The organism is Caulobacter sp. FWC2 (genome assembly GCF_002742625.1).
Classification (GTDB): domain Bacteria; phylum Pseudomonadota; class Alphaproteobacteria; order Caulobacterales; family Caulobacteraceae; genus Caulobacter.
In genome coordinates, this window is the sequence record NZ_PEBF01000001.1 from 5,113,749 (window position 1) to 5,167,662 (window position 53,914).

Here is a 53,914-nt window from a genome sequence, read left to right on the forward strand (position 1 = left end):
GCATTGGATTCAAAGCAAAAGCCGACCAGGCGGACCTGATCGGCTTTTGTAAATACTTGAAATCATTAGACGAACGTCGTTCGTCCAGAAGTTGGACTAGGCCGCGGCCTTATCCAGCTTCTTCAGGCGCGCGGCCAGGCGCGACACCTTGCGCGAGCCCGTGTTGGGGTGAACCACGCCCTTCGAAACCGCGCGCATCAGCTCCGATTGAGCTTCCACGAAAGCGGCCTTGGCGACGGCCACATCGCCCTTTGCGATGGCGTCTTCGAACTTGCGCAGGAAGGTGCGCACGCGCGAGCGACGAGCGGTGTTGACTTCGGTGCGGCGAGCGATCTTGCGGATCGCTTTCTTGGCGCCGGGATTATTGGCCATTAGGTCGGACCTTCAAACGGACAGCCACGCGGGCGGCCGCGAAGCAGGGAAAATAGAGCGCGCGGATATACGGGAAGCGCTGGCCGGGGTCAACGGTCCACAGGCGGATTCCTGCGGGCGATCCCGACGCAATCGTTTCACAAGCGTGACAGCCGGAACTGGAACCCGGGTCCGGCGACGCTCATGCGGAAAAGGACAAGCGACGGATCACGCGCCCTTGAATGTCGGCTTTCGTTTTTCGACGAAGGCGGCCATGCCTTCTTTCTGATCTTCGAAGGCGAACAGCGAGTGAAACAGGCGCCGCTCCAGCGCCACGCCTGTTGTCAGGGTCGTCTCATAGGCGGCCTCGACCAGCTCCTTGTTCATGGCCACGGCGAGCGGCGATTGGGCGGCGATCTTGGCGGCGACCGCCAGGACCTCGTCGATGAGCGTGTCGGCTGGGAAGATCCGCGACACCAGGCCCGAGCGCTCGGCCTCTTCAGCGCCCATCATCCGGCCGGTCAGGATCATGTCCATGGCCTTGGACTTGCCGACGAAACGGGTCAGGCGCTGGGTGCCGCCGATGCCGGGCGCGACGCCCAGGGTGATCTCGGGCTGGCCGAACTTGGCGGTGTCGGCCGCCAGGATGAAGTCGCACATCATGGCCAGCTCGCAGCCACCGCCCAAGGCGTAGCCGGCGACGGCGGCGATGATCGGCTTGCGGCACTGCTCGACCGCGCGGGCCCCGGCGGTGAAGAAGTCGGCCTTGAACATCTGGGCGTAGGTCTTGTCCGACATCTCCTTGATGTCTGCGCCGGCGGCGAAGGCCTTGGCCGAGCCGGTCAGCACGATGCAGCCCACATTATCGTCGGCCTCGGCTACCGCCAGCGCCTGCGCCAGCTCGCCCAGCAGCTGGGTGTTGAGGGCGTTCAGAGCCTCGGGCCGGTTCAGCCGGATCAGGACGACGCCGGGCGCGCTGTCCGGGGTTTCGACGATCAGGGTCTGGTGCTCGGCCATCGCGGGTCTCCTGTTTGAACGCTGCAGTTATAGAGAGGAGGACGGCGTTGGGGAGCCCTTTAGGCGGCCGGCTCATGACTCTTGACCACCTCCTCCGATTTAGGCCAGACGTTGGCTCAATTTCGAGTGGCGTCGCAGCTTTGCATCTTTCCGCGCGCTTCTGGGCAAGGGGTTTCGGCATGGGCGTCTTCACCGGTACGTCGGGCAACGACACGATCGACGGCAGCCCCGTCAACGACACGCTGATCGGGCTCGAGGGCGATGACATCCTCCGGGGCGGCCAAGGCCACGATATCCTCGAGGGCGGTCCCGGCGATGATCTGCTGGATGGCGGAACGGGCTCCAACACCGCCGACTACACCCACGCTACAAGCGGGGTGACGGTTGACCTGACCCTCACCGGTCCACAATTCACGGGCGGTGCAGGGACCGACACCCTGAAGTCTATCGGAAGGCTGCTAGGCTCCGCCTTCGCCGATCGGCTGACCGGGGACAACCTCTCGAACCGCCTCGTCGGAAACGGAGGCGATGACGTCCTGCGCGGCGGCGGTGGCGACGACGCGCTCTACGGCGGCCTGGGCGACGACATCCTCGACGGCGGCGCCAATGGTCAGTGGGGCGACGAAGCCAGCTATGCCGATGCGACCAATGGCGTGACGGTCGATCTTTCGAAGTCCGGCCCCCAGGCGACCGGATGGGGAAACGACACCCTGATCGACATCGAAAGCGTTGACGGCTCAGCCTTCAACGACGTCCTCACCGGCAGCGTCGGCGCGGACACGTTGTACGGCAACAACGGCAACGACGTCCTGCGCGGCGGGGCCGGCGACGATGTCCTAGTGGGCGGCAATGGCGACGACATCGTCGATGGCGGCGATGGGTTCGACACGGTCAACTTCGGCCTCTTCAATTCCGGAGACTGGGCTTTCTCGGGCGCCACCGTGGACCTGTCCGTGGCCACCGCACAGGGCCCCGCCGGACAGCAGAAGACCTATACCAGCATCGAACGGGTAGTCGGTGGCGTCGGGGCCGACGTGCTCAAAGCGGGCGCGACCGGCGCTACGCTAGAAGGGTCTGACGGCGCGGACATCCTCTATGGCGGGGCCGGGGACGACATCCTCGACGGCGGCGACGGCGATGACACCTTCTATATTGGCGTCGGCGCCGACAAGGTGACCGGCGGCTTCGGGACCGACACGGTCCACTTCGTGGCGGGTGCAGCGGCCCTGAACCTGGACCTCAGCACCTTCAAGAACGGCCAATTCACCGCCGGCGGCCTTTCGATCAAAGAGGTCGAGGCGATCGGCTCGATCACCGGCAGCGCCCAGAACGACAAGATCACGGTCGGAAACGCCTATCTTGGCTCGGTCACGATCTCGGGTGGGGCCGGCGATGACGTGCTGGTCGGCGGTGGCGGCGGCGACATCATCAGCGGCGGGGCGGGCGACGACACCATTGACGGCGGCGCCGGCAAGGACACCGTCCGCTATGCCGGGACGATCCAGGACTATCGAGTGGTCACCAGCGGCGACGGATCGATTACCGTGACCGACCTGCGCGCGGGGTCTCCCGACGGCGTCGACCATCTGACCAGCATCGAGACCCTCGCCTTCGCGGCCACACCCTCAACCACGGAAGTCTCGGCGCGGGTGTCCAACATCCTGAGGCTGCCCGCAGGCGGCGCGGGCGAGACCTTGTCTCAGACCCTGTTCACCCAGTGGCAGGCCGGCCAACTGTCGGACGACCAGGTGACAAAGGCCATCGTCGATGCTGCCGACGCCACGACCTCGGTGGCCTCGATGAGCTACCAGTTCTTCACGGGCAAGGTTCCCAGCCAGATCGGCGTCGACTTTCTGATCGCGCCGACGGGACCGAACGCCACGAACCTCAACAGCGCTTACTACGCCAAGTTCGACGTCGTGAACCGCTACATCAACTTCGCGGTGAACCTGGGCAAGAACGGTGAGGGCGCCGACAATTTCCTCGGCGGATACCGGTACCTGTCGCTGTTCGACGCGACCAAGAAGGCCTATGCGGCGATCTTCGGCGGGACGCCCAGCGACACCAAGGTCCATAGCTTGATCGACACGCGCGTGGACTATCTCGCCTATTACGGCGGCGACGGGCCAGAGGGCATGGGGACCAAGGCGGCGATGGTAGGCTTTCTGCTGGCGGCGGCGGCTACCGAGAACCTGGGCGTGATGGCCCGCTCGAACGACGCCTGGCTGACCGACCTAGCCGACGGGTCCGCACCATACGCGGTCAACATCCTCGATCCGGCCGCCGGCTACTATAAGACCGAGTTCATCTTCGGCGGCGGCTAGCTCATACTTGGCAGACCGGACAGAAGAAGGTCGACCTCCCCGCCTGGACCTGGCGGGCGATGACGCCCTGGCAGCCCGGCGTCGGGCACGGCTCGCCCTCCCGGTCATAGACGCGGAAGCGGTGCTGGAAGTAGCCCAGCGCGCCGTCGGCGGCGGCGAAGTCCTTCAGGGTCGAGCCGCCGACCTCGACGGCCTCGGCCAGCACCTCCTTGATCGCCGTGGTCAGCGGGCCGAGCCGTTTCTTCGCGATCCCGCCCGACGGATTGAACGGCGAGATGCGCGACCGGTGCAGCGCCTCACAGACATAGATATTGCCCAGGCCCGCGACGGTGCGCTGATCCAGCAGCAGGGTCTTGGGTCCCTGCTTGCGGTTGGCGAAGACCTTTTCCAGCGTCTTGGCGTCAAAGCCTTCGCCCAGCGGCTCGGGTCCCATGGTCGCGAACCAGGGATGATGGCCGACGCGATCGGTGGGGATCAGGTCCATGAAACCGAACCGGCGCGGGTCGTAATAGGTGACCGTCGCGCCCTCTTCGGTCTCGAAGACGACGTGGGCGTGCTTGTCGTCCGGCGTGACCTCGCGGGCGAAGTCGCCGGGGCGCACGGTTCCTTCAGGCGCGGCGATCTCGAAGCGGCCGGTCATGCCTAGATGCATCACCAGGGTGTCGCCCCGGTCCAGCGGGGCCAGGATATATTTGGCGCGGCGATCAAGACGCAGGATCTTCGCGCCGGTCAGCCGCTGGACGAAGCCCTCCGGCAGCGGAAAGCGCAGGTCAGGCCGGTTGGCGCGAACACGGGACAGGCGCGCGCCGGACAGGACAGGCTCGAGACCACGTCGCACGGTCTCGACTTCGGGCAATTCGGGCAAGGATCATTCCTTAAGGCGATGACGCGGCGCGAGGCGCAAGCTAATAGCGGACGTTCATATAGTAAGAGCGCGGCCCAAGGACGTCATGAGCAACACCTCCGCCAGCTTCGGTTTCAAGGATGTCGACGCCTCGCTGAAGGCCGGGATGGTGCGCGGCGTGTTCGACCGCGTCGCCAAGAACTACGACATCATGAACGACCTGATGAGCGGCGGCGTGCACCGGCTCTGGAAGGACGCCGTGGCCGCGCGCCTCAACCCGCAGCCCGGCGAGGTCATCATCGACTGCGCCGGCGGCACCGGCGACATGGCCCGCCGCTTCGCCAAGATGGCCCGAAGCGCCCAGGAGCGGCGCGGCGGCCCCGACGCGACGATCAACATCGTCGACTACAATGCCGAGATGATCATGGCCGGCATCGAGCGCGGCGGCGAACCGGAGATCACCTGGACCGTCGGCGACGCCCAACGCCTGCCCCTGCCGGACAACTACGCCAACGCCTATGTGATCTCGTTCGGCATCCGCAACGTCACCGACATCGACGCGGCCTTGCGCGAGGCGCGCCGGGTGTTGAAGCCGGGCGGCCGCTTCCTGTGCCTGGAGTTCTCGCGGCCGGTGACCGAGGCGCTGGCCAAGGCGTATGACGCCTACAGCTTCAAGGTCATCCCGCAGGTCGGCGAGTGGGTCGCCAAGGATCGCGAGGCCTATCAGTACCTGGTCGAGAGCATCCGCCGCTTTCCCGATCAGCGGACCTTCGCCGGCATGATGGAAAACGCCGGCTTCAAGCGGGTAACCTTCACCAACTTCACCGGCGGCGTCGCGGCCCTGCACCAGGGTTGGGCGCTCTGATTTGCTGATGGCGTTTTTTTCTCCCGACTTCCCCGGCGAATGCCGGGGCCCAGATCATAGGGCTGAGCTGCGCCAGGTTTGGTCAGCGCTCAGGCTGTATCTGGATCCCGGCATTCGCCGGGAAGATCGGGGTGAAGGGAAGGGGCGCGCCAAGTGACAAACGTCTCCGCGCTCCTACGTCTGACCGGCGCGGGCTGGGCCCTGGTCCGGGCCGACGCCCTGATCCCGCGCGAGGTCGAGCCGCAATTGCCGCCGTCCGCCAAGCTGGCGGGCCGGCTGCTGCGCCTGTTCGCCGGCGGCGCGGCCAAGCGCGGCCGGCCAGGCGAGCGCTTGGCGCGGGTTCTGGAAAAGCAGGGTCCGGCGGCGATCAAGATGGGCCAGTTCCTGTCGACGCGGGCCGACATCTTCGGGACCGCCTTCGCCGAGGACCTCTCGCACCTGAAGGATCGCCTGGCGCCGTTCCCGCTGGAAACAGCCAAGGCCGAGATCGTCCGCAATCTCGGCAAGCCGCTGAGCGAGGTCTACCTTGAGATCGGTGAGCCGGTCGCCGCCGCCTCCCTGGCGCAGGCCCATCCGGCCACCCTGCTCGACGGCCGCAAGGTCGCGGTGAAGGTGCTGCGTCCCGGTGTCGAGCGCCAGGTCGCCCAGGACAGCGCCGTGCTGCGCCTGGCCGCGCGCCTGGCCGAGAAACTGGCTCCCGCCGCGCGCCGCCTGCGCCCGACCGAATTCGTCGAGGTGGTGATCCGGTCGCTGGACCTGGAGATGGACCTGCGCTTCGAGGCCGCCGGCTGCGCCGAGCTGGGCGAGGCCATGACGGTCGATCCCTATATGCGCGCGCCGCTGGTCTGCTGGGAAGGCGTCGGCAAGCGGGTCCTGACCCTGACCTGGGCCGAAGGAACGCCCCTGTCCGACGCCGCCGCGCTCGCGCTGCCGGGTCTGGACCGCAAGGCCCTAGCCGAGAACGTCACGCGCGGCTTTCTCGCCCAGGCCCTGGACCATGGCCTGTTCCACGCCGACCTGCACGAGGGCAACCTGTTCGTCGCCGCGCCGGCCGAGGTGGTCGCCGTCGACTACGGCATCGTCGGCCGCCTGGGTCCTGGCGAGCGGCGCTACCTGGCCGAAATCCTATACGGTTTCCTGAACCGCGACTATGCGCGGATCGCCAAGATCCATTTCGACGCCGGCTATGTCCCCGCCCATCAGGACATGGACGCCTTCGCCCAAGCCCTGCGCGCCGTCGGCGAGCCCGTTTTCGGACGCAACGCCCGCGAGGTCTCGATGGGGCGGCTGCTGGCGCAGCTGTTCGAAATCACCGCCCTGTTCGACATGGCCCTGCGGCCAGAGCTGGTGCTTCTGCAGAAGACCATGGTCACCGTCGAGGGCGTGGCCCGCCGCATCGACCCGACCCACGACCTGTGGGCCGCCGCCGACCCGGTGGTGCGCCGCTGGATCGGCCGCGAGCTCTCGCCCGCCGCCAAGGCCCGCGACTTCGCCGAGGAAGCCCTGCGCGCCATCCGCGCCCTGGCCCGCCTGGCCGAAGCCCCGCCGGCTGCGGTCCCGGCCAAGGTCGAGCGCGACCAGACCTGGCCCCTGCTATGGTTCCTGGTCGGCGCGGCGACGGCCGGCGCGGCGTTCGTGACGGGCCTGCTGCTGGCGCGGTAGGCCTACCCGTCCGCCTGGTCCCGGCGCTTGGCCGCCGAAGCCCGACGCGCCTCGCGGGTCTTCTGTTCATCCCAGTAGGCCGCGCCCTCGTCCGGCTTGAACATCGTGCGCGGCGCGCCTTCACGCGACACCACCGCGAAGACATTGCCCTTGGGATCGTAGATCAGCAGGTCGCCATTCGAGCGCTTCAGCGTTTCGGCCCCCTTGGGCGGGTCGCTGACGAAGGCGTGGACCTTGGCGACATAGTCGTCGGTCGACCTGGCGTCGAAGGTCTTGCCGTTGCTCTGGAACGAGCGCTCGGCGTTCTCCTCCGCCGTGCGGGTGCGATTGGCGGCCCAGTACGGCTTGCCGGCCACCAGCTTGACCGGCGCATCGCGCGGATCGGCGCTGCGCGCGCCCTCGCCTCTGCCGCCGTCCGCTGTCTCTGCCGGAGACCCCGCCTCGACGCTGGCGCGCTCGCCAGCCTTGGGCGCCTTGACTGCGGACGCCCCACTATCGCAGGCCGAGAGGCTCATCAGGCCGAGCGCGGCCACGACGCCCGCCGAGATATGTCGTACAACCTTCATGATCGTATTTTCCCCACAACTCTATCTATACGATTACTGAACGAAAGCGGAACGGGAGTCGAGTCCTTATCTTCGCCCTGCGATTGCCACTCGAATTGCCTCTGGCGCTTTGGGCCGAGGGTGGGCATGTGCAGCGGACGAGATTGACGTGGATGCGGAGCGCGACGTGAGCGGGAAGCGGGTTCTTCTGATCGTCGGCGGCGGGGTGGCGGCCTACAAGGCGCTGCTTCTGACCCGCCTGCTGCGCAAGGCCGGCATCGGCGTGCGACCGATCCTGACCAAGGCCGGCGCGGAGTTCGTCACGCCGCTGTCCCTGGCGGCGCTGGCCGAGGACAAGGTCTATCAAGAACTGTTCTCGCTGACCGACGAGCACGAGATGGGCCACATCGAGCTGTCGCGCTCGGCCGACCTGATCGTCGTGTCCCCCGCGACGGCCGACCTGATCGCCAAGGCCGCCCATGGCCTGGCCGGGGACCTGGCCTCCACCACCCTGCTGGCCACCGACAAGCCGGTCCTGATGGCGCCGGCCATGAATGTGCGGATGTGGCTGCACCCGGCCACCCAGCGCAACATCGCGACGCTGAAGGCCGACGGCGTCAGCTTCGTCGGGCCGGACGAGGGCGCCATGGCCTGCGGCGAGTTCGGACCGGGCCGCCTGGCCGAGCCGGAAGAGATCTTCGCGGCGATCATGGCGATGCTGGAAGGTTCGGCCGCCCGGCCTCTGGCGGGGAAACGCGCCCTGGTCACCGCAGGCCCGACCTTCGAGCCGATCGACCCCGTGCGCGGCATCACCAATCGCTCCAGCGGCAAGCAGGGCTTCGCGATCGCCGAGGCCCTGGCCAGGCTGGGCGCGGAGGTCACCCTGGTCGCCGGTCCGGTGGCGCAGCCGACGCCGGTCGGGGTCAAGCGGATCGACGTCGAGACCGCCCGCCAGATGCTGGCCGCCAGCCAGGCCGCCCTGCCCGCCGACGTCGGCGTGTTCGTGGCCGCCGTCGCCGACTGGCGCGTGGACGAAGCCTTCGGAACCAAGCTGAAGAAGGAAAAGGGCGGCCCGCCGGCCCTGACCTTCGTCGAGAACCCCGACATCCTGGCCACCCTCTCTGCGACCGGCCCGCAGCGGCCCAAGCTGGTCGTCGGCTTCGCGGCCGAAACCGACCATGTCGAGGCGCACGCCCGCGCCAAGCTGGCCCGCAAGGGCTGCGACTGGATCATCGCCAACGACGTGACCGAGCCGGGCGTGATGGGGGGCGGCGAGAACGCCGTGCTGCTGATCACCAAGGAAGGAACCGAGCGCTGGGACCGCGCGGCCAAGGACCAGGTGGCGGCCCAGATCGCCCTGCGAATCGCCCAGGCACTCGCCTGAGACTGGCCTGACGGGACACAAATCAGCTACAGGCGGGTCGACCTCTCCAGATCAGGAACCGCCCGCATGTCCGCCATCCCCGCCGGTCTCGCCATCCGCTTCAAGCGTTGGGAAGGCAATGCCGACCTGCCGGTTCCGGCCTACGCCACCGCGGGCGCGGCGGGCTTTGATCTCAGGGCTCACGTGCCGGAGGACGAGCCGATCGTGTTGAAGCCGGGTTCGCGCTGCATGGCCCCGACCGGGTTCTCGGTGGCGATTCCGGACGGTTATGAGATGCAGGTGCGCCCGCGCTCGGGCCTGGCCTTCAAGAACGGCGTCACGGTGGTCAACGCCCCGGGCACCGTCGACAGCGACTATCGCGGCCAGGTCTGCGTGCTGCTGATCAATCTGGGCGAAGAGGACTTCACCATCCGTCGCGGCGATCGCATCGCCCAGGGCGTGATCGCGGCGGCCCCGCAATGGTCGCTGGTCGAGGTCGACGACCTGGACGCCACGGATCGCGGCGCCGGTGGGTTCGGCTCGACAGGCGTCTAGTCGGGACGGTCGTTTAGCTAGGCCGCCGGGTGGATCGCCCGCAGGCCCAGCATCAGATAGCCGCCGAAGCCGGCCGCGAAGGCGGCCGCGGCCATCCAGAGCACCGGGCGGATCATGTCGAGCGGCGTCTGGCCGATCGGGGGATGGGACTTCATCTGAACCTCCTGCGACCTTCAGCGGGGCCGGCGGATACTGACGCCGGAGGAGATACGCGCTCCCGAGCCGTTGGTTGCGATTGGGGAGCGGCTTTTAGTCTGTCGCGATTCCGACACAAGGGAAATCGCGACGCGTCGTCGCATGGTCAAGCTGCCGTGTCCTGCCGGCAACTCATGCATTGGCGCGGTGACTGCCAGGAGTTCGAGGCAGTATCGGCGACGCGATCTGCGTCAAAACGCCGCGAACCGGGATTCTGCACCGCGTAAGCGGCGTGAGAAATCGATTTCTGGAAGCCAGAACTCAGCCAACATTGATATAAATCAAGACTCTTGAGATTTATTAACCCTGCCCCGGCATCTTGCCCTCGACTTCCGGTCTTAGGGCACTGCTTATGTCTAATCTCAAGGTTGCGCATAAACTGTTGATCGCGTTCGCGGCGCTCGTTGCGGGCGTTATTTTCGCGGGGGCGCTGGTCGCCGGAAGCCTGTCGTCGATCCAGAAGATCACGGCGCTCAACGAGCACAGCTACGCCTATATCGACGCGATCGCCGACACCACTGGAGCCCTGGTCGAAGAGCAGAACGCCGTGCGCGGCTACGTCGCCAGCCGGGACGCCTCGTTCCTGAAAAAGCGCGAGAAGTATCAGTCCGAGTACGCGGAGGCCTATAGGCGCATCGCGGCGGGCGTCGAGGATCCTGACGAGCAGGCTCGCGCGGACGCCTTGACCGCGGCCGTCGCCACCTTCGAACGCGAGATCAGCAGGCAGCTCACCGAAGCCGACGATCCGACGACCCTTGATCAGGCGCGCGCGACCATCGCCACCACCGGCCGCCTGAGTAATGTCCGCAAGGTGCTGGAGGCCATGGCGAAGGTCGAGCAGGACCAGCTGGCCCAGCGTCGCGCCGACCAGGTCAAGGCTTTCCGCGCCGGCCTGATCACCCTGGCCGCGGGCGGAACCCTGGCGGTCGGCGTCGCCGTGTTGATGGGCTGGCTGCTGTCGAACGCCATCGCCGCGCCGGTCACCGCCATGACCGCCACGATGCGTCGCCTGGCCGATGGCGACAACGCCGTCGAGGTGCCGGCCGTGGGTCGCAAGGACGAGATCGGCGGCATGGCCGCCGCGGTCCTGACCTTCAAGGAAGCCGCGCTGGAGAAGATCCGCCTGGAACGCGCCGCCTCGGACCAGCGCGCAGACGCCGAGCGCGCGCGCGAAGCTGGCGAGATCGAGCGCCAGGGCAACGCCCGCGAACAGGCCCAAGTAGTCGCCCGCGTCGGAAAGGGTCTGGAATCCCTGGCCGCCGGCGACCTGACCTTTCGCCTGAACGAGACCTTCCCGCCGGCCTATCGCAAGCTGCAGGCCGATTTCAACGCCGCCATGGACCAGTTGGCCGACACCATGAGCGTGATCAACGGCGCGGTCGGCGGCATCCAGGCCGGCTCGGGCGAGATCAGCCACGCCGCCGACGACCTGTCGCGTCGCACCGAGCAACAGGCCGCCAGCCTCGAAGAGACCGCCGCGGCGCTGGACGAGATCACCGCTACGGTCCGCCGCACCGCCGAAGGCGCCGGCAGCGCGCGCCGCACTGTCGACAGCGCCCGCAACGACGCCGAAAAGGGCGGCGACATCGTCGACCGCGCCGTGGCCGCCATGGGCCAGATCGAAAGCAGCTCGCGCGAAATCGGCGCCATCATCGGCGTGATCGACGAAATCGCCTTCCAGACCAATCTGCTGGCATTGAACGCCGGGGTCGAAGCCGCCCGGGCGGGCGAGACGGGACGAGGCTTCGCGGTGGTCGCCCAGGAAGTTCGGGCCCTGGCTCAGCGCTCGGCCGACGCGGCCAAGGAGATCAAGACCCTGATCAACGCCTCGGCCCAACAGGTCGATGAGGGCGTCGGCCTGGTCGGCGAAACCGGCGAAGCCCTGCGGCGGATCATCGCCGGGGTGCACGACATCAACCGCATCGTCGCCGAGATCGCCGCCTCGGCCACGGAGCAGGCGACCGGCCTGCATCAGGTCAATACCGCTGTGAACCAGATGGACCAGGCCACCCAGCAGAACGCGGCCATGGTCGAGCAGTCGACCGCCGCCAGCCACGCGCTGTCCAATGAGGCGCGCGAACTGGGCCGACTGGTGCAGCGCTTCCGCCTCGCCGAGACCGCGAACACCCGCCGCGCCGCCTAGGTCGCGGGAACCTTTCGCGGATTATTGATTTTTGGACGGGTGCGTCCATTTATCCCTTGAAGCGCGCGCCGGACCCCAGTATCCGGCGCTCGAACTCTTTCGATCGGAACAGGTCATGGCGTCGCCAGAGAAGCCCACGGGCAACAAGAAGCTGGTCCCGATGATCGCGGGCGGGGTCGCCCTGGCCGCCGTCGTCGTGGGCGGGACGTTCTGGTTCCTCGACAAGCAGCACTTCGAAAGCACGGACAACGCCTTCGTTCAGGCCGACACCGTGCAGGTCAGCCCGCAGGTTTCGGGCTATGTCGCCGAGGTTCTGGTGGCTGACAACCAGCGGGTCGAGGCCGGCCAGGTGCTGGCCAAGATCGACCCCTCGACCTTCCAGGCGCGCCTGGATCAGGCCATCGCCAACGCCAGCGCCGCCGACGCCGCCATCCGCGCCATCGACGACAAAAACAGCCTTGAACAGGCGATGATCGCCCAGAAGGCCGCCGGCGTGACCAGCGCCCAGGCGGACGCCGGCCGCGCCAAGGCCGATCTCGAGCGCTACGACGCCCTGGCCAAGCAAGGCTGGGTCTCGCAGCAGAAGGTCCAGACTGAACGCGCCGGCGCCACCCAGACCGCCGCTGGCGTCGCCAGCGCCCAGGCCGCCCTGGAAGCCGAGAAGCGCGCCGCCCAGTCGCTCGGCTCGGCCAAGGCCCAGACCATCGCCCAGGCCGCCGCCGCCCACGCCGCCGTGGAGCAGGCCAAGCTGGATCTGGAACGCACCGTGATCCGCGCGCCCGCCGGCGGCGTGGTCGGCGCCCGCTCGGTCCGCCCGGGCCAGCTGGTCCAGCCGGGGGTGGCGCTGATGTCGGTCGTCCCCCTGGGCCAGGCCTATATCGTCGCCAACTTCAAGGAAACCCAGGTCTCTCGCATCCGCGTCGGCCAGCCGGTCGAGATCAAGGCCGACGCCTTCGGCAAGCAGAAGATCGTCGGCAAGGTCGACAGCTTCGCCCCGGCCACGGGCCAGGAGTTCGCCCTGATCCCGGTCGAGAACGCCGTCGGTAATTTCACCAAGATCACCCAGCGCCTGCCGGTCAAGATCGTGGTCGACCGCAGCCAGCTCGGCGCGGCCCTGCGTCCGGGCCTTTCGGTCGAGATCAAGGTCGACGTCCGCGACCGGTCGGGTCCCTCGTTCGCCGAGGCCGACCAGGCCACGCCGCAGGTCGCCCGCCAGGGCGTGGACCGCTAGAGCGAAGGAGCGCGTCATGACCGACGCCGCCCTGCCCGCCGCCGCTCCCCAGACCCCGACAAAGCCCGAGGTCGACTGGACCAAGCTGTTCCTCGGCTTCGGCGCCATGGTCATCGGCCAGTTCATGGCCATCCTCGACATCCAGATCGTGGCGGCCTCGCTGCCCCAGATCCAGGCCGGCGTCGGGGCCAGCACCGACCAGATCAGCTGGATCCAGACGGCCTACCTGATCCCCGAGGTCGTGATGATCCCGCTGTCGGGATACCTGTCGCGCCTTTGGGGCACCCAGCGTCTCTATCTGATCTCGTGCACGGGCTTCATCGTCATGAGCGTGCTGACGGGCCTTAGTTCGTCGATCGACATGATGATCCTGACCCGCGCCCTGCAGGGCTTCATCGGCGGGGCGATGATCCCGACGGTGTTCGCCGTGGCCTTCACCGCCTTCCCGCCCGAGCGGCGCATCACCGCCAGCGTGATCATGGGCCTGATCGTCACCCTGGCCCCGACCGTCGGCCCCACCCTGGGCGGCCACCTGACCGAGGCGCTGTCCTGGCGGTGGCTGTTCTTCATCAACGTCCCCACCGGCCTGATCGTGCTGTTCGGCGTCTATCGCTGGGCCGACTTCGACAAGGGCGATCCCAGCCTGGCCAAGGGCTTCGACTGGTTCGGACTGATCGTCATGGCGATCTTCCTGATGAGCATGCAGTTCGTGCTGGAAGAGGGCGCCAAGGACGATTGGTTCGACGACAGCGGCATCCTGTGGCTGACCGTGGTGGCCGTCCTGGGCGGCGCGACCTTCATATGGCGACAGCTGACCTACAAGAACCCGATCGTCGAGTTGCGCGCCTTCGCCAATCGCAACTTCTCGGTCGGCGTGCTGATGACGGCCGTCTCGGGCGCCAGCCTGTTCGGCGGCACCTTCCTGCTGCCGCAGTTCCTGGGCCGGGTGCGCCACTATTCGGCGTCGGAGGTCGGCACCACGATGATCGTCTCAGGCCTGTCGATGTTCCTGACCGGGCCGATCGCCGGCCGGCTGGTGCGCAAGACCGACCCGCGCGTGCCGATGTTCATCGGCTTCATCCTGGCCGGATGGGGCATGTACATGGCCCATGGGGTGACCAAGGACTGGGGTTTCTGGGAGTTCGCCGGCGTCCAGGCTTGTCGCGGCGTCGGCGTCATGATCGCCATGATCGCCACCCAGCAGATCACGATGAGCACCCTGCCCCCGCACATGATCAAGAACGCCTCCGGCCTGGTGAACCTGTCGCGCAACACGGGCGGGGCCATCGGCCTGGCCCTGCTCGCCACCTCGATCTCCCAGCAGACGGCGCTCTATTACGACGACCTGACCTCGAAGGTGACCCAGGGCGGCGCGACGGCCGGCATGATGGCGGGCCTGATGGAGCGGATGCAGCAGCTGGGCGTCGCCGACCCCGGCGGCGCGGCCCGCAAGGCCATTGGCGGCATGATGCAGCAGCAGGCCACCGTGCTGGCCTTCGGCGACAGCTTCACCCTGTTGGCCATCGGCTGCTTCGTCGCCGCCGGCGTGTCGCTGCTGGCCGCCCCGGTCAAGAACGCCCCCCCGCCGCCTTCGGACGCTCACTGATGCCCAGAGTCTTCTAATGCCAAGGGTGCCCGGACAGATCGACGTCGCCAAGAGCGAAGCCATCCTGGACGCCGCCGTCGAGGTGATCGGCGAACGGGGCCTGGCCGCCCCGATGGCGGCGATCGCCCGCCGCGCCGGGGTCTCCAAGCAGACGGTCTATAATCACTACGGCTCCAAGGCCGAGCTGATGCGGGCCCTGATGAATCGCCGGGTCGAGGCCATTACCGCGCCCTTGCGCGACCCCGAAGCCGCCGGCAATCCGGCCCAGGCGCTGGAAGCCTACGCCCGCTCGGTGCTGGAGACCGTGGTCACCAACAAGAGCTATTCGATGCTACGGGTGATCATACTGGGCGTGGGGGAGATGCCCGACATCGCCCAGGAGGTGTTCGAGGCCGGTCCCTTGAGCGCCCGCCGACAGCTGGCGGCGTTCCTGAAGACCGAAACCGAGCTAGGCCGGATGAACGTCGAGGATTTCGACCAGGCGGCGGAATTCTTCTCCGGCATGGTCATGGGCCACAGCCAGCTGCGGTCCCTGCTGCGCCTGCCGTCCGACAAGACCCAGGAACAGTACGGCCGCCTCGCGAAGGAGGCGGCCGAGAGGTTCATGCGGGCTTACGCCCCTTAGAGCCTGAAAGGCTTACGCCTCTTCGGCGTCGGGCATGCCCATCATGTGGAAGCCGGCGTCGACGTGGACGACTTCGCCCGTGGTCGACTTGCCCAGGTCCGAGGCCAGCCACAGGGCGCAGCCGGCGACGCCTTCCATCGAGGTGTCTTCCTTCATGGCCGAGAACGCGCGGCCTTGGGCGATCATGCCGCGACCGCCCGAAATGCCGGCCAGGGCCAGGGTGCGCATGGCGCCGGCCGAGATGGCGTTGCAGCGGATGCCCTTGGGACCCAGGTCACGGGCGATATAGCGGGTCGAGGCTTCCAGAGCCGCCTTGGCCACGCCCATGGTGTTGTAGTTCGGGATGGTCCGCTCCGAGCCCAGATAGGTCATGGTGATCAGCGAACCGCCGTTCGGCATGATCTTCGAAGCGCGCTTGGCCACGTCGACGAAGCTGAAGGCCGAGATGTTCATGGCCAGCAGGAAGCCCTCGCGGGTCGTGTTGTCCACGAACGAGCCCTTCAGCTCGTTCTTGTTGGCGAAGGCCACCGAGTGGACGACGAAGTCGATCGTGCCGAACACTTCCTCGATCTTGGCGAAGGCGGCGTCCATCGAGGCGTCGTCGGTGACGTCGGCCGGGATCAGCGTCTTGACGCCGATGCTCTCGGCCAGCGGGCGCACGCGGCGCTCAAGCTCTTCGCCTTGATAGGTGAAGGCCATCTCGGCGCCTTGGGCGGCCAGCTGGCTGGCGATGCCCCAGGCGATCGAGTTGTGATTGGCCACACCCATGACGAGGCCCTTCTTGCCCCGCATCAGCTCGCCCTTCGGGAACGCGTAATCGTCGGCCATGTGTCGGGCCCCTTCTTAAAGTCGTTGTTCGCTGGTTAGCAGGGGCCGAGGCCGCGCGGAACCCTTCAGCGACCTTTCAGCGTCGGGCGAGGCCGGCATAGGCCGCCTCGAGCGACCGCGCGAAGGCGATGGGATCGAACAGATCCGAGCGCCTGACGGCCTCGACGACGCGGGTTTTCAGGCTGGCTTCGGAAGCCAGAACGACGGCCTTGGCGACGTAATCGGCTTCGGACCCGGCGATCAGTTCGGGCAGGCCCACGGCGGTGAGCAGGCTTGCGCCAACCCGGCTGGCGAAGCTCTTCCCAGGCAGGGTCAGGACGGGAACGCCCATGCGCAGGGCGTCACTGGCCGTGGTGTGGGCGCCGTAGGGCCAGGTGTCGAGAACCAGATCGGCCAGGGCGTGGCGCGCTAGATGCCGGTCGTGCGGGACAGGCTCGGCGAAAACCAGGCGCTCGGGCGCGATCCCGGCCGCGACGGCGTGGGCGCGCAGGTTGTCGGCCGCGCCCGGCGCGCCAGCATAGAGCCACAGTACGGCGGCGGGCGCGGCCTTGAGGACCGACATCCAGGCCGCGAACACCTCCGGCGTGATCTTGGCCGGGTTGTTGAAGCAGCAGAATACCGTCGCCCCCTCTGGCAAGCCGACTTCGGCGCGGCTGGGCGGCGGCGATACCGGTTTGAGGGTGTCGTTGGGCTGGTAGTGCGGCAAGCGCACCACCGCCTCCGACCAGTCGGACTCCGCGCCCAGCGGGAGGGTCACGGCGTCCGCGAGGACGACGTCGGCATGCTTGCCCAAGGTCCCCGGATAGCCCAGCCAGCTCACCTGAGCCGGCGCGGCGCGATGGGCCAGGATTCCCGGCCGACCGTCCTGGGTGTAACCCTTGAGGTCCACCGCGATATCAACGCCTTGTTCGCGACACTTCAGAGCGATCGCTGCGTCTGACAGATCCCGCGCCTCGATCCAGTGCTCGCAGGCCGCCTTTAGTCGCGCCTGCAGCGGGCCGCCAGTCTCGGGGCCATACGACACCGCGAAGATCTCGAAGCGAGAGCGGTCATGCGCTTCCAGCACCCCGGCCAGCAGCCGCGCCGTGGCGTGCTCGTGCAGGTCCGAGGAGAGATAGGCGACCCTGATCCGCTCGCCGGCCGGTCGCACCGGCCATACCGGCGGCGGAGCCGGCGGCGGGGCGGTCAGCTGCGCGCACCGGCGGTGCAGGACCGGGATGTCGAAGATCGCCAGGGCCGCGAACGGCGCGATGGCGGACCGGCCGAGCTTCAGGTCCGCCTTGACCAGCATGTCCAGCGCCGCGTCCTCGCGCCAGTCGCAGACCTGGCGGCGCGCCCATAGCAGATCGCCGGCGAGACGCGGATGCAGCGGGTCGATTTCCAGAACGACTTCCAGGTCTCGAGCCGCCTCGGCCGGGCGGTTCAGCAGAGATTTCAGCGCCGCGCGGTTGGCCAGGAAGCTCGGCTCTCGCGGCGCAGAGGCGACGGCGTGATCGAGCGCCAACAGCGCTTCGGTGAAGCCGCCCAGTCGCTGCAATGACACAGCCACGGCGTTGAAGACCGGGGGATTGTCGGGATCGGCCGCCAAGGCGACGCGCGCCGCCGTCACCGCCGCCTGGTCACGGCCCAGGGCCGTCAGGGCCAGGGCCCTCGCCGACAACAGGCCGGATCGCCCGCCATCCAGGGCCAGGCCGGCGTCGAGCGCGGTCAGGGCGGCCTCGGTCTGGTTAAGGCCTAGCCGCGAAACGCCCAGCAGATGCCATGCCTCGACGCTGGGCGAGTCCACGACCAATCGCTCGCACAGGGCGGCGGCTTCGGCCAGGCGGCCGGTCTTGTAGAGATCGAAGGCCTCGCGAGCCGACAACCGCGCCCTAGTCGGCGCGGCTGAAGATCAGCGTGCCGTTGGTGCCGCCGAAGCCGAAGCTGTTGGACATCACCGTTTCCATAGGCTTGTCGACCCGCTGGCGCAGGATCGGCAGGTCGGCGAACTCGGGGTCCAGCTCCTCGATATTGGCGCTCTCGGCGGCGAAGTCGTTGTTGAGCATCAGGATCGAGTAGATGGCCTCCTGCGCGCCGGCCGCGCCCAGGCTGTGGCCGGTCAGCGACTTGGTCGACGAGATCATCGGGGCCTTGTCGCCGAACACCTCGCGCACCGCGCCCATTTCCTTGCTGTCGCCGACCGGCGTCGAGGTGCCGTGCGGGTTCAGATAGTCGATGGCCCGGTCGCCGGCGTCCTTCATGGCGATGCGCATGCAGCGCGCCGCGCCCTCGCCCGACGGGGCGACCATGTCGTAGCCGTCGGAATTGGCCGCGTAGCCCACGAGTTCGCCGTAGATCTTGGCCCCGCGCGCCTTGGCGTGCTCGTACTCTTCCAGCACCACGATTCCGGCGCCGCCGGCGATCACGAAGCCGTCGCGAGCCTTGTCATAGGCGCGGCTGGCCACGGCCGGACGGTCGTTGAAGTTGCTGCTCATGGCACCCATCGCGTCGAACAGGTTCGACAGGGTCCAGTCCAGCTCCTCGCAGCCGCCGGCGAAGACGATGTCCTGCTTGCCCATCTGGATCTGCTCGGCGCCCGCGCCGATGCAGTGGGCGCTGGTCGCGCAGGCCGAGCTGATCGAATAGTTGATGCCGCGGATCTTGAACCAGGTCGACAGCACCGCCGACGGACCCGAGCTCATGGCCTTGGGCACAGCGAACGGGCCGATCCGCTTGGGACCCTTCTCCCGGGTCGTGGCGGCGGCTTCGACGATGACGCGGGTGGACGGACCACCGGAGCCGACGATCAAGCCGGTGCGCTCGTTGGAGATCTCGTTTTCCGACAGGCCAGAGTCGGCGATCGCCTGCTCCATGGCGATGTGGGCGTAGGCCGTGCCGGGCGCCAGGAAGCGCGCGGCGCGGCGGTCCACCAGCGACTCCCACTCGATGTGGGGAGCGGCGTGGACCTGGCAGCGGAAACCCAGTTCGGCGTATTCCGGCGCGGCGATCACGCCGGACTTGGCTTCACGAAGGGACGCCAACACCTCATTGGCGTTGTTGCCGATGGACGAGACGATCCCCAGTCCGGTGACGACGACGCGACGCATATCGTAAATCCTCTTCTCCCCCTCGAAATCCGTCAGGGGCCAGCTCTGTAGGGCCGGTCTCGTCTAACGGATCAGGACGCCATCTGTTCGGGTGTGAACAGTCCGACCTTCAAATCCTTGGTTTCGTAGATGGCCTTGCCGTCGGCTTCCAGGACGCCATCGGCGATTCCCATGACCAACTTACGCATGATCACCCGCTTCAAGTCGATCTTATAGACGACTTTCTTCACGTCCGGCGTCACCTGTCCGGTGAACTTCACCTCGCCGACGCCCAGGGCGCGGCCGCGGCCGGGACCACCCGACCAGCCCAGGAAGAAGCCGACCAGCTGCCACATGGCGTCCAGGCCCAGGCAGCCGGGCATGACGGGGTCGCCGATAAAGTGGCAGCCGAAGAACCAGAGGTCCGGATTGATGTCGAACTCGGCCTCGACATAGCCCTTGCCGTGCTTGCCGCCGTCGGATTCGATCCGGACGATGCGGTCGAACATCAGCATGGGCGGGGCCGGCAGCTGTGCGTTGCCGGGGCCAAACAGCTCGCCGCGGCCACAGGCCAGGAGTTCTTCGAAGGTGTAGGCGTTCTTCTGCATGGGCACGCCCCTAGCACGGCGGCGGGTCAGGTCTCAACGTTTCCCTGCCGGTCGACATCCCTCAAGCGCGGTCTGCGCCTAACCCTTGCGGCACTGCACGACCGGATCGGCGCCCCAGATGTCGCTTTCCTTGGCCCAGCCGGTCGAGCCGTCGGCGCGCAGCTTGCACCAGCCCTTCTCGCACTTGTCGAGTTGGGCGACCGATCGGCCCTTCAGATAGGCGCTGACCTTTGCCCCCGCCTTGGGAGCCCCGAGCAGGGGCAGGTTCGTCGGCAGCACCCGCATGGCCGAGCGGCGGCCGTCGGTCGTGCGCTTGTGCACCCAGGCCAAGCCGCCCTCGGGATCGCAGATCCGCCGCCATTCGCGCGTTTCGGCCACCACCTGCACCGGCAGGCCCTTGGCGTGGTAGATCCACAGCAGCCGATGCGCCTCGTCCGGACCGTTGCGCGCATTGACCTCGGCATATTTCAGCGAGACGTAGCGCGGAACCTCCAGCCCCGACGGGGTGATCTTCGGCCCTTCCGCCCGCGCTGGCCCCGCCAGCAGCGCCAAGGTGACCCCGATCAAGGCGAAACCCATTCGGGACGAACGATGTTCTGATTTCGACGGCATGTTGCTTGGCCCCCTCGGGCCCCTTTGCTACAGCTTTCAAACGCCCGTCAGAGAGAGCTTTTCAAACCGCCCATGGCCGCCCGCAAGCTCAAAGTCATCGTCACCCGCAAACTCCCTGATCCAGTGGAGACGCGGATGTGCGAATTGTTCGATACCGAACTGAACGTCTCCGACAAACCCTTGACGGCGGATGAACTCGTCGACGCCATGGGCCGCGCCGACGTGCTGGTGCCGACGATCACCGATCGTATCGACTCCCGCCTTCTGTCGCGATCCGGCGATCGGCTCAAGCTGATCGCCAATTTCGGGGCCGGTGTGGACAATATCGACGTCGCCACGGCCAATGCGCGCGGCATCATCGTCACCAATACGCCGGGGGTTCTCACCGAAGACACCGCCGACCTGACCATGACCCTGATCATGGCCGCCTCGCGCCGGATCGTCGAAGGGGCCGAAGTGGTCAAGTCCGGCGGCTTCCATGGCTGGTCGCCGACCTGGATGCTGGGCCGCCGCCTGTGGGGCAAGCGCCTGGGCATCATCGGCATGGGCCGCATCGGCCAGGCCGTCGCCCGCCGCGCCAAGGCCTTCGGCATGCAGGTGCACTATCACAACCGCAAGCCCGTCAGCCCGCGCATCGCCGAGGAGCTGGGCTGCACCTATTGGGAAAGCCTCGACCAGATGCTGGCCCGGATGGACTTCATCTCGGTCAACTGTCCGCACACCCCGGCCACCTACCACCTGCTGTCGGCCCGTCGGCTGAAGCTGCTGCGGCCGCACGCCATCGTGGTCAACACCGCGCGCGGCGAGGTGATCGACGAAGGGGCCCTGGCCAACATGCTGGCCAAGGGGGAGATCGCCGGCGCCGGCCTCGACGTCTATGAGCACGAGCCCGCGATCAATCCCAAGCTCCTGAAGCTGCCCAATGTCGTGCTGCTGCCCCACATGGGCTCGGCCACGGTCGAGGGCCGCATCGACATGGGCGAGAAGGTCATCGTCAACGTGAAGACCTTCATGGACGGCCACCGGCCGCCGGACCGCGTGATCCCGTCGATGCTGTAGAGACCTATCGGGTCGTCATGTTCGCGGACATCCGGCCGAAGACCTCGTGCAGGGCCGCCGCCATTTCACGGTCGACCTCGACCTGAGCCAAGGCGCGGCCCATGGCGTCAGTCCATTGACCGGCCGTCGCGGTGTCGATCGGCATAGCGCGGTGCATCGACATCATGCAGACGCCGGGATTGGCGGCGAACCAGTCGCGCGGGCCGCCCAGCCAGCCGGTCAGCCAGCCCTTCAGCGCGGCGCGCACCGTCGTCATGTCGCGCGCGTGCATCGCCCGAAGGCCGGCATAGGCGGGGTCGGTCTCGACGAAATCGTAGAAAGCCTCGACCAGGGCGTCCACGCGCGAAGCGCCGCCGATCTGGTCGAACGCGGTCTGCTGGTCGGTCATCGAACACTCCGGACTCAAAGCCAGCAGGATCGACCCGATCGGCCGACCGCGCCTTGATCCGGCTCAAGCCCTGGCGACTAGCCCCGCATGTCTCCCGTCTCGATGAACCGCTGGTGCCAGGCGAAGGCTTCCATCAGCAGAGTCGGGGACTGCTGGCCGTAGGAGTACCGACGCGCTCTTGCCAGGTAGTCCTTCAGCGCCGGGCGATAGTCCGGGTGCGAGCAGTTCTCGATGATCACCTCGGCCCGCTGGCGGGGCGACAGACCGCGCAGGTCGGCCAGGCCCTGTTCGGTGACCAGGATCTGGACGTCCTGGTTGATGTGGTCGACGTGCGGAGCCTTGGGCACGATGGTCGAGATCTTGCCGCCCTTGGCCGTCGACGGGGCCATGAAGATCGAGACATAGGCGTTGCGGGCGAAGTCGCCGCTGCCGCCGATGCCGTTCTGGATCCGCGAGCCCATCATGTGGGTCGAGTTCACGGCCCCGTGGATGTCGGCCTCGATCATGCCGTTCATGGCGATGCAGCCCAGGCGGCGGATCAGTTCGGGGTGGTTGCTGATCTCCTGCGGGCGCAGCACCAGACGATCGCGGAAACGAGCCATGTCGGCGTTGAGGGTCGCGGCCGCCTCGGGGCTCAGCGAAAACGCCGTGGCCGAGGCGGTCAGCAGCTTGCCGGATTCCATCAGCTCCAGCATTCCGTCCTGCAGTACCTCGGTAAAGGCGGTGAGGTTGTCGAACGGCCCGTCGACCAGGCCCGACATCACCGCGTTGGCGATGTTGCCCACGCCCGACTGCAGCGGCAGCAGACTGGCCGGCAGCCGCCCGCGCGCCACCTCATGGCGGAAGAATTCCAACAGGTGGCCGGCGATCGCCCGATGGTCTTCGCCCGGGGCGTCGAACGGCAGGTTGCGGTCGGGGGAGTCCGTCTCGACGATGGCGACGATCTTGTCCGGGTCGCAGCGGAAATAGGCCTCGCCGATGCGGTCGTGCGGCCGCACCAGCGGGATTGGCACGCGGTTCGGCGGCAGGGCCGTGCCGTAGTAGATGTCGTGCATCCCCTCCAGAGCCGGGTTCTGCCAGCGATTGACCTCCAGGATCACCTTGGAGGCGCGGTCGATCCAGGTCTTGTTGTTGCCCACCGACGAGGACGGGATCAGCGACCCGTCGGGCCGGATGCCGCTGACCTCGATGAGCGCCGTGTCCAGCGGCCCCAGGAACCCCTGCCACGCCATCGGCGCCACCTGGGACAGGTGCATGTCGAAATAGTCCATCTCGCCGCGATTGATCTTGTCGCGGGCGATGGGGTCGGAATTGTAGGGCAGCCGGAACTCGATGCCGTCCGCCTTGGCCAGGGCGCCGTCCAGTTCCGGCCCGGTCGAGGCGCCGGTCCAGACCCGCAGGCGGAAGGGGTTTCCGGCCGCGTGCTCGGCCTCGATGCGGCTGGCCAGGGCCATCGGCACGGCCTTGGGATAGCCCGAGCCCGTGAAGCCGCTCATGCCCACAGTCTCACCGGGCCCGATCAGGGCGGCGGCGGCCTGTGCCGGCATCACCATGGCCTTCAGGCTTTGCAGTCCGATCCGCGATGGGCTCATGTCGTGCCTCCGTCCAAGCTGACGAGGCTTAGCCTAGCAGGCGGAGCGAATTCTTGATCCAGATCAACCCGGATTGGATGGCTGTTTCACCGGATGGGCTTCCAGCCAGGCTTTCAGGTCGGCCGCCGAGCGATCCGGGATCTGCTCCATCGGCACGTGACCCACGCCCGGATAGAGGATCAGGGTCGCGCCCGGTATGGCCTTGTGGAACTTCTCGCCATCGGCGGCCGGGATGAGGCGGTCGTCCTGGCCGACCATCACCAGGGTGGGAACGTGGATCCGCGACAGGTCGGCGGCCGTCGCCAGCCGCCGCGCGCCGGTCTGCAAGCCCAGCAGGATGTCGCGATGCCCCGGGGCGCGGGCCAGATCGACATAGCGATCGACCAGGGCCGGCGTGACCAGCTTGGGATCAAGATAGGCGGCGCGCAGGCCCTGGGCGACCAGCGGGCGACTGTCGATGTCCTTGAGCAAGCGGCGGCCCAGCGGATTGCGCAGGATCGCGAAGATCGAGGCTCCGCCGGCCTTGGTCATCGGCCAGCCCGCCGCGTCGACGAGAACAAGGCGCTCGACCTTGTCCGGATGGTCCAGGGTGTAGGCCCAGGCCACGCCGCCGCCCATCGAATTGCCGCCCAGGGTGAAGCGCGCCAGGCCCAGCTTGCCGGTCACGCCGTCGACCACCGCGCCGAAACCGTCCCGACCCGCGGCATAGCCCGCAGGCGCCCGCGTCAGGCCGTGACCCGGCAGGTCGAGGACGACCACGCGATAGTTGCCCGACAGCGCCTTGGTCCAGGCGTCCCAGGCATGGGTCGAGGCCGAGAAGCCGTGAACCAGTACGATGGCCGGCGCCTCTCGCGGTCCGAGGTCGCGGTAGTGCGCCCGCACGCCGCCCGGCAGGTCCACATACTGGCTGTCGGCATAGCCATACCGCGCTTCCAGCGTGGCATAGGGTATGTCGGGCCGCTGGAGCAGGAACCAGCCCGCCGTGGCCAGGACGGCGATGAGGGCCAGGGCCACGCCAAGGCCGCGCAACAGCGTCTTCATCCCGCCTCTCCGCGATGTGAATCTCATACTAGGCTTTCAGAGAACGATGTTCTTCGTCAAGCGCCGCACGACGGACAATGGGGATCGGCCCCGATCCGCACCGTGCGGGTCTCGGCCGAAAGGGCGTCATAGATCAAGAGCTTGCCCGATAACGGTTCACCCGCGCCGACGATCAGCTTGATCGCCTCGAGCGCCATCATCGATCCGATCGCCCCCGCCAGCGCCCCGACCACGCCGACCAGCGAGCAGGTCTCGGCGTCTGGCGGGGTTTCCGGGACCAGGCAGCGATAGCAGGGCTGGCCTTGGAACACCCCGACCTGGCCGGTCCAGCGGCCCAGAGCGCCGCTGACCAAGGGCTTGCCTTGGGCCAGGGAGGCGTCGCTGACGGCGAAGCGGGTGGCGAAGTCGTCGGTGCCGTCCAGGACGAGGTCATACCGCCTGACGATGTTGCCGGCGTTGGCGGCGTCCAGCCATACCGGGTGGGTTTCGACCGTGGTGTGGGGGTTCAGGGCGGCCAGATGCTCGACCGCCGCCTCGACCTTCGGCCGGCCGACATCGGCGGTGGCGTAGAGCACCTGGCGCTGCAGGTTCGACAGAGAGACGGCGTCCGGGTCGACCAGGCCGATGGTCCCGACCCCGGCGGCGGCCAGATACAGCGCGGCCGGCGCGCCCAGCCCCCCGGCCCCGACCATCAGCACGCGGGCGCTTTTCAGCTTCTGCTGGCCCGGACCGCCCACTTCGCGAAGCACCAGATGGCGAGCGTAGCGCTCGACCTCGTTTGCTGAAAAACTCACAGCGCTTGACCCTCCGGCCCGGCCTCGCCACATGCGAAGCCATGCAAAGCAGCAATTCCTTCCCCGACTGGCACGGCACGACCATTCTGGCGGTGCGCAAGAACGGACAGACCGTGATCGCCGGCGACGGACAGGTCTCCATGGGGCCAACCGTCGTTAAGGGCAACGCCCGTAAGGTCCGACGCCTGGCCGGGGGCAAGGTGGTGGCCGGCTTCGCCGGGGCCACGGCCGACGCCTTCACCCTCATCGAGCGCCTCGAGGCCAAGCTGGAGCAGTACCCGGACCAGCTGGCCAGGGCCTGCGTCGACCTGGCCAAGGACTGGCGGACCGACCGTTATCTGCGGAAGCTCGAAGCCATGCTGCTGGTCGCCGACAAGACCGCCATCTACACCGTCACGGGCGTCGGCGACGTGCTGGAGCCGGGCGAGAGCGCCGACGGCAACGCCGTGGCGGCGATCGGCTCGGGCGGAAATTATGCCTTGGCGGCGGGTAAGGCACTCCTCGACCAGGACCTCTCGGCCGAAGAGATCGCCCGCAAGGCGATGGCCATCGCCGCCGAGATTTGCGTCTACACCAACGGCAATCTGACGGTGGAAAGCCTGTAATGACCGAGTTTTCCCCCCGCGAGATCGTTTCCGAACTGGACCGCTACATCGTCGGCCACGCCGAGGCCAAGAAGGCCGTCGCCGTGGCGCTGCGCAACCGCTGGCGCCGCCGTCGCGTGCCGGCCGACCTGCGCGACGAGGTGACGCCCAAGAACATCCTGCTGATCGGCCCAACCGGCGTGGGCAAGACCGAGATCGCCCGTCGCCTGGCCAAGCTGGCCCAGGCGCCGTTCCTCAAGGTCGAGGCCACCAAGTTCACCGAGGTCGGCTATGTCGGCCGCGACGTCGACCAGATCGTCCGCGATCTCGTCGAAAGCGCGCTCGCCATGGTCCGCGACAAGCGCCGCGCCGCTGTGAAGGCGAAGGCCGAAGCCGCCGCCGAGGAGCGCATCCTCGACGCCCTGACCGGCCCTGGCTCGACCGCCGCCCGCGACAGTTTCCGCAAGAAACTGCGCGCCGGTGAGCTGGACGATAAGGATATCGAGCTGCAGCTGGCCGACACCGGCGGCGGCGGCAGTTTCGAGATCCCCGGCCAGCCCGGCGCCCAGGTGCTGAACCTGTCGGAAATGATGAAGTCGTTCGGCGGTGGTCGCACCAAGACCCACAAGACCACCGTCTCGGCCGCCTGGACCCCGCTGATCGCCGAGGAGAGCGACAAGCTGCTCGACCAGGAAGCCCTCACCCAGGAGGCCCTCGAGCTGACCGAGAACCACGGCATCGTCTTCCTGGACGAGATCGACAAGGTCGCCAGCAGTTCGCAGCGCTCGGGCGCCGACGTTTCCCGCGAGGGCGTGCAGCGGGACTTGCTGCCGCTGATCGAGGGCACCACGGTCTCGACCAAGTACGGGCCGGTGAAGACCGACCACATCCTGTTCATCGCCTCGGGCGCCTTCCACGTGGCCAAGCCGTCGGACCTGCTGCCCGAACTGCAAGGCCGCCTGCCGATCCGCGTCGAGCTGAAAGGCCTGTCACGCGACGACATGCGCCGCATCCTGACCGAGCCGGAAGCCAACCTGATCCGCCAGCACCAGGCCCTGATGCTGACCGAAGGCGTGACCCTGACCTTCACCGACGAAGCCATCGACGCCCTGGCCGACGCGGCCGTGGCGGTGAACAACTCGGTGGAGAACATCGGCGCCCGCCGGCTGCAGACGATCCTGGAGAAGGTGGTCGAGGAGATCAGCTTCTCGGCGGCCGATCGTAGCGGCGAGACCGTTGCGATCGACGCGGCCTATGTGCAGGAGCGGATCGGGGCTTTGGCGGCCAATGCCGACCTCAGCCGGTTTATCCTTTAGGGCGACCGAAAACCCCGCCCTTCGACAAGCTCAGGGTGAGGTTTTCTACTGATCGGCGGCAAGAGTAGTCCTCACCCTGAGCCTGTCGAAGGGCGAGGACGGACCCTGGGTTTCATGAGGCGACCGCGACCGCCTCCATCCCCAGGATCGCCGCCTTGCGCGCCAGGCCCCAATGGTAGCCGGTCAGCTTGCCGCTCTTGCCGATCGCCCGGTGACAGGGGATCAGCAGCGAGATCGGGTTGGCCCCGATGGCGCCGCCCGTGGCCTGGAACGCCTTGGGCTTGCCGGCCCAGCAGGCGACCTGGCCGTAGGTGGCGGTCTCGCCGGCCGGGATCCGCAGTAGGGCCTTCCAGACCTGCACATGATAGGGCGAGCCGATCAGCACGACCGGCAACGGCCCTTCCCCGCCTGTGAAGGCGTGGATCGCCGTGGCCTGAGCGGCCTCATCGTCCTGTCGCCAGTCGGCGGCCGGGAAGCGGCGGTGCATGTCGGCGAAGGTCGCTTCGTCGTCGCCGTCCGAAAAGGCCAGGCCCGCCAGGCCGCGTTCGGCCATCACGAACAGGCCCTTGCCGAACGGCGTCGGGGCCCACCCCCAGCGCAGCAGCATCCCCGCCCCGCGCCGGCGCACCTCGCCGGGGGTCGCGGCCTCCTGGGCGATGAACAGGTCGTGCAGGCGCGAGGGCCCCGACAGCCCGGCGTCGAAGGCCGCGTCCAGCACCGTGCCGCCGGCTTCCAGCGAGCGGCGGGCCTCGGCGTGGGCGATGGCCGAGACGAAGCTCTTGGGGCTGACCCCGGCCCAGCGGGTGAAGATGCGTTGAAAGTGGAACGGCGACAGGCCTACGGCCTGGGCGGCCTCGTCCAGCGAGGGATGATCCGACCACCGCTCGGCCAGCCAGTCGAGCGCCTTGGCCATGCGGTGGTAGTCGACCGAGCGCTCAGCCAGGCGAGCCAACTCCTGGCTGGCCATCTCCGGGATTGCGGTCGGAAAAGGGGATGCGTCGTAGGCCATGCTCATAGGCTATGGCGCGCGCAGAACAGTGTCCGCCCGGTTCTTGCTGTCGGTGTCCAGGCGGTCACGACCAGCGCTCGTTGCGGGCAGCGCGGACGGCGTCCTGAAGAGCATTGGCGAAGTCCATGCGCTCGACCGGCGCCAGGGCTCGGCCGATCGTCAGGCGCCGACGGTAGATCATCAGGCGAACCCGCGCCTCATGCTCGCCCGGCTGCTCGACACCGACCCGGGTGAAAGCCGTGGGCGAGGTCCAGATCTGACGGCTGCCCTTCTCATCCTCTCGGCTGACCGTGATCGCCTCGGCTGTGACGTGCACGCGCTCGGCCCGACGCGCGGCGCGGGCGCTGGCCCTCAGGCCCAGCCAGACGCCCAGCACATCCAGGCCCAGGAATGGCAGCACCACCGGCGCGCGCAGCACGAGCAGGAACAGGGCGATGAGCAGGTTGAAGGCGATGACCACGCCCAGCACGATCTTCATGCCCCGATCGCTCAGCGACCGGTTCGGCGTGATCAGGGTGTCCATGTAGATCGGCGCGGCCATGGGTCGGAAATCTAGTCGCGCTGCCGATGCTTGGCGAGACGTTCGTACCACGGCATGGTCCCCGCCATGGCCAAGCCCTCGCTGACGAAGAAGAAGAAACCCGCCCAAAAGCGCATCAGCCCCGCCGAGCGCGAACGGGTCGAGGTGCTGTTCGCGCGGTTCGAAAGCCTGGAGCTGCATCCCAAGACCGAGCTCAACTACGCCAACCCCTATGAGTTGGTGACCGCCGTGGCCCTGTCGGCCCAGGCCACAGACGTCCAGGTCAACAAGGCCACCGGCCCGCTGTTCCAGGTCGCCGACAGCGCGCAGAAAATGCTGGAGCTCGGCGAAGAAGGGCTGATCAGGTACATCGCCTCGATCGGCCTGTTCCGCACCAAGGCCAAGAACGTCATCGCCGCCGCCCATATCCTGATGGACAAGCACGGCGGTCAGGTCCCGCTGAACCGTGAGGATCTGGAAGCCCTGCCCGGCGTGGGCCGCAAGACCGCCAGCGTGGTGCTGAACGAGCTGGACATCGAGCCCGCCATCGCCGTGGACACCCACGTCTTCCGCGTCGCCCACCGCCTGAAGCTGTCAGCCGGCAAAACCCCCGACGCGGTCGAGCAGGACCTGATGCGGATCGTGCCGGTTCCGTATCAGACCCGGGCGCACCACTGGCTGATCCTGCACGGCCGCTATGTCTGCGTGGCGCGCAAGCCCAAGTGCGAGATCTGCAGGATCAGCGACCTGTGCCCTTCGCGAGAGCTGTTTCTGGGGGCTTAGCCGATCGCCTTGATCACCGCCTGGGCGAAGGCCTCGCCCTGGTCATGCGCGTGTTCCAGGAAGAGATCCGGCTCGATCGCCTCCAGCTCCATCAGCTGCGGCGTGTGCTCCAGACCCCGGATCAGGTCGACACGGGCATAGGTCAGGGGCGCGCCGGCCGCTTCCAGCACCATCTCGGCCGCGCGCAGGGCCTCGGGCTCGGGCGCGATCTCGGTCGCCCTGCCGCCGAACTGCGGCTGGACGCGGAAGTCGCCCTCCACGGCCACCTTGGCCACCGCGTGGCTGAAATGGCCGTCGAAATAGAACAGCGACAGTTCGCCCTCCTCGCCCACCGCCGGCAGGAACGGCTGGATCAGGGCCGGACCCGTAGGGCCGCCTTCGAGCGAGCCGTGGCGCTTGACCCGGATGGTCTCGTGCGAGCCGGCCGAGATCTGCGGCTTGACCACCACCTCGTCGACCCCGAACGCGTCGAAGGCGGCCTGGACGTGCTCCAGCGTCAGGGCGTCGTGCGCGTGGGTCGGGACGACCGGCGCGCCCTTCCCGGCCAGCTCCACCAGATAGGTCTTGGTCGAGTTCCAGCGCAGCACCGCAGGCGAATTGACCATGCGGAGACCGGCCGCCTCGAAAGCGTCCAGCTGGGCGAACCAGTCGGCCTGGCGAGCGTGGTAGCCCCAAGCCAGGGAGGGCATGACCAGACGCGCCTGGTCCTGGTCCACCCGGTCCGTCCACGGCTGGGCGGCGATGGTCAGGCCGTGGCGGCGCAGCGGTCCGGCCAGGCGCTCCAGCAGCGGCGCCCAGCTGTCGCCATAGCGGTGCTCGTCGCGGGCGGGGACCAGGATCAGGATGTCGGCCATCGGCATACTCGCGTTCAACGAAGCCTCGCAGCTAAGATGTCGCGACCGGTCGGGCAAGCCTTGCGTTGCCTTGAGCTCCCACTTCCTTTAATCGCCAAGTGTTTCGGGCTTGCCCGCCCTGTTCTTTCAAAGGTTTGTTCCGCTCCATGACCGCGCTCTACGACGTCGCCGGCATCGGCAACGCCATCGTCGACGTCATCGCCCAGTGCGACGACGCCTTCCTCGCCAAGGAAGGCCTGACCAAGGGCTCGATGGCCCTGATTGACCCGGCGCGGGCCGCGAGCCTGTACGACGCCATGGCCTCGGGCATCGAAGCCTCGGGCGGCAGCGTCGCCAACACCATGGCCGGCATCGCCAGCTTCGGCGGCAAGGCCGCCTATATCGGCAAGGTCGCCGACGACCAGCTGGGCCGCGTCTTCCGCCACGACATGAACGCCATCGGCTGCGTGTTCACCACGCCCGCCCTGGCCGAGGGCCCGGCCACCGCCCAGAGCCTGATCAACGTCACCGCCGACGCCCAGCGCACCATGTCGACCTATCTCGGCGCGTGCGTCGAGCTGTCCAGCGCCGATGTCGATCCCGAGATCATCGAAGCCGCCCAGGTCTCGTATCTGGAAGGCTATCTGTTCGACCCGCCGGAAGCCCGCCGCGCCTTCGCCAAGGCCGCCGCCCTCGCCCACGGCGCCGGCCGCAAGATCGCGATCACCCTGTCAGACAGCTTCGTGGTCGAACGCCACCGCGCCGGTCTGCTGGGCTTCATCCAGACCCAGTGCGACATCGTTTTCGCCAACGCCGCCGAGGTCTGCGCCCTGTTCGAAACCGACGACTTCGACGCCGCGACCAAGGCGCTGGCCGAGATGGTCGAGATCGCCGCCGTCACCCGCAGCGAAAAGGGTTCGGTCGTGGCCTCGGGCGGGCAGCTTCACGAAATCTCGGCCTACCCCGTGGAAAAAGTCGTGGACACGACCGGCGCGGGCGACCAATACGCCGCTGGTTTCCTCTACGGCCTGACCCAGGGCCGTCCGCTGCCGGTCTGCGGCCAGCTGGGCTCCCTGGCCGCCGCCGAGGTCATCGACCACTACGGCCCGCGCCCGCAGGTTTCCCTGCGCGAGCTGGCCGCGAAGAATGGACTTTAGGAAGCTCATGGCCCGCACCGCTGAAGTGGTCCGCGAGACGAAGGAGACCCAGATCCGGGTCTGGATCGATCTCGACGGGACCGGCGTCTCGACGATCTCCACCGGCATTGGTTTCTACGACCATATGCTGGAGAGCTTCGCGCGCCACGGCGGCTTCGACCTCAAGGTCGAGACCAAGGGCGACCTGCATATCGACATGCACCACACGGTCGAGGACACCGGCATCGTGCTGGGCCAAGCGATCAACAAGGCGCTGGACGGCTTCAAGGGCATCCGCCGCTTCGGCGCGGCCTATATCCCGATGGACGAGACCCTGACGCGCTGCGCCATCGATCTGTCCAACCGGCCGTATCTGATCTGGAAGGTCGATTTCAAGCGACCCAAGGTCGGCGAGATGGACACCGAGCTCTTCAAGGAGTTCCACCACGCGTTCGCGATGAACTGCGGGGCGTGCGTGCATCTGGAGACCCTGTACGGCGATAACACCCACCATGTGGCCGAAAGCGGCTTCAAGGCCCTGGCCCGGGCGCTGCGTCAGGCGGTCGAGATCGACCCGAAGACCGGCGGCCAGGCTCCGTCCACCAAGGGCGTGCTGTAAGGATACTCCATGCAGACCGTCGCCCTGATCGATTACGGGTCGGGCAACCTGCGTTCGGCCGAAAAGGCCCTGCGTGAGGCGGCCCGCCGCCGCGCGCTCGACGCCGACATCGTCGTCACCGCCGATCCCGACCTTGTCGCCAAGGCCGACCGCGTCTTCCTGCCCGGCGTCGGGGCCTTCGCCTCGTGCCGCGCCGGACTGGACGCCACCGGCGTGTATGAAGCCATGAACCAGGCCGTGCACGGTCGGGGCGTCCCCTTCATGGGCATCTGCGTCGGTCACCAGCTGCTGGCGACGGAAGGCCTTGAGTTCGGCGTCACGCCGGGCTTGGACTGGATCGCCGGCCAGGTGAAGAAGCTCACGCCGAACGATCCTTCGCTGACCATCCCGCACATGGGCTGGAACGCCATCACCTTTGCCCGCGCTCATGCCCTGTTCCAGGGGATCGAGGACGGCGCCCACATGTACTACGCCAACTCCTTCGCCCTCGACGCGGCCGACCCGGCCGATGTCGTGGCCACCACCGACCACGGCGGCCCGTTCGTCGCGGCGGTGGCCAAGGGCAATGTCGCGGGCGTACAGTTTCACCCCGAAAAGTCACAAGCTTCAGGGCTCGCCCTGCTCGCCAACTTCCTGGAATGGCGCCCATGATCCTCTATCCCGCCATCGACCTGAAGGACGGCCAGTGCGTGCGCCTGCTGCACGGCGACATGGAGAAGGCCACGGTCTTCAACACTTCGCCCGCCGACCAGGCCCAGCGCTTCGTCAAGGACGGCTTCTCGTGGCTTCACGTCGTCGACCTGAACGGCGCCATCGAGGGCAAGTCGGTCAACACCGCCGCCGTGGAGTCGATCCTGGAATCGATCTCCATCCCGGTGCAGCTGGGCGGCGGCATCCGCACGCTGGAAGGCGTCGAGGCCTGGATCGAGGCCGGCGTCTCCCGCGTCATCCTCGGCACCGTGGCCGTCCACGACCCGGACCTGGTCCGCAAGGCCGCCCGCCTGTGGCCGGAACAGATCGCCGTGGCCGTCGACGTGCGTGACGGCAAGGTCGCGATCGACGGCTGGACCGGCCTGTCGGACCTGTCGGCCATCGACCTGTCGCGTCGCTTCGAGGACGTCGGCGTCGCCGCCCTGATCATCACCGACATCAGCCGCGACGGCGCCCTGACCGGGGTCAATGTCGAAGGCGTGGGCGAACTGGCCGACGCGGTCTCGATCCCGGTCATCGCCTCGGGCGGCGTGGCTGCAGTCGCCGACATCGAGCGCCTCAAGGCCCGTCCGGGCGTCGAGATCGCCGGCGCCATCCTGGGCCGCTCGCTCTATGCCGGCACGATCAAGCCTTCCGAAGCCCTGATCGCGGCGGCCGCCTGATGCTGAAGACCCGGATCATTCCCTGCCTCGACGTGAAGGACGGGCGGGTGGTCAAGGGGGTCAATTTCGTCTCCCTGCGCGACGCCGGCGATCCGGTGGAGCAGGCTCGCGCCTATGACGCCGCCGGCGCCGACGAGCTGATGTTCCTGGACATCACCGCCTCCAGCGAGGGACGCGGCCTGATCCTGGACGTCATCTCGCGCACGGCCGAGGTCTGCTTCATGCCCGTCTCGGTGGGCGGGGGCGTCCGCCAGGTTTCCGACATGCGCCGCCTGCTGCTGGCCGGGGCCGACAAGGTCTCGACCAACACCGCCGCCGTCGAGAACCCCGACCTGATCGCCGCCGGCGCCGACGCCTTCGGGGCCCAATGCGTGGTCGTGGCCATCGACGCCAAGCTGCGCGAAGACGGCTCGGGCTGGAACGTCTGGACCTATGGCGGCCGCAAGGACACCGGGATCGACGTGGTCGAATGGGCCGCCAAGGTCGTGGAGCGCGGCGCGGGCGAGATCCTGCTGACCTCGATGGACCGCGACGGGGCCAAGATCGGCTACGACATTCCCCTGCTGAAGGCCGTGACCGGCGCCGTGAACGTGCCGGTGATCGCTTCGGGCGGGGCCGGCAAGACCGAGCACCTCGTCGAAGCCGCCCGCGACGGCCACGCCGCCGCCGTGCTGGCCGCCTCGATCTTCCACTTCGGCGAGATCAGCATCGGCGAGGCCAAGCAGGCCATGGCCGACGCCGGCATCCCGGTGCGCCTGGACAGGAGCGCCGCATGAGCCGCCTGACTGAAGTCCTGGATCGCCTGGCTGCGACGATCGAAGCCCGCAAGGGCGGCGATCCGTCGGTTTCCTACACTGCCAAGCTGCTCAACGACCCCGCCCTGGCTGCGAAAAAGCTGGGCGAGGAAGCGGTTGAAACCGTAATCGCCGCCGTGGCCCAAGGCCCGGATGCCTTGGCCGCCGAGAGCGCTGACCTGCTGTACCACTGGCTGGCCCTGATGGCCGCTTCGGGCGTCTCTCTGGACGCCGTGGCCGAGAGGCTGGAAGCCCGCGAGGGCACGTCCGGCATCGCCGAGAAGGCCTCCCGGAAGACCTAGCCCAGCAACTTGCTGAGAAAGGCCGAGTGCAGGCTCCAGCCCAGGAAGCCCGCCAGGCCCATCGTCACGCCCAGCGCCCCGAACCCCCACGACGCCCACAGCGCCGCCGGGATCTCGACCAGCGCCGCCACCGCCGCGATCGATACCGCGATCGAGATCAGGGCGTCCGAGGCGTCGAACTGGTCGTCATGGACGTTGAGGGCGTCGTACTGCGCCGAAAACCCCTCGGCCTTGGCCTTGAGCACGGGAATCTCCGCCCGGTACTTGGCGATCTCGGTCTGCAGCCGCTGGGTCTCGACCTGGACGGCCTCCGCCGCCCGATGGTCGCCGGACACCGACAGCAGGCGCGTCTGGTTCAGCGCCGTCTGGTCGATGTGGAGCTTGGTCTTGGTGGCCTGGTACTCGTTCCAGGCGTCGACGCTATCAGACTGGGCCTGCTGCATGGCCTGGACGATGTTGCCGTCCTTGACGCCGCACAGGCCCATGAAGATCGACAGGGCCACGACGGTGATCGCCACCCTCCGATTGAAGCTCTTGTCCTTGGCCTCGGCCCCGATCTCGATGTCCATGCGCGCCTCCAGGCTTCGGTGAAGCTTTGCGAGACGATCGTGGCAAGGACGGGGCGACGGATCAGCCCTTCCGTTTCAGCGCCACATAGAGCGCGCCGTCGCCGCCGTGCCGCTGGTCGGCGGTGGAGACCCCGGCGATCATGTCGCGCACGGCCGGACCGGCCAGCCATTCCGGCGTGCGCTGTTTCAGCACCCCGTGGCCAACCCTGCCCTTGCCGGTGATGATCAGCACCGCGCGATGGCGGTCGTCATAGGCGCGGCGGATGAACCCCTCCAGCGTCGCCCGCGCTTGATCCTGGTCGAGGCCGTGCATGTCGAGTCGCGCGCCGATGGGGTCGTGTTCCTTGGCGATGCGGCGCTTGCGGTTGGGCTCGATACGCTGGGCGGGGGCCTTCAGGGCCTTGGCAGGGGCCGGCTTGAGCTCCTCGGGGGCCACCCGCAGCGGGGCGATCGAGGCCAGGTGGGTCGGCTGTTCCACCGGGATCGCCGTCGCGCTCTTCACCGGCCGTATCCGCGCCTTGGACCGCATCTTCTCGGGCTTTTCCGGCGCGCGCGGCGTCACTGTCGAGGCGACGAGCTTCCAGAGGCGGCGGTCGTCCTCAGGCCCCGTCTTTGCTTGGGATGGCGGCGGCTTCTTGGCCATCCTACTGGGGAACGAGCCGGTACAGGCGCAGGGCGTGGCGCACGCGCCCGGCCTCGGCCCCGGCGGCCGCGCCCGTTCCCATGTAGAGATCGGCGCGGACATCGCCCTTGATCGCCCCGCCGGTATCCAGCGTCACCACCAGGCGGCGATAGGCCGGGAAGGCGCCCGCCAGCTTCGGCGCGGCGGCGTCCAGCCAGTAGAGTTCGCCCATGGCGTGGCGGCTGGGGTCGATGGCGATCGCCCGGCCGGGCGGCAGCGGCACGCCGGCCGAGCCGACGGGCTCCTTGCCGTCATCGGGTAGCGTCCGGAAGAACACATAGCGCGGGTTCAGCTGCATGATCGCGTCGGCTTCTGGCCCGCGATGCTCGGCCAGCCAGGTCCGAATGGCGTCGCCCGAGGTGTTGTTGTCGGGCAGCAGGCCCTTGTCGCGCATGGCGTTGGCGATCCCGACGAACGGCTTGCCATTGGTCCCGGCGAACACCGCCCTGACCCGGCGACCGTCGGGCAGGACCAGCACGCCCGAGCCCTGGATCTGCAGGAAGAACAGCTCCTCCGGCCGCATCCAGGCCAGGGGTTTGTCGGTCGGCGTCGCCTCGATCGTCGCGCGATCGGGATAGGGGACGAAGGTCGGGCCCTCGACGTGGCCGGTGATCATCTTGCCGACGAAGCCAGGTTCGAAGGCCCCCAGGTCCAGCACCACGAGATCGGCCGGCAGGCCGCGCACCGGGACAGTGAACTCGGCGTTGCGCGACATCCGCGCCTCGTATTGCGGGGCGAAATAGGCGGTGAGCAGACCCTCGTCGCCGACCGGCTCGACCCGGAAATTGGCTTCCAGGAACGCCCGAGCGCCGGGCTCGTCGAGGACGGCGGCATTGCGAGCCAGACCGCAGACGCGAGCCATGGCCGGATCCTTGGCGACGCCGCAGCCGGCGCGGAAGGCGTCGAGGGCCGCCACATGGTCCTCTTCGGCCCAGCCCGCCAGGCTGGCGAACGACAGCGCCGTCGCTGCGGGGGTCGAGGGCGATGGCCGCGTGGCGGCGGTCGTCGGCGGCGGGACGGTCGGCCCGGTCGCGGCGGGCGGCTGGGTGGTCGTCGTGCTGGCGCAGGCGCTCAGCAGCAGGACCGCCAGAGCCACGGAGGCGAAGGCGGTCGGGACGCGACGGATATTGATCATTACGCCTCGGCGGCGGCCACGAAGGCCAGGCGCCAGTTGGGATTGGCGCTCTTGACCTCGCGCTCGAAGGTCCAGAGCTCGGCGGTGCGTCGATCGTCGACGCCCTCGCCGCGCTCGTCCTTGGTGCGGGTGCGCACCTCGGCCAGGATCCGCACCACGGCCTTGGCCAGGTCGCCGACCACGTCGATCTTCTCCAGGTCAAGGCGCGGCGGGGTCAGGAACTCGACCTTCTCGCTGCGGCCAGCCGTCTCGCGCGCGGCCATGGCCTGCTCGAAATTGTCCATGACGTCGGAGGCCAGAAGCGGCTTCAGCGTCTCGCGGTCGCCCTCGGCATAGGCCTTGACGATCTGCTCATAGGCCGAGCGGGCGCCGGCCAGGAACTTGGTCGGGTCGAAGTCGGGCTGCTTGGACTTCAGGGCCGCCAGGCCCTCGGTGCGGAGGATCGGGTGCGTCTCGGTCGGAACCGGGGCGGCGCCGGGCTGGGCCGTCACCACGTCCTCGGGCTGACGACCAGTGCGACGCCCCAAGGTGGCGTACAGCTGGTACAGGACGACGGCGGCGATCGCGGCGAGGAACAGGATCTGGAGCACTTCAAGGTCCGGCAACGGGCTTTGAGCCCAGGATGTCATTTATATATAGGCGAGACGCGCTCACCCGTCAGGCGCCTAACGTTGCGCCGGAGTGGCCCCCATGGTAGCAGCGCCCACCTTTCTTAGGCGTTTTAGACGCCGATTACGGATTTTATCCTAATGACCGACACCACCGCCCCCAATGGCGCCCCCGAGGCGACTTCGGACGACAACGCCGTCGCGCAATCGGGCATCCGTATCCTGGCCCAGTTCGTTCGTGACTTCTCGTTCGAGAACCCGCTGGCGCCGGACAGCCTGCGCGCGGGCGCGGCCCAGCCGCAGATCGACATGGGCGTCGAGATGAACGCCCGCGGTCGTCCGGACGGCCTGTTCGAAGTGGACCTGAAGCTTTCGGCCCGCGCCCTGCGCGACGAACAAGCCGTGTTCCACGTCGAAGTCGTCTACGGCGGTCTGTTCCACATCGAGGGCGTCCCCGAGGCCGATCTCGAGCCGGTGCTGCTGATTGAGTGCCCGCGCTTCCTGTTCCCGTACGCCCGTCGCCTGATCTCGGACGTCACGGCCGAAGGCGGCTTCCCGCCCTTCCTGATCGACCCGATCGACTTCGCCGGCGTCTACGCCGCGCGCAAGGCTCAGGCCGAAGGTCAAGTGGCCGGCAACGCCTGAGATCATCCCCCTTTTGGGGCGCGATCGCTGAAATGAACAGGCCCGGTCATCGCTGACCGGGCCTTTTCTTTGTCGCTACGGCTGGAGGCGGTAACCGCCCATCTCGGTGATCAGGATCCGCGCCATGGCCGGATCCGGCTCGATCTTCTGGCGCAGACGATAGACGTGGGTCTCCAGCGTGTGGGTGGTGACCCCGGCGTTGTAACCCCAGACCTCGGTCAGCAGCTCCTCGCGCGACACGGGCTTGGAACCGGCGCGATAGAGGTACTTGAGGATGTTGGTTTCCTTCTCGGTCAGCCGCACCTTCTTCTGCTTCTCGTCGACCAGCAGCTTGGCGGAGGGGCGGAACTCGTAGGGACCGATGCGGAACAGCGCATCTTCCGAGGCCTCGTAGACCCGCAGCTGGGCGCGGATGCGGGCCAGCAGCACGCCGAAGCGGAAAGGCTTGGTGACATAGTCGTTGGCGCCGGACTCCAGGCCCAGGATCGTGTCGCTGTCGCTGGCCGCGGCCGTCAGCATGATGACCGGGGCCGTGACCCCGTTCTTGCGCATCAGGCGGCAGGCCTCGCGGCCGTCCATGTCCGGCAGGTCGACATCTAGCAGGATCAGGTCCGGCTTGACCTCGCGCGACATCTTCACGCCTTCGCCGGCCGTCGAGGCCTCGGCCACGGCGAATTCCTCGTGCAAGGCCAATTGCTCGGCCAAGGCGCCGCGCAGGTCCTCGTCGTCGTCGATCAGCAGAAGCGTCTTGCGTTGCGCCATAAGGCGGAACATGCACCGCTGCGGCCCTCGGGGACAACCCCGAGCGCGGCCTTAAGTCGAGGAGTCGTCCGCCGATGCTGTTCCGAGCCCATGCCGATGGCCGCTTCGAGCTGAACGGGCAGATGCTGCGCTGCGCGATCGGCAAGGCCGGCGCGATCGCCGCCACCGACAAACGCGAGGGCGACAACAAGAGCCCGACCGGAACCTGGGTGATGCGCGAGGTCTGGTATCGACCCGACGTCTACAGAGGGGGGCCCAAGACCGCCCTGCCCCTCCACGCCACTCGCCCCGACGACGGCTGGTGCGATGCGCCGGGCGATCCGAACTACAACCGCCCCGTCCTGCTGCCCTATCCGGCCAGCGCAGAGCGGATGTGGCGCGACGACAATGTCTACGACCTGGTGGTGATCCTCGGTCACAACGACCGTCCGCCCGTGCCAGGCATGGGCTCGGCGATCTTCATGCACTTGGCCCGCGACGGCTATCCGGGCACCGAAGGCTGCGTAGCCCTCGCGCGACCGGATCTGGAGGCGCTGCTTGCGGTCGCCAAGCCGGGTGATGCGGTCGAGATCGTCGCCGACTAGGTCCGCGATCCGAAAATCGCCGAGCCCACCCGCACCGACGTCGCCCCCTCGGCGATGGCGACCTCGAAGTCGTCGCTCATGCCCATCGACAGCTTCTCGACGCCGTTGCGCTCGGCGATGGCCCGCAAGGACGCGAAATGCGGCGCGGGATCAGCGCCAACGGGCGGAATGCACATGAGACCCTCGATCGTCAGGCCATAGGTCTCGCGGCAAGCCTTGATGAAGGCGTCTGCCTCGGCGGGGGCGATCCCGGCCTTCTGTTCTTCCTCGCCGATATTGACCTGGACGTAGAGGCGCGGAGCCTTACCGGCGCGCTGGATCTCCTCGGCCAGCACGCGGGCCAGCCTGTCGCGGTCCAAAGTCTCGATCACGTCGAAGAAACCGACCGCTTCGCGGGCCTTGTTGGTCTGCAGGGGACCGATCAGGCGCAGCTCAAGACCCAGGCGCCGCTGCCCCCAACGCTCCATGGCCTCCTGCACGCGGTTCTCGCCATAGACTTTCTGTACCGCGTCCAGCACGGGCGCGATATGCTCCCAGGGTTGGGTCTTGGACACCGCCACCAATGTCACCGAACCCGCCGGTCGCCCGGCGCGCGCCTCGGCGGCGGCGATGCGGTCCTGGATCTGAATGAGAGCGTGTGACATCGCGGGGCGGCCTTGGACGGAAACGTGAGCGAGCTGGAAGTCCTGTCTAGTGCGGCGGCGGCCTTTCCGCCAAGGACCGTGCGGGGCCGGACCCTGCCCGGCCTGCTATTCTTCACCGATCCCGAGCGTGTTCCGAACCCGGAGGCCGTCGCCGAGCGCCTGCCGGCCGGCGCGGGCATCGTCTACCGGGCGTTCGGCGCGGAGGACGCAATTGAGCGCGGTCGCCGTCTGCGGACCATCGCCACCGAACGCGGGCTGCTGCTGCTGGCCGGCGCGCATCCGGGCCTGGCCGAGGGCATCCGCGCGGACGGCCTGCATATGCCTCAGCGGGCTTCGACCGAGATTCCCCGCCTGCGCGCCGAATATGCCCGCTGGCTGATCACCATCGCGGCCCACGACAGCGAGGCGCTGAGGGCGGCCGAACGCGCAGGCGCCGACGCGGTCGTCGTCTCGCCGGTCTTCCCCAGCAACAGTCCGTCAGCCGGCGAACCTCTTGGCGTGGAGGAATTGAAGGGTCTGGTCGCGGCGACGTCGCTGCCGGTCTACGCCCTGGGCGGCATACGCGCGCGCACGGTCTCGCAGCTGATCGGCAGCGGAATTGTCGGGATCGCGGCGGTCGAAGCTCTGGCCGGTTCCTAGAACTCGCCGAAGCTTAGAACTTGCCAGCGCTTAGAACTTGAACGCGGTCTCGAGGCGGACGCGCGGGGCCTGATCGGGCTGCTGGGCCTTGCGGGCAGCCAGGGCCGGGTTGGATTCACCCAGGCTGACGGCGCCGCCGACGCGGATCGACGGGGTCACCTTGAAATAGGCGCCGGCCTGGACGTCCTGCATTTGCATTTCACGGCTGGACGGCTGGTCGAGGTCCAGCTTCAGGCCCCAGCGGCCCTTCTTTGCGTCCCAACGCAGGGTGCGCTTGTCATCCTGAGGATACTGGACGCCGGCGGCGGCGCTGGTGAAGTCGTTCTTGACCGAGAAATCGGGAGTAACCGCATGCGGCTTGGCCTGGGCGAACGCCATCGACGCCGATCCCGTCAGGATCAGCGCGGCGGTCCCCGCCAGAAAGAAACGCGTCGCGGTCATCACCACTCGCCGCCCATACTCTGTTATCCCCACCCATCCCATGTAGGAACGAGCCCCTTACATTGCGATTAAAGGCTGGAGCAGAACGCGGTCAACCTCGCTTCGGTCGCACCCGGCGCCAAATTGGGCGATTCAATCGAGTGCTGTTGCCCCCAGGTCACGCGATTCCTGTTTTGAGGCGGCGCAGCCATGCTATAGACCGGCTCCCGGCCGCGGGGGCGCGCCTGGGTGCGCGCGAGCGCCCGCGAAATATTGGAGCGAGGTACTATGGCGTTTGAACGTGGGTCTGTGATGCGCGGCTTCGCCGCGGGCGTCCTGGCTCTGTCGATGCTGGGCATGACCGCATGCGCCAGCAACAAGCCCCCGAAGACGTTCTCGACCCAAAGCGACGAGCCGGGCCTCAACCCGTTCAAGCGCTTTGGCGGCGGCAGCAAGGCTCCGGCGTCTGAAGGCTCGATTGGCGTCAACGGCTATCTGTGGCGCGCCAGCCTCGACACCCTGGCCTTCATGCCGCTGGCCTCGGCCGATCCGTACGGCGGCGTGATCATCACCGACTGGTACGTGAACCCGGAAACCCCGGCCGAGCGCTTCAAGGCCACGGTCTATATCCTGGATACGCGCCTGCGCGCCGACGGCCTGAACGTCACGGTGTTCAAGCAGTCCAAGGACGTGAACGGCGCCTGGGTCGATGCTCCGGTCGCCGACCAGACCTCGACTGACCTCGAGAACGCGATCCTGACCCGCGCTCGTCAGCTTCGACTTTCGAACATCAAGGGCTAAGGCCCCTCCAGGGGTTCTCGCCATAGCGGCGAGAACCCTGGTGACACCTTATATTTCCAGCGCGCTCCGCTCGCGAAACCGCTTACCTTGTCGCGGACGCGCGCGGTGCCTGCCTTAGCAGGCTCCGATTTTAAAACTCGGGCGCGTGATGGCCGCCGAAACCGCTTACACTTTCGGCTATCACGCGCCTGGGGCGTCTTTCCGCATCCAAGACCTGGTTCCCGATGGCCCGCTACAATCCCAAAGACACCGAGCCCAAGTGGCGTGAAGCCTGGGCGAAGGCCGACGTCTTCAAGACCGGCGAGATCAACGACGGCCGTCCGAAATACTACGTGCTCGAGATGTTCCCGTATCCGTCGGGCCGCATCCACATGGGCCACGTCCGCAACTACGCCATGGGCGACGTGGTGGCCCGCTACAAGCGCGCGCAAGGTTTCAACGTCCTGCACCCGATGGGCTGGGACGCCTTCGGCATGCCGGCCGAGAACGCGGCCATGGAGCGCGGCGTCCATCCCAAGGGCTGGACCTACGACAACATCGCCGCCATGCGCGAGCAGCTGAAGTCGCTGGGCATTTCGGTCGACTGGTCGCGCGAGTTCGCCACCTGCGACCCGGAATACTATGGCAAGCAGCAGGCCTGGTTCCTGCGCCTGCTGAAGCGCGGCCTGGTCTATCGCAAGGAAGCCTCGGTCAACTGGGACCCGGTCGACATGACCGTCCTGGCCAACGAGCAGGTCATCGACGGCAAGGGCTGGCGCTCGGGCGCCACGGTCGAGAAGCGAAAGCTGACTCAGTGGTTCCTGCGCATCACCGACTACGCCGACGCCCTGATCGACGGCCTGAAGACCCTGGACCGCTGGCCCGACAAGGTTCGCCTGATGCAGGAGAACTGGATCGGTCGCTCCAAGGGCCTGCGCTTCAAGTTCGCCTTTGACGGCGAGGCGCCCGACGGCATGGCCGAGGGGCTGGAGGTCTACACCACCCGTCCCGACACCCTGTTCGGCGCCAGCTTCGTCGGCATCGCGCCCGAGCATCCGCTGGCCGAGCGCCTGGCGATCGAAAATCCCGAGATCCAGCAGTTCATCGCCGACTGCCGCAAGGGCGGCACCTCGGAAGCCGAGATCGAGAGCGCCGAGAAGCTGGGCTACGACACCGGCCTGCGGGTCAAGCACCCGCTGGATCCGTCGATTACCCTGCCCGTCTGGATCGCCAACTTCATCCTGATGGACTACGGCACCGGCGCGATCTTCGCCTGCCCGGCCCACGACCAGCGCGACCTGGACTTCGCCCGCAAGTACGACCAGCCGGTGAAGCCCGTCGTCCTGCCCAACGGCGAGGATCCGGCGACCTTCCAGGTCGGCAAGGAGGCCTATGTCGGCCCCGGCAAGATCTTCAATTCGGAATTCCTGGACGGCATGGACGTCGAGACCGCCAAGGCCGAGGCCGTGTCGCGGATCGAGGCGGCCGGCCAGGGCGAGGGCGCGACGGTCTATCGCCTGCGCGACTGGGGCATCTCGCGCCAGCGCTACTGGGGTTGCCCGATCCCGGTGATCCACTGCCAGGCCTGCGGCGTCGTGCCCGTGCCGGAAAACCAGCTGCCGGTCGCCCTGCCCGAGGATGTCACCTTCGACAAGCCGGGCAATCCGCTGCTGCGTCACCCGACCTGGCGTCACACGGCCTGCCCGTCGTGCGGCGGCAAGGCCGAGCGTGAAACCGACACGCTGGATACGTTCATCGACTCCAGCTGGTACTTCGCCCGCTTCGCCGACACCCACGCGGACGAGCCGGTGGGCAAGGACGCGGCCGACCACTGGCTGCCGGTCGACCAGTATATCGGCGGCGTCGAGCACGCGATCCTGCACCTGCTGTACGCGCGCTTCATCACCCGCGCCCTGAAGGACGAGAACCTGCTGTCGGTCGAGGAGCCGTTCGCGGGCCTGTTTACCCAGGGCATGGTCACCCACGAGGCCTACAAGAACGAGGCCGGCGAGTGGGTGGAACCGTCGGACATCCGCATCACCGTCGAGGGCAATAACCGCTCGGCAGTCCACGCCACGACGGGCGCCCCGATCATCATCGGCGACATCGAGAAGATGTCGAAGTCCAAGAAGAACGTCGTCGCCCCCGAGGACATCTTCGAGGCCTACGGCGTCGATAGCGCGCGCCTGTTCGTGATGAGCGACAGCCCGCCCGAACGCGACGTCCAGTGGACCAATTCGGGCGTCGAAGGCTCCTGGCGCTTCACGCACCGTCTGTGGAACGAGTTCGACAGCCAGCCGGCCGGCGACTTCGCCCATGACGACAGCGACGAAGCGGCCGTGGCCCTGCGCAAGGCGGCCCACAAACTGATCGGCTTCGTCACCGACAGCATCGAGGGCTTCCGCTTCAACAGCGGCGTGGCGCGCTTGTACGAGTTCCTGAACGCCCTGAAGGCCGCTCCGGCTGCCAATGGGGACGGGACTCCCGCGTCGCAGGGTGTGCTGGCGGCCCGCAAGGAAGCCCTGAACATCCTCGCCCGCCTGGTCGCCCCGTTCACGCCTCACCTGGCCGAAGAAGCCTGGGCCTCGATCGGCGGCGAGGGCATGGTCGTCAACGCGCCCTGGCCCAAGGCCGACCCGGCCCTGGCCGCGGATGACGAGCGCGTCCTGCCGATTCAGATCAACGGCAAGCGTCGCGGCGAGATCAAGGTCAAGGCCGGCGCGGCTGAAGACGAGGTCCAGAAAATCGCTCTGGCGGATCCGAACGTCCTGGCCCACCTTGAGGGCGTCACCGTCCGCAAGGTGATCGTGGTCAAGGACCGCATCGTCAACATCGTGGCCAATTGAGACCCCAAGGGACCTCTATGAAACGCACCCTGGCGGCTGGCGCGATAGCGCTCTCGACCCTCGCCCTTTCGGCCTGCGCCGGCTTCACACCGCTGTACGGCCGTCCCGGGGTCGAGGGCGGTCTCACCAGCATCGAGACCGTCGCGGCCGAAGGGCGGGGCGGCTACCTGCTGCGCGAGCAGCTGGACGACGCCCTGGGCCACAAGCAGGGCGATCCGGCGGTCTACAAGCTGTACTTCTCGGTCAAGGAGTTCCGTTTCGCCCGCGGCGTGCGCCTCGACAATGTCGCCAACCGCTACGAGCTGCGGATGACCGTCGACTGGCGCCTGATGGACGCCAAGAGCGGCAAGGAAGCCACCAACGGCAAGACCGACGTGTCGGTGACCTACGACTCCGCCGACCAGCCCTACGCGGCCATCGCGGCCCAGAACGACGGCCAGGAACGGGCGGCGACCGAAGCGGCCCGCAAGATCCAGCTGGATCTCGCCACCTGGCTGGCGGCGGGCAAGAAGAAGCCGGCGGCCTAGCGAGTCATGATCCTCTCCAAGCGTCCGGACGTCGAACGCTTCCTGAGGGAGCCGACCCCGGACATCCGGGCGGTGGTGCTCTACGGCAAGGACCGGGGCGTCGTGCGTGATCGCGCCAACGCCCTGGCCAAGCGCATCGTCGAGCGTCCCGACGACCCGTTCGACACCGCCATGCTGACCGACAGCGACCTGGACGCCGATCCGGCCAAGCTGGAAGACGAGCTGTCGGCCATGTCGCTGATGGGCGGCCGCCGCCTGGTGCGCCTGCGCCTGGCCGGCGAGAAGGCCGGACCGGACAAGCAGGCCGCCGAGGCCCTGACCCGCCATGTCGAGGGTAAGCTCAATCCCGACGCCTTCTTCCTGGTCGAGGCCGGGGCCTTGGGCCGCGACTCCCAGCTGCGCAAGGTCGGCGAGAAGGCTAACGGCTGCGCCGTCATTCCCTGCTACGAGGACGAGGCTGGCGACCTGGCCCGCCTGACGCGCGACACCCTGGCTAACGACAAGGTGGGGCTCAACAGCGAGGCGCTGGACCTATTCGTTTCACGCCTGCCCAAGGAGCGCGGCGTGGCCCGCGCCGAGATCGAGCGCCTGGCGCTCTATCTTGGTCCCAACAGCGGCGTCACCGCGACCGCCGCCGACTTGACCGACTTTCTGGGCGTCGAGCCGGAAGCTTCGCTCAGCGACGCCGCCGCCGATGCGTTCGGTGGCAGGGCCGGCCCCGCCCAGCAGGCCCTGCGTCGCGCTGCGGCGGAGGGCGAAGGCGGTTCAGCCGCCGTCCGGGCCATCGGCTACTATCTGGGCCGTCTGCGCCGGGTTCTGACCCTGCACAAGAATGGCGTCGACCTTCAGGCGGCCGCCAAGGCCTCGGGCGTGTTCTGGAAACAGGAGCGCGAGTTCCTGCGCCAGGCCCGCGCCTGGAACCTGGAGGCCATTCTCGAGATCCAGGGCGAGGTCCTCAACGCCGACCGCGCCTGCAAGACCTCCGGCTCGCCCGACCAGCTGATCTCCGAGCGCCTGGCGCTGATGATCGCGGGTCGCGCAAGGCGGCTGGGGCTGTAGGCCCGAAAAGGCCCGAAAACGGGCCCTTTGCGCGCCTGTGGATGCTTATTGAGAAAGCCTTACGAGATAAGGGCTTGTGGCGGAAATCGCTGTGAACCGCCCTCCTCTCACGAAAACGGCGCCTCCCCGCGTACGGAAAGGCGCCGTTTCGTGCGCGACAGAGGCGATTTTCAGGAGCCCTGAAACGCGCTCATCCGCACGCTTTTAGGTGCGACTGATCACACCCCGCGCGTCAGCCGATTGCACAGGTCGTCGAGCTGTTCGAGCGTGGCGTAGGTGATGGTCAGGGTCCCGGTCGAGCCGCGATGGTCGATGGCGACATCAAGGCCGAGCACCGACGACAGGTCGGCCTCAAGGGCCTGGGTGTCGGTATCCTTCACGCGCGGCGGACGACCGCCCTTGTTTTTGCTCGGCGTCGCGTTCGGCGTCTTGCGGGCCAGGGCCTCGGTCTCGCGGACCGACAGGCCGCCGTCGATGATTTGCTTGGCCAGGGCCACCGGGTCGGCCGCCGCGGCGATGGCGCGGGCATGACCGGCCGACAGCTCGCCGCTGACCAGGTAGGACTGCACCTCGTCCGGTAGGGCCAGCAGACGCATGGTGTTGGCGACGTGGCTGCGGCTCTTGCCGATGGTCTGGGCGATGGCGTCCTGGGTGCGCTCGAACTTCTCCATCAGCACCTTGTAGGAGAGCGCTTCTTCCAGGACGTTCAGGTCGGCGCGCTGGACGTTCTCGATGATGCCGATTTCCAGCACCGCCAGGTCGTCAAGTTCGCGCACCATGATCGGCACGGTGCGCAGGCCCGCGCGCTGGGCGGCGCGCCAGCGGCGTTCGCCGGCGACGATCTGATATTCGCCCGGCGCACCCGGCGCCGGACGGACCAGGATCGGCTGCAGGACGCCCTTCTCGCGGATCGAGTTGGACAGGTCCTCCAGGTCATCCTCTCGGAAGGTGCGGCGCGGCTGGTCGGGATTGCGCTTCAGGATCTCGATCGGCGCTTCACGCGAGCCGGGCGCACTATCGCCGGGGGTCCGGGCCGGCGCGTTCTCGACCTCGCCCAGCAAGGCGGACAGACCCCGCCCCAGACCACGACGCCCCTCGGAACCACTCGGTTCAGCCACTACGGACTCCATCTTCTTCTCGTACTCGTTCGGATCGTTGTTCGTAAAAGAGCCTAGGCGGCCTGGGCCTGGCGATCGCGCTCGCGGCTGATCACTTCGCGGGCCAGTTTCAGGTAGGCCTGGCTGCCAGCGCATTTCAGGTCGTACAGCAGCACGGGCTTGCCGAACGACGGCGCCTCCGAGACGCGGACATTTCGCGGTATGACCGCGTCATAGACCTTGTCGCCGAAATATTCGCGGACGTCGCGGGCCACCTGCTCGGAAAGGCTGTTGCGGCGATCGTACATGGTCAGCACCACGCCCTGGATCTCCAGGCGTGGATTGAGGCTGCCCCGGATGCGCTCGATGGTCCGCATCAGCTGGGTCAGGCCTTCCAGGGCGAAGAACTCACACTGCAGCGGCACGAACACCGCGTCGGCGGCGGTCATGGCGTTGACGGTCAGGACATTCAGCGACGGCGGGCAGTCGATCAGCACATAGGTGTACGGCCCATTGGCGCGGATGGCCTCGAGCGCGTCGCGCAGGCGGTAGGACCGACGGGCGGTCTGACCCAGTTCGATCTCGATGCCCGACAGGTCGGCGTCGGCCGGTATGACGTCCAGCCCCGGCAGTTCCGTCTTCACCGCCGCGTCGACCACCGGCGACTCGCCCATCAGCACGTCATAGAGCGTGGTCCGGCGCTGGATGCGGGTGATGCCCAGGCCGGTCGAGCAGTTGCCCTGCGGGTCGGCGTCGATCAGCAGTACGCGCTCACCGCAGGCGGCCAGGGCGGTGCCCAGGTTGATGGCGGTCGTGGTCTTGCCGACGCCGCCCTTCTGGTTGGCGATGGCGAAGACGCGGAGAGGATTAGCGGACACGGGAAAGCCTCTTCACTTGGACGACGCGGCCACGGGGGTCGCTTTGGCTGGGGAGCAGCTCACTGGCGAACGACCAGGCCTTGCGGGCCTCGGTCAGTTCAGTCGCGACGTCCTGACCCTTGAGGAAGAGGCCGGTGGCGCCGCGATAGAGATAGGGTTCGGCGAAGCCGAGCAGCCGGGTCATGGGCGCGCAGGCGCGGGCGGTGACCACATCGACCTTCAGCTTCAGCTCTTCGGCGCGGACATTGTGGATCTCGACAGGCAGGTCCAGGGCCTGGGCCGCCACCTCGAGAAAGCGGCAACGCTTGGCCATGCTCTCGACGAGGTGGACCTTGGCGTTGTCCTGGCCCTTCAGAAGTATGGCCAGCACCACCCCGGGCAGACCGGCGCCCGCGCCGAGGTCAGCCCAGGTTCGGGCCTCCGGAGCCAGGGCCAGGAGCTGAGAACTGTCCAAGGCGTGGCGGGTCCAGTAGGTGGCGATGGTCAGCGGGCCGACCAGGTTCATCACCGCGTTCCATTCGGCCAGCAGCGTCTGGAAGCGCGCCAGGTCTGCGAGCTGGGCGTCCGAGACGCCGGTAAGGGCCTGGTAACCAGACGCATCGAGCGCCTGCGGTTCAACGGTCACGGCTTCAGGCTGCACGGCTGCGCCTCACATGGGCCAGCAGCGCGGTCAGCGCGCCGGGGGTCACGCCCTCGATACGAGCCGCCTGGCCCAGGGTCATGGGACGCACGCGGACCAGCTTCTCGCGGACCTCGTTGGAGAGACTGCCGATGTCGGCATAGTCGAGATCCGCAGGGAGCCGCAGGTCCTCGTCCTTGCGCAGCGACTCGGCGTCGGCGCGCTGACGGTCGAGATAGCCGGCATAGGCGGCCTCGATCTCGATCTGCTCGCGGACGTCGGTGTTCCACGTGAAAACCTCGGGCCACACAGCGCCAAGATCATCCAGCGTCACGTCGGGATAGGCCAGCATGGCGAACAGGTCGCGGCGGACGCCATCGCTGTTGACCTTGAACCCGGCCTTCACGGCCTCGTTCGGGGTCAGTGTCACAGAACGCGCAAAGGCGCGGGCCGCTTCCAGCCGCGCCTTCTTTTCGGCCCAGGCCAAAGCGCGGCGCTCGCCCACCACGCCCAGCGCGATCCCACGATCGGTCAGACGCTGGTCGGCGTTGTCGGCGCGCAGGGTGAGGCGGAACTCGGCCCGGCTGGTGAACATGCGATACGGCTCGGTGACGCCCCGGGTGACAAGGTCGTCAATCATCACGCCGATATAGGCCTCGTCCCTCGCGAAGACGGCGGGCTCCCTGCCCTTTTCGGCCAGCGCCGCGTTCAGCCCCGCCACCAGGCCCTGAGCGCCGGCCTCTTCATAACCGGTGGTGCCGTTGATCTGGCCAGCGAGGTAGAGACCCGGCAGGCGCTTGGTCTCCAGCGTGGCGTAAAGCTCGCGCGGATCGACATAGTCATATTCGATCGCATAGCCGTAGCGCTTGACCTCGACGGCCTCCAGGCCTGGGATTGTGCGCAGGAACAGGAGTTGGGTCTCTTCCGAAACCGACGTGGAAATGCCGTTCGGATAGACCGTTGTGTCATCCAAGCCCTCCGGCTCCAGGAACACCTGGTGGCTGGTCTTGTCGGCGAAGCGGACGACCTTGTCCTCGATCGACGGGCAATAGCGTGGACCGATCCCCGTGGCGCGACCGCCATAGACCAGAGACTCGCTCAGCCGGTCCGCGATGATCTGGTGGGTCTGCGCCGTGGTGAAGGTGATGCCACAGGCGATCTGGGGCGTGTCGATGCGGTCATTCAGGAACGAGAAAGGCACGGGCTCGTCATCGCCGGGCTGCATCTCCAGCCGGTCCCAAGCGATGGTCGCGCCATCCAAGCGCGCGGGCGTGCCGGTCTTCAGGCGGCCCATCTGGAAGCCAAGACCATAGAGCCGATCCGCCAGGCCGATCGCCGGCTCATCGCCGACACGGCCGGCGGGAATCCGGGTCTCGCCCAGGTGGATGACGCCCTTCAGGAAGGTGCCGGTCGTGAGGATTACACGTGGCGCCCGATACGACCGCCCTGCCCCGTCAATCGCGCCAGCGACCTTACCGTCCTCGACGATCAGGTCCTCGGCGGCGGCGGCGATGATGTCGAGGTTTTTGGTGGCAGCCAGCTCAGCCTGCATGGCCTCGCGATAGAGCTCGCGGTCGATCTGGGCGCGAGGGCCGCGAACGGCCGGACCCTTAGAGCGGTTCAGCATCCGGAACTGGATGCCGCCCTTGTCGGCCATCCGGCCCATGACGCCGTCCAGAGCGTCGATCTCGCGCACCAGATGGCCCTTGCCCAGGCCACCAATGGCCGGGTTGCAGGACATCTCGCCGATGGTTTCCAGCTTGTGGGTCAGCAGCAAGGTGCGCGCGCCAGCGCGCGCAGACGCGGCCGCCGCCTCGCAGCCGGCGTGACCGCCGCCGATGACAATGACATCCCAGGTATCGGACAAAAGATTCGCCTCAATGCGAACGCCCCCGGATCGCTGCGGGGGCGTTGGACTCGACCTATACGCCAACTAGGCGAGCGGGTCGATGTGACTCCATGGCGTTTCACGTGAAACACCCCCGCCGCAACTGTGAGCGCCCTGTGGATAATATAGGGGAGGTTTCACGTGGAACATCACTTGCCGATGCAGAAGGTCGAAAAGACGCGGCCGAGAACGTCCTCGGGGTCGACCCTTCCCGTGATCTTCTCAAGCGCCCGAGCGGCAAGGCGGACGTCTTCAGCGGCCAGTTCGACTTCCAGACCCACCTCTGAAAGGGCCCGAGCAAGATATCCCTGAGCCTCTCGCAAACGCTCCGCATGGCGCAGGCGAGTCGCCGCCGGAAACTCGGCGCCTGATAGGGCATCGGCGACGTGGCTGGAGAGCGCCTCGCGCATGTCGCTCATCGCCTCCACCGAATGGGCCGAGAGACGGAGGACCTTCAGCCCCTCTCCGGACCAAAGGGCCTCGGCTTGATCCAGCGCAGAACCCTCCGCAATGTCGGCCTTATTCAAGACCAGCCAATCGCCAAGCCGAACCGCCTCTTCAAGCTTCACCGCATGTTTCACGTGAAACCCATCGACCACCCAAAGCCTTAGGTCGGCTTCTTCAGCCCAGGCCCTCGCGCGGCGGACGCCTTCAGCCTCAATGGCGTCTGCTGTCTCGCGAAGGCCGGCTGTGTCGGCGACCAGGACCTTGTAGCCGGCGAGCACCAGCGGGACCTCGATGACGTCCCGGGTCGTACCCGGCGTGTCCGTCACGATCGCCGCCTCCCGCTCGACCAGGCCATTCAACAAGGTGCTCTTTCCCGCGTTCGGCGCGCCGACCAGGGCGATGCGGAAGCCATCGCGCACGCGCCGGCCCCTTTCCACGTCGGCCAGCGCCGCGTCGAGCTCGGCGCTCAAGGTTCGCAGGCCAGGGCGTGCGCGCTCGGCGACCTCTTCGGGCAGGTCCTCGTCGGGGAAGTCGACGGCCGCTTCCAGCATGGCCAGGGACTGGATCAACAGGTCGCGCCAGCGGTCATAACGCTGGCTGAGCGCCCCGCCGACCTGACCGAGCGCCTGCTTCCGCTGGGCCTCGGTCTCGGCGTCGATCAGGTCGGCGACACCTTCGGCCTGGGCCAGATCCAGCTTTCCGTTCTCGAAGGCCCGCCGCGTGAACTCGCCTGGCTCTGCCAGGCGCAGGCCCAGATCCGACAGCGCCGCGAGCAAGGCCTCCACGACAGCGCGGCCGCCGTGCACGTGAAACTCGGCGCTGTCCTCGCCGGTATAGCTGGCCGGCGCCTCGAAGCGCAGGACGAGCGCCTCATCGAGCTCCATCCCACCGTGGCGGAGGGTGCGCAGCGCCGCCGTCCGCGGCGTGGGCGCCCTCCCCACCAGAGACTCGACCACGGACAAGGTCGCCGGGCCCGAGACCCGCACGACGGCCACAGCTGCGCGCCCCGCCGCGGTGGCGGGCGCGAAGATCGTATCCGTCATGGCCTAGTCGCGCTTGCCGGCCGCCGCGCCCGCTGCTGCGGTCATCAGCTTGCGGAACTGCTCCTGGGCGCCTGTGCCGAACGCCATCCAGTTCTTCATCAGCTCTTCGGGCGCCAGCATGGCCATGTTGGCGTCCATGCGGTTCTGCATCTCCTTGACCAGATGCTCGTTCAGGGCGCTGACGTCGGGCAGGCCCAGAAAGCTTCGGGCTTCGACGGGGGTGCAGTCGATCTCGATGGTCATCTTCATGCGGAGGTTCCCTTCGGGCAGGGCACGATATTGTTATGGGCCAAGGCCCGTCGGTACAGGTTAGAGCGCTTTGGTCGAAAGTCACATCGGTCTGACTTGAGACACCAGTTAGGACGGAGATCTTCGATGAGTGAGACCCTCACGATCACCACGCCCGATGGCGACTTCACGGCCTATGTCGCCCGGCCCAAGGCCGAGAGCGCGCCGGCCATCGTCGTCATCCAGGAGATCTTTGGCGTCAACAAGGTGATGCGCGACATCGCCGACGGCCTGGCGGCCCAGGGCTATGTGGCGATCGTGCCCGACCTGTTCTGGCGGATCGAGCCCGGCATCGACATCACCGACCAGTCCGAAGCCGAGTGGAAGCGCGCCTTCGAACTGTTCAACGCCTTCGACGTGGACGCCGGCGTGAACGATATCGCCGCCACCATCAGCAAGGCGCGGGCGCTGCCGGGCGTCAGCGGCAAGGTCGGCGCGGTCGGCTACTGTCTGGGCGGCCTGCTGGCCTTCCTGACCGCCACCCGCACCGATGTCGACGCCAGCGTTTCCTACTACGGCGTCGGTATCGAAAAGCACGTGAACGAGGCCGAGAAGCTGACCCATCCCCTGCTGATGCACATCGCCGAGAAGGACCAGTTCGTCCCGCCGGAAGCCCAGCAGCTGATCCTGAGCGCCCTGAAGGATCACCCGCAGATCGAGCTGCACACCTACGCCGGCCGCGACCATGCGTTCGCGCGCGAGGGCGGCGCGCACTATGACGCCGCAGACGCGGCCAAGGCCAACGGCCGCAGCCTGACCTTCTTCCAGAAGGCCCTGGCCTGATGCTCGCGATCCAGGCCGTCCGCACCGGCGGCCCAGAGGTGCTGGAAGCTGTCGAGCTTCCGGTCCCCTCGCCTGCCGCCGGGCAGATCCTTGTGCGTCACCAGGCCGTCGGTCTGAACTATATCGACACCTATCACCGCTCGGGCCTCTACCCGCTGAAGATGCCGGCGGTTATCGGGCTCGAGGCGGCGGGAACGGTCGAGGCGGTGGGCGATGGCGTCACGCGGTTCCACGTGGGCGACCGCGTCGCCTACAACGGGACCATGGGCGCCTATAGCGAAGCGTCGGCTGTCCCGGCCGAGCGGGCGGTGAAGGTCCCCGACGGCGTCAGCCTGGAGACCGCGGCCGCCGTCCTGCTCAAGGGCATGACCGCCGAGTTCCTGGTCCGC

The 53,914-nt window shown here is 67.7% G+C and carries 58 protein-coding genes and 1 pseudogene (1 of these 59 running past the window's edge); 28 read left to right on the forward strand and 31 right to left on the reverse strand.

Going from position 1 to position 53,914, the window contains the following annotated elements; translation table 11 throughout:
* Positions 1-96 precede the first annotated feature (96 nt).
* Positions 97-372 (reverse strand): 30S ribosomal protein S20, encoded by a 276-nt coding sequence (gene rpsT, locus CSW62_RS24095; protein WP_004617408.1) that lies wholly within the window; start codon positions 370-372, stop codon positions 97-99.
* Positions 373-579: 207 nt separating this feature from the next.
* Positions 580-1,368: an enoyl-CoA hydratase gene (locus tag CSW62_RS24100; protein WP_099581997.1), complete on the reverse strand. Its 789-nt coding sequence runs from the start codon at positions 1,366-1,368 to the stop codon at positions 580-582.
* Between the two features lie 179 nt (positions 1,369-1,547).
* On the opposite strand from CSW62_RS24100, the gene CSW62_RS24105 reads away from it, so the two are divergent.
* On the forward strand, positions 1,548-3,692 hold the full coding sequence (locus CSW62_RS24105; RefSeq protein ID WP_158235486.1) for a hypothetical protein: 2,145 nt from the start codon (positions 1,548-1,550) through the stop codon (positions 3,690-3,692).
* A gap of 1 nt (position 3,693) precedes the next feature.
* Here CSW62_RS24105 and mutM read toward each other — a convergent pair whose 3' ends face one another.
* Positions 3,694-4,557, reverse strand: a complete 864-nt coding sequence (mutM, locus tag CSW62_RS24110) for a bifunctional DNA-formamidopyrimidine glycosylase/DNA-(apurinic or apyrimidinic site) lyase (protein ID WP_099581999.1) — start codon at positions 4,555-4,557, stop codon at positions 3,694-3,696.
* Between the two features lie 85 nt (positions 4,558-4,642).
* On the opposite strand from mutM, the gene CSW62_RS24115 reads away from it, so the two are divergent.
* On the forward strand, positions 4,643-5,401 hold the full coding sequence (locus CSW62_RS24115; protein ID WP_099582000.1) for a class I SAM-dependent methyltransferase: 759 nt from the start codon (positions 4,643-4,645) through the stop codon (positions 5,399-5,401).
* Positions 5,402-5,554: 153 nt separating this feature from the next.
* Positions 5,555-7,063, forward strand: coding sequence for a 2-polyprenylphenol 6-hydroxylase (ubiB, locus tag CSW62_RS24120; protein WP_099582001.1), 1,509 nt, complete (start codon positions 5,555-5,557; stop codon positions 7,061-7,063).
* A 2-nt stretch (positions 7,064-7,065) separates the two neighbouring features.
* On the opposite strand, the gene CSW62_RS24125 is transcribed toward ubiB, so the two are convergent.
* On the reverse strand, positions 7,066-7,629 hold the full coding sequence (locus CSW62_RS24125) for a hypothetical protein (protein WP_099582002.1): 564 nt from the start codon (positions 7,627-7,629) through the stop codon (positions 7,066-7,068).
* A gap of 166 nt (positions 7,630-7,795) precedes the next feature.
* On the opposite strand from CSW62_RS24125, the gene coaBC reads away from it, so the two are divergent.
* Both coaBC and dut read left to right on the forward strand, forming a co-directional pair.
* On the forward strand, positions 7,796-8,992 hold the full coding sequence (gene coaBC / locus CSW62_RS24130; RefSeq protein WP_099582449.1) for a bifunctional phosphopantothenoylcysteine decarboxylase/phosphopantothenate--cysteine ligase CoaBC: 1,197 nt from the start codon (positions 7,796-7,798) through the stop codon (positions 8,990-8,992).
* A gap of 66 nt (positions 8,993-9,058) precedes the next feature.
* A complete protein-coding gene (gene dut / locus CSW62_RS24135) occupies positions 9,059-9,526 on the forward strand; it encodes a dUTP diphosphatase (protein WP_099582003.1) in 468 nt (155 codons plus the stop codon).
* Between the two features lie 17 nt (positions 9,527-9,543).
* Here dut and CSW62_RS26270 read toward each other — a convergent pair whose 3' ends face one another.
* Complete coding sequence (locus tag CSW62_RS26270; protein ID WP_143324451.1) at positions 9,544-9,681, reverse strand: hypothetical protein; 138 nt, start codon at positions 9,679-9,681, stop codon at positions 9,544-9,546.
* A gap of 392 nt (positions 9,682-10,073) precedes the next feature.
* On the opposite strand from CSW62_RS26270, the gene CSW62_RS24140 reads away from it, so the two are divergent.
* The 4 genes from CSW62_RS24140 to CSW62_RS24155 all read left to right on the forward strand — a co-directional run bounded on the left by CSW62_RS24140 (position 10,074) and on the right by CSW62_RS24155 (position 15,326).
* Positions 10,074-11,864: a methyl-accepting chemotaxis protein gene (locus CSW62_RS24140; RefSeq protein ID WP_099582004.1), complete on the forward strand. Its 1,791-nt coding sequence runs from the start codon at positions 10,074-10,076 to the stop codon at positions 11,862-11,864.
* A 115-nt stretch (positions 11,865-11,979) separates the two neighbouring features.
* Positions 11,980-13,095: an HlyD family secretion protein gene (locus CSW62_RS24145; protein WP_199170685.1), complete on the forward strand. Its 1,116-nt coding sequence runs from the start codon at positions 11,980-11,982 to the stop codon at positions 13,093-13,095.
* Between the two features lie 16 nt (positions 13,096-13,111).
* On the forward strand, positions 13,112-14,701 hold the full coding sequence (locus CSW62_RS24150) for a DHA2 family efflux MFS transporter permease subunit (RefSeq protein ID WP_099582006.1): 1,590 nt from the start codon (positions 13,112-13,114) through the stop codon (positions 14,699-14,701).
* 16 nt (positions 14,702-14,717) lie between these two features.
* Positions 14,718-15,326: a TetR/AcrR family transcriptional regulator gene (locus CSW62_RS24155; RefSeq protein WP_099582007.1), complete on the forward strand. Its 609-nt coding sequence runs from the start codon at positions 14,718-14,720 to the stop codon at positions 15,324-15,326.
* Between the two features lie 12 nt (positions 15,327-15,338).
* Here the strand turns inward: CSW62_RS24155 and CSW62_RS24160 are convergent, their stop codons facing one another.
* From CSW62_RS24160 to CSW62_RS24180, 5 genes are all read right to left on the reverse strand, one after another.
* Positions 15,339-16,154 carry an enoyl-ACP reductase gene (locus tag CSW62_RS24160; RefSeq protein WP_099582008.1) on the reverse strand — a complete coding sequence of 272 codons (816 nt, stop codon included), beginning with the start codon at positions 16,152-16,154 and terminating at the stop codon, positions 15,339-15,341.
* A 76-nt stretch (positions 16,155-16,230) separates the two neighbouring features.
* Entirely contained in the window at positions 16,231-18,018 is a 1,788-nt protein-coding gene (locus tag CSW62_RS24165; protein WP_099582009.1) for a hypothetical protein, read from the reverse strand.
* 7 nt (positions 18,019-18,025) lie between these two features.
* Complete coding sequence (gene fabB, locus CSW62_RS24170) at positions 18,026-19,240, reverse strand: beta-ketoacyl-ACP synthase I (protein ID WP_099582010.1); 1,215 nt, start codon at positions 19,238-19,240, stop codon at positions 18,026-18,028.
* A 71-nt stretch (positions 19,241-19,311) separates the two neighbouring features.
* On the reverse strand, positions 19,312-19,827 hold the full coding sequence (gene fabA / locus CSW62_RS24175; protein WP_099582011.1) for a 3-hydroxyacyl-[acyl-carrier-protein] dehydratase FabA: 516 nt from the start codon (positions 19,825-19,827) through the stop codon (positions 19,312-19,314).
* Between the two features lie 78 nt (positions 19,828-19,905).
* Positions 19,906-20,439: an SH3 domain-containing protein gene (locus CSW62_RS24180; protein WP_099582012.1), complete on the reverse strand. Its 534-nt coding sequence runs from the start codon at positions 20,437-20,439 to the stop codon at positions 19,906-19,908.
* A 72-nt stretch (positions 20,440-20,511) separates the two neighbouring features.
* Here CSW62_RS24180 and CSW62_RS24185 point away from each other — a divergent pair, with 72 nt between their 5' ends.
* A complete protein-coding gene (locus tag CSW62_RS24185) occupies positions 20,512-21,498 on the forward strand; it encodes a D-glycerate dehydrogenase (protein ID WP_099582013.1) in 987 nt (328 codons plus the stop codon).
* Between the two features lie 4 nt (positions 21,499-21,502).
* On the opposite strand, the gene CSW62_RS24190 is transcribed toward CSW62_RS24185, so the two are convergent.
* The 4 genes from CSW62_RS24190 to CSW62_RS24205 form a co-directional block, all read right to left on the reverse strand.
* The gene (locus CSW62_RS24190; RefSeq protein ID WP_099582014.1) at positions 21,503-21,886 is read right to left on the reverse strand and encodes a group II truncated hemoglobin; all 384 of its coding nucleotides are present in this window, start codon (positions 21,884-21,886) and stop codon (positions 21,503-21,505) included.
* Between the two features lie 77 nt (positions 21,887-21,963).
* A complete protein-coding gene (locus CSW62_RS24195) occupies positions 21,964-23,478 on the reverse strand; it encodes an acetyl-CoA hydrolase/transferase family protein (RefSeq protein ID WP_099582015.1) in 1,515 nt (504 codons plus the stop codon).
* A gap of 63 nt (positions 23,479-23,541) precedes the next feature.
* Positions 23,542-24,519 carry an alpha/beta fold hydrolase gene (locus CSW62_RS24200; RefSeq protein WP_099582016.1) on the reverse strand — a complete coding sequence of 326 codons (978 nt, stop codon included), beginning with the start codon at positions 24,517-24,519 and terminating at the stop codon, positions 23,542-23,544.
* Positions 24,520-24,575: 56 nt separating this feature from the next.
* Entirely contained in the window at positions 24,576-25,313 is a 738-nt protein-coding gene (locus CSW62_RS24205; protein WP_199170686.1) for a molybdopterin-synthase adenylyltransferase MoeB, read from the reverse strand.
* A gap of 5 nt (positions 25,314-25,318) precedes the next feature.
* On the opposite strand from CSW62_RS24205, the gene hslV reads away from it, so the two are divergent.
* Both hslV and hslU read left to right on the forward strand, forming a co-directional pair.
* Positions 25,319-25,918 carry an ATP-dependent protease subunit HslV gene (hslV, locus tag CSW62_RS24210; protein WP_199170687.1) on the forward strand — a complete coding sequence of 200 codons (600 nt, stop codon included), beginning with the start codon at positions 25,319-25,321 and terminating at the stop codon, positions 25,916-25,918.
* Positions 25,918-27,213 (forward strand): ATP-dependent protease ATPase subunit HslU, encoded by a 1,296-nt coding sequence (hslU, locus tag CSW62_RS24215; RefSeq protein ID WP_099582019.1) that lies wholly within the window; start codon positions 25,918-25,920, stop codon positions 27,211-27,213. Before hslV ends, hslU begins: the two co-directional genes overlap by 1 nt.
* Positions 27,214-27,221: 8 nt before the next feature.
* Here hslU and CSW62_RS27555 read toward each other — a convergent pair.
* From CSW62_RS27555 to CSW62_RS24225, 3 genes and pseudogenes are all read right to left on the reverse strand, one after another.
* Positions 27,222-27,319: pseudogene (locus CSW62_RS27555) on the reverse strand (hypothetical protein); the annotation flags it as partial.
* Between the two features lie 6 nt (positions 27,320-27,325).
* Entirely contained in the window at positions 27,326-28,228 is a 903-nt protein-coding gene (locus CSW62_RS24220; protein ID WP_099582020.1) for a methylated-DNA--[protein]-cysteine S-methyltransferase, read from the reverse strand.
* Between the two features lie 58 nt (positions 28,229-28,286).
* On the reverse strand, positions 28,287-28,763 hold the full coding sequence (locus CSW62_RS24225; RefSeq protein WP_099582021.1) for a DUF2244 domain-containing protein: 477 nt from the start codon (positions 28,761-28,763) through the stop codon (positions 28,287-28,289).
* A gap of 54 nt (positions 28,764-28,817) precedes the next feature.
* On the opposite strand from CSW62_RS24225, the gene nth reads away from it, so the two are divergent.
* A complete protein-coding gene (nth, locus tag CSW62_RS24230) occupies positions 28,818-29,525 on the forward strand; it encodes an endonuclease III (protein ID WP_099582022.1) in 708 nt (235 codons plus the stop codon).
* Here nth and CSW62_RS24235 read toward each other — a convergent pair.
* Positions 29,522-30,379, reverse strand: a complete 858-nt coding sequence (locus CSW62_RS24235; protein WP_099582450.1) for a RimK family alpha-L-glutamate ligase — start codon at positions 30,377-30,379, stop codon at positions 29,522-29,524. The genes nth and CSW62_RS24235 overlap by 4 nt on opposite strands.
* A gap of 146 nt (positions 30,380-30,525) precedes the next feature.
* Between CSW62_RS24235 and CSW62_RS24240 the strand changes: the two genes are divergently transcribed.
* From CSW62_RS24240 to CSW62_RS24265, 6 genes are read left to right on the forward strand one after another with little or no spacing between them, the layout of a single operon-like run.
* Positions 30,526-31,515 carry an adenosine kinase gene (locus CSW62_RS24240; protein WP_099582023.1) on the forward strand — a complete coding sequence of 330 codons (990 nt, stop codon included), beginning with the start codon at positions 30,526-30,528 and terminating at the stop codon, positions 31,513-31,515.
* Between the two features lie 7 nt (positions 31,516-31,522).
* Positions 31,523-32,113, forward strand: coding sequence for an imidazoleglycerol-phosphate dehydratase HisB (gene hisB / locus CSW62_RS24245; protein WP_099582024.1), 591 nt, complete (start codon positions 31,523-31,525; stop codon positions 32,111-32,113).
* A 9-nt stretch (positions 32,114-32,122) separates the two neighbouring features.
* Positions 32,123-32,764, forward strand: coding sequence for an imidazole glycerol phosphate synthase subunit HisH (gene hisH / locus CSW62_RS24250; RefSeq protein WP_099582025.1), 642 nt, complete (start codon positions 32,123-32,125; stop codon positions 32,762-32,764).
* Positions 32,752-33,486 carry a 1-(5-phosphoribosyl)-5-[(5-phosphoribosylamino)methylideneamino]imidazole-4-carboxamide isomerase gene (gene hisA, locus CSW62_RS24255; protein ID WP_199170688.1) on the forward strand — a complete coding sequence of 245 codons (735 nt, stop codon included), beginning with the start codon at positions 32,752-32,754 and terminating at the stop codon, positions 33,484-33,486. Before hisH ends, hisA begins: the two co-directional genes overlap by 13 nt.
* Positions 33,486-34,262: an imidazole glycerol phosphate synthase subunit HisF gene (gene hisF / locus CSW62_RS24260; protein ID WP_099582027.1), complete on the forward strand. Its 777-nt coding sequence runs from the start codon at positions 33,486-33,488 to the stop codon at positions 34,260-34,262. Before hisA ends, hisF begins: the two co-directional genes overlap by 1 nt.
* A complete protein-coding gene (locus CSW62_RS24265) occupies positions 34,259-34,582 on the forward strand; it encodes a phosphoribosyl-ATP diphosphatase (protein ID WP_099582028.1) in 324 nt (107 codons plus the stop codon). The genes hisF and CSW62_RS24265 overlap by 4 nt, the downstream gene beginning before the upstream one ends.
* Here the strand turns inward: CSW62_RS24265 and CSW62_RS24270 are convergent.
* From CSW62_RS24270 to timA, 4 genes are all read right to left on the reverse strand, one after another.
* On the reverse strand, positions 34,579-35,151 hold the full coding sequence (locus CSW62_RS24270) for a DUF4337 domain-containing protein (RefSeq protein ID WP_099582029.1): 573 nt from the start codon (positions 35,149-35,151) through the stop codon (positions 34,579-34,581). The genes CSW62_RS24265 and CSW62_RS24270 overlap by 4 nt on opposite strands.
* Positions 35,152-35,212: 61 nt before the next feature.
* Positions 35,213-35,794: a Smr/MutS family protein gene (locus CSW62_RS24275; RefSeq protein WP_099582030.1), complete on the reverse strand. Its 582-nt coding sequence runs from the start codon at positions 35,792-35,794 to the stop codon at positions 35,213-35,215.
* Position 35,795: 1 nt separating this feature from the next.
* Entirely contained in the window at positions 35,796-36,968 is a 1,173-nt protein-coding gene (locus tag CSW62_RS24280) for a murein transglycosylase A (RefSeq protein ID WP_099582031.1), read from the reverse strand.
* The gene (gene timA, locus CSW62_RS24285) at positions 36,968-37,573 is read right to left on the reverse strand and encodes a TIM44-related membrane protein TimA (protein ID WP_099582032.1); all 606 of its coding nucleotides are present in this window, start codon (positions 37,571-37,573) and stop codon (positions 36,968-36,970) included. Before timA ends, CSW62_RS24280 begins: the two co-directional genes overlap by 1 nt.
* A gap of 144 nt (positions 37,574-37,717) precedes the next feature.
* On the opposite strand from timA, the gene secB reads away from it, so the two are divergent.
* Positions 37,718-38,221, forward strand: a complete 504-nt coding sequence (gene secB, locus CSW62_RS24290; protein WP_099582033.1) for a protein-export chaperone SecB — start codon at positions 37,718-37,720, stop codon at positions 38,219-38,221.
* A gap of 75 nt (positions 38,222-38,296) precedes the next feature.
* Here the strand turns inward: secB and CSW62_RS24295 are convergent, their stop codons facing one another.
* Complete coding sequence (locus tag CSW62_RS24295; protein WP_199170741.1) at positions 38,297-38,983, reverse strand: response regulator transcription factor; 687 nt, start codon at positions 38,981-38,983, stop codon at positions 38,297-38,299.
* A gap of 74 nt (positions 38,984-39,057) precedes the next feature.
* Here CSW62_RS24295 and CSW62_RS24300 point away from each other — a divergent pair, with 74 nt between their 5' ends.
* The gene (locus CSW62_RS24300; RefSeq protein WP_099582035.1) at positions 39,058-39,567 is read left to right on the forward strand and encodes a L,D-transpeptidase; all 510 of its coding nucleotides are present in this window, start codon (positions 39,058-39,060) and stop codon (positions 39,565-39,567) included.
* Here CSW62_RS24300 and CSW62_RS24305 read toward each other — a convergent pair.
* Positions 39,564-40,211 (reverse strand): YggS family pyridoxal phosphate-dependent enzyme, encoded by a 648-nt coding sequence (locus CSW62_RS24305; RefSeq protein WP_099582036.1) that lies wholly within the window; start codon positions 40,209-40,211, stop codon positions 39,564-39,566. The two genes, CSW62_RS24300 and CSW62_RS24305, sit on opposite strands and share 4 nt — an antisense overlap.
* A 33-nt stretch (positions 40,212-40,244) precedes the next feature.
* Between CSW62_RS24305 and CSW62_RS24310 the strand changes: the two genes are divergently transcribed.
* Positions 40,245-40,850 (forward strand): thiamine phosphate synthase, encoded by a 606-nt coding sequence (locus tag CSW62_RS24310; RefSeq protein ID WP_233206808.1) that lies wholly within the window; start codon positions 40,245-40,247, stop codon positions 40,848-40,850.
* Between the two features lie 30 nt (positions 40,851-40,880).
* Here the strand turns inward: CSW62_RS24310 and CSW62_RS24315 are convergent, their stop codons facing one another.
* Complete coding sequence (locus tag CSW62_RS24315; RefSeq protein WP_199170689.1) at positions 40,881-41,291, reverse strand: NtrZ family periplasmic regulatory protein; 411 nt, start codon at positions 41,289-41,291, stop codon at positions 40,881-40,883.
* A 252-nt stretch (positions 41,292-41,543) separates the two neighbouring features.
* Here CSW62_RS24315 and CSW62_RS24320 point away from each other — a divergent pair, with 252 nt between their 5' ends.
* The 4 genes from CSW62_RS24320 (at position 41,544) to holA (ending at position 46,482) form a co-directional block, all read left to right on the forward strand.
* Positions 41,544-42,071, forward strand: a complete 528-nt coding sequence (locus CSW62_RS24320; protein ID WP_099582039.1) for a DUF3576 domain-containing protein — start codon at positions 41,544-41,546, stop codon at positions 42,069-42,071.
* A 224-nt stretch (positions 42,072-42,295) separates the two neighbouring features.
* A complete protein-coding gene (gene leuS, locus CSW62_RS24325) occupies positions 42,296-44,896 on the forward strand; it encodes a leucine--tRNA ligase (protein WP_099582040.1) in 2,601 nt (866 codons plus the stop codon).
* A 17-nt stretch (positions 44,897-44,913) separates the two neighbouring features.
* Positions 44,914-45,423 (forward strand): LPS assembly lipoprotein LptE, encoded by a 510-nt coding sequence (gene lptE / locus CSW62_RS24330; protein WP_099582041.1) that lies wholly within the window; start codon positions 44,914-44,916, stop codon positions 45,421-45,423.
* Positions 45,424-45,429: 6 nt separating this feature from the next.
* On the forward strand, positions 45,430-46,482 hold the full coding sequence (holA, locus tag CSW62_RS24335; RefSeq protein ID WP_099582042.1) for a DNA polymerase III subunit delta: 1,053 nt from the start codon (positions 45,430-45,432) through the stop codon (positions 46,480-46,482).
* 218 nt (positions 46,483-46,700) lie between these two features.
* Here holA and CSW62_RS24340 read toward each other — a convergent pair whose 3' ends face one another.
* From CSW62_RS24340 to CSW62_RS24365, 6 genes are all read right to left on the reverse strand, one after another.
* Positions 46,701-47,612, reverse strand: a complete 912-nt coding sequence (locus CSW62_RS24340; RefSeq protein WP_099582043.1) for a ParB/RepB/Spo0J family partition protein — start codon at positions 47,610-47,612, stop codon at positions 46,701-46,703.
* Between the two features lie 41 nt (positions 47,613-47,653).
* A complete protein-coding gene (locus CSW62_RS24345; RefSeq protein WP_099582044.1) occupies positions 47,654-48,457 on the reverse strand; it encodes a ParA family protein in 804 nt (267 codons plus the stop codon).
* Entirely contained in the window at positions 48,447-49,097 is a 651-nt protein-coding gene (gene rsmG, locus CSW62_RS24350; protein WP_099582045.1) for a 16S rRNA (guanine(527)-N(7))-methyltransferase RsmG, read from the reverse strand. The genes CSW62_RS24345 and rsmG overlap by 11 nt, the downstream gene beginning before the upstream one ends.
* A complete protein-coding gene (mnmG, locus tag CSW62_RS24355) occupies positions 49,087-50,943 on the reverse strand; it encodes a tRNA uridine-5-carboxymethylaminomethyl(34) synthesis enzyme MnmG (protein ID WP_199170690.1) in 1,857 nt (618 codons plus the stop codon). Before mnmG ends, rsmG begins: the two co-directional genes overlap by 11 nt.
* Positions 50,944-51,113: 170 nt before the next feature.
* Positions 51,114-52,454: a tRNA uridine-5-carboxymethylaminomethyl(34) synthesis GTPase MnmE gene (gene mnmE, locus CSW62_RS24360; RefSeq protein WP_099582047.1), complete on the reverse strand. Its 1,341-nt coding sequence runs from the start codon at positions 52,452-52,454 to the stop codon at positions 51,114-51,116.
* A 3-nt stretch (positions 52,455-52,457) separates the two neighbouring features.
* Complete coding sequence (locus CSW62_RS24365; RefSeq protein WP_099582048.1) at positions 52,458-52,703, reverse strand: DUF6489 family protein; 246 nt, start codon at positions 52,701-52,703, stop codon at positions 52,458-52,460.
* 126 nt (positions 52,704-52,829) lie between these two features.
* Here CSW62_RS24365 and CSW62_RS24370 point away from each other — a divergent pair, with 126 nt between their 5' ends.
* On the forward strand, positions 52,830-53,525 hold the full coding sequence (locus CSW62_RS24370; protein ID WP_099582049.1) for a dienelactone hydrolase family protein: 696 nt from the start codon (positions 52,830-52,832) through the stop codon (positions 53,523-53,525).
* A protein-coding gene (locus tag CSW62_RS24375) for a quinone oxidoreductase (protein ID WP_099582050.1) crosses the window boundary here: on the forward strand, positions 53,525-53,914 show its 5' end (the start). The gene runs 576 nt beyond the window's last position; the window shows 390 of its 966 coding nt (coding positions 1-390); the start codon lies at positions 53,525-53,527; its stop codon lies beyond the right edge, outside the window. The genes CSW62_RS24370 and CSW62_RS24375 overlap by 1 nt, the downstream gene beginning before the upstream one ends.

Bases quoted from the DNA above. Each gene is read 5' to 3' on its own strand.
- rpsT (WP_004617408.1), bottom strand. From the start codon at position 372: ATGGCCAATAATCCCGGCGCCAAGAAAGCGATCCGCAAGATCGCTCGC.
- CSW62_RS24100 (WP_099581997.1), bottom strand. From the start codon at position 1,368: ATGGCCGAGCACCAGACCCTGATCGTCGAAACCCCGGACAGCGCGCCC.
- CSW62_RS24105 (WP_158235486.1), top strand. From the start codon at position 1,548: ATGGGCGTCTTCACCGGTACGTCGGGCAACGACACGATCGACGGCAGC.
- CSW62_RS24115 (WP_099582000.1), top strand. From the start codon at position 4,643: ATGAGCAACACCTCCGCCAGCTTCGGTTTCAAGGATGTCGACGCCTCG.
- CSW62_RS24125 (WP_099582002.1), bottom strand. From the start codon at position 7,629: ATGAAGGTTGTACGACATATCTCGGCGGGCGTCGTGGCCGCGCTCGGC.
- dut (WP_099582003.1), top strand. From the start codon at position 9,059: ATGTCCGCCATCCCCGCCGGTCTCGCCATCCGCTTCAAGCGTTGGGAA.
- CSW62_RS26270 (WP_143324451.1), bottom strand. From the start codon at position 9,681: ATGAAGTCCCATCCCCCGATCGGCCAGACGCCGCTCGACATGATCCGC.
- CSW62_RS24140 (WP_099582004.1), top strand. From the start codon at position 10,074: ATGTCTAATCTCAAGGTTGCGCATAAACTGTTGATCGCGTTCGCGGCG.
- CSW62_RS24145 (WP_199170685.1), top strand. From the start codon at position 11,980: ATGGCGTCGCCAGAGAAGCCCACGGGCAACAAGAAGCTGGTCCCGATG.
- CSW62_RS24150 (WP_099582006.1), top strand. From the start codon at position 13,112: ATGACCGACGCCGCCCTGCCCGCCGCCGCTCCCCAGACCCCGACAAAG.
- CSW62_RS24155 (WP_099582007.1), top strand. From the start codon at position 14,718: ATGCCAAGGGTGCCCGGACAGATCGACGTCGCCAAGAGCGAAGCCATC.
- CSW62_RS24160 (WP_099582008.1), bottom strand. From the start codon at position 16,154: ATGGCCGACGATTACGCGTTCCCGAAGGGCGAGCTGATGCGGGGCAAG.
- fabB (WP_099582010.1), bottom strand. From the start codon at position 19,240: ATGCGTCGCGTCGTCGTCACCGGACTGGGGATCGTCTCGTCCATCGGC.
- fabA (WP_099582011.1), bottom strand. From the start codon at position 19,827: ATGCAGAAGAACGCCTACACCTTCGAAGAACTCCTGGCCTGTGGCCGC.
- CSW62_RS24180 (WP_099582012.1), bottom strand. From the start codon at position 20,439: ATGCCGTCGAAATCAGAACATCGTTCGTCCCGAATGGGTTTCGCCTTG.
- CSW62_RS24185 (WP_099582013.1), top strand. From the start codon at position 20,512: ATGGCCGCCCGCAAGCTCAAAGTCATCGTCACCCGCAAACTCCCTGAT.
- CSW62_RS24190 (WP_099582014.1), bottom strand. From the start codon at position 21,886: ATGACCGACCAGCAGACCGCGTTCGACCAGATCGGCGGCGCTTCGCGC.
- CSW62_RS24195 (WP_099582015.1), bottom strand. From the start codon at position 23,478: ATGAGCCCATCGCGGATCGGACTGCAAAGCCTGAAGGCCATGGTGATG.
- CSW62_RS24200 (WP_099582016.1), bottom strand. From the start codon at position 24,519: ATGAAGACGCTGTTGCGCGGCCTTGGCGTGGCCCTGGCCCTCATCGCC.
- hslU (WP_099582019.1), top strand. From the start codon at position 25,918: ATGACCGAGTTTTCCCCCCGCGAGATCGTTTCCGAACTGGACCGCTAC.
- CSW62_RS24220 (WP_099582020.1), bottom strand. From the start codon at position 28,228: ATGAGCATGGCCTACGACGCATCCCCTTTTCCGACCGCAATCCCGGAG.
- CSW62_RS24225 (WP_099582021.1), bottom strand. From the start codon at position 28,763: ATGGCCGCGCCGATCTACATGGACACCCTGATCACGCCGAACCGGTCG.
- nth (WP_099582022.1), top strand. From the start codon at position 28,818: ATGGTCCCCGCCATGGCCAAGCCCTCGCTGACGAAGAAGAAGAAACCC.
- CSW62_RS24235 (WP_099582450.1), bottom strand. From the start codon at position 30,379: ATGGCCGACATCCTGATCCTGGTCCCCGCCCGCGACGAGCACCGCTAT.
- CSW62_RS24240 (WP_099582023.1), top strand. From the start codon at position 30,526: ATGACCGCGCTCTACGACGTCGCCGGCATCGGCAACGCCATCGTCGAC.
- hisB (WP_099582024.1), top strand. From the start codon at position 31,523: ATGGCCCGCACCGCTGAAGTGGTCCGCGAGACGAAGGAGACCCAGATC.
- hisH (WP_099582025.1), top strand. From the start codon at position 32,123: ATGCAGACCGTCGCCCTGATCGATTACGGGTCGGGCAACCTGCGTTCG.
- hisA (WP_199170688.1), top strand. From the start codon at position 32,752: ATGGCGCCCATGATCCTCTATCCCGCCATCGACCTGAAGGACGGCCAG.
- hisF (WP_099582027.1), top strand. From the start codon at position 33,486: ATGCTGAAGACCCGGATCATTCCCTGCCTCGACGTGAAGGACGGGCGG.
- CSW62_RS24265 (WP_099582028.1), top strand. From the start codon at position 34,259: ATGAGCCGCCTGACTGAAGTCCTGGATCGCCTGGCTGCGACGATCGAA.
- CSW62_RS24270 (WP_099582029.1), bottom strand. From the start codon at position 35,151: ATGGACATCGAGATCGGGGCCGAGGCCAAGGACAAGAGCTTCAATCGG.
- CSW62_RS24275 (WP_099582030.1), bottom strand. From the start codon at position 35,794: ATGGCCAAGAAGCCGCCGCCATCCCAAGCAAAGACGGGGCCTGAGGAC.
- CSW62_RS24280 (WP_099582031.1), bottom strand. From the start codon at position 36,968: ATGATCAATATCCGTCGCGTCCCGACCGCCTTCGCCTCCGTGGCTCTG.
- secB (WP_099582033.1), top strand. From the start codon at position 37,718: ATGACCGACACCACCGCCCCCAATGGCGCCCCCGAGGCGACTTCGGAC.
- CSW62_RS24295 (WP_199170741.1), bottom strand. From the start codon at position 38,983: ATGGCGCAACGCAAGACGCTTCTGCTGATCGACGACGACGAGGACCTG.
- CSW62_RS24300 (WP_099582035.1), top strand. From the start codon at position 39,058: ATGCTGTTCCGAGCCCATGCCGATGGCCGCTTCGAGCTGAACGGGCAG.
- CSW62_RS24305 (WP_099582036.1), bottom strand. From the start codon at position 40,211: ATGTCACACGCTCTCATTCAGATCCAGGACCGCATCGCCGCCGCCGAG.
- CSW62_RS24315 (WP_199170689.1), bottom strand. From the start codon at position 41,291: ATGACCGCGACGCGTTTCTTTCTGGCGGGGACCGCCGCGCTGATCCTG.
- leuS (WP_099582040.1), top strand. From the start codon at position 42,296: ATGGCCCGCTACAATCCCAAAGACACCGAGCCCAAGTGGCGTGAAGCC.
- lptE (WP_099582041.1), top strand. From the start codon at position 44,914: ATGAAACGCACCCTGGCGGCTGGCGCGATAGCGCTCTCGACCCTCGCC.
- holA (WP_099582042.1), top strand. From the start codon at position 45,430: ATGATCCTCTCCAAGCGTCCGGACGTCGAACGCTTCCTGAGGGAGCCG.
- CSW62_RS24340 (WP_099582043.1), bottom strand. From the start codon at position 47,612: ATGGAGTCCGTAGTGGCTGAACCGAGTGGTTCCGAGGGGCGTCGTGGT.
- mnmE (WP_099582047.1), bottom strand. From the start codon at position 52,454: ATGACGGATACGATCTTCGCGCCCGCCACCGCGGCGGGGCGCGCAGCT.
- CSW62_RS24365 (WP_099582048.1), bottom strand. From the start codon at position 52,703: ATGAAGATGACCATCGAGATCGACTGCACCCCCGTCGAAGCCCGAAGC.
- CSW62_RS24370 (WP_099582049.1), top strand. From the start codon at position 52,830: ATGAGTGAGACCCTCACGATCACCACGCCCGATGGCGACTTCACGGCC.